The sequence below is a fragment of the Pseudonocardia sp. ICBG1034 genome (assembly GCF_020131375.1).
GTDB lineage: Bacteria > Actinomycetota > Actinomycetes > Mycobacteriales > Pseudonocardiaceae > Pseudonocardia > Pseudonocardia alni.
This window is the reverse complement of record NZ_JAHLEK010000023.1, coordinates 336729-394136: the sequence shown is the minus strand read 5'-3', so window position 1 is coordinate 394136 and position 57408 is coordinate 336729. Positions and strand designations below refer to the sequence as shown.

Below are 57408 nucleotides of genomic sequence, written 5' to 3'. Positions count from 1 at the left end.
CTGATCGCCCTGCCGCGTCACCCGGTGCCGCGCCGCCGGGGCCGGATCGGCCGAGGTCGGTCCGCCGGGGCCCGGCCGACCGGTGAGCCCGGCCACCCCGGATGCCGGGCGGCGGCGGCCCGTCCCGTGCTGCCCGTAGGGTTGAGCGGTGCTGTCCGCCGTGCCGCGACCGGTCACCGTCCGGGTTCCCGCGAAGATCAACCTGCACCTCGCCGTGGGCGGGGTGCGGCCGGACGGCTTCCACGACCTCGTCACGGTCTTCCACGCCGTCAGCCTGTTCGACGAGATCTCCGTCGAGCAGGCCCAGGAGCCCGCGCTGGAGGTGCACGGCGACGGCGTCGCCGAGGTGCCGCTGGACGCCACCAACCTGGCCTGGCGGGCGGTCGAGCTGCTCGCGGAGAAGGCCGGTCGCGCCCCGGACGTGCGGGTGACCCTGCGCAAGGGCATCCCGGTCGCGGGCGGCATGGCGGGCGGCTCCGCGGACGCGGCGGGCACGCTCGTCGCGCTGTCCTCGCTGTGGCGGCTGGAGCTGGGCCGCGACGAGCTGTCCGAGCTGGCCGCCGAACTCGGATCGGACGTCACGTTCGGCCTGCACGGCGGTACCGCGCTCGGCACCGGCCGTGGCGAGAAGATCATCCCCGTGCTCGCCCGGCACCGGCTGCACTGGGTGATCGCGCTGGCCCGCGGCGGGCTGTCCACGCCGTCGGTGTTCTCCGAGCTGGACCGGCTGCGCGGCGACGGCCCGATCGCCGAGCGGCCGGTCGAGCCCGTCCTGGAGGCACTGTCCTCCGGGGACCCGCGCCGGCTCGCGCTCAACCTGGGCAACGACCTGCAGGTGGCCGCCGTCTCGATGGCCCCGGATCTGCGCCGCACCCTGCGCGCCGGGGTCAACTCCGGCGCGCTCGCCGGGCTGGTGTCCGGGTCCGGGCCGACCTGCGCGTTCCTGTGCGCCGACGCCGACTCCGCCGTCGAGGTCGCGACCGAGCTCGCCGGGATGGGGGTGTGCCGGACGGTGCGGGTCGCCCACGGCCCGGCCGGCGGCGCCCGCATCGTCGACACCTCCGAGACCGGCGGCGACCACCCCCCCGACCGCGGCGGTCCCTCGAGCTCCGGCTCGTGGCCCCCGGTCCGTGCCTGACCTTCCCGACGGTGGAGACGTAGTTGCCCGAGAACCTGCTCAACCTGGAGAACGTCACCGCGCACGTGCCCGGTGACGCCAGCCGCGTCCTGCTCGACGGTGTCTCGCTCGGCGTCGAGCGCGGCGACCGGATCGGCGTCGTCGGCCTCAACGGCGGCGGGAAGTCGACCCTGCTCGACGTGATCACCGGCGACCGGCCCGTCGAGGGCGGCCGGGTCAGCCGCCTCGGGGGCCTGCGGATGGCGCACCTGGTGCAGCACGACCGCTTCCCGGCCGGGTCGACGGTGCGCGACATCGTCCTCGCCGAGTACGGCGCCGACCACGAGTGGGCCGCCGACGCCCGGGTCCGCGACGTCCTCGACGGGCTCGCCATCTCCGACATCGAGCGACCCACCGACGGCCTGTCCGGCGGCGAGAAGCGCCGGGTCGCGCTCGCCGCGGCGCTGATCGGGGAGCTCGACCTCGTCGTCCTCGACGAGCCCACCAACCACCTCGACGTCGAGGGCATCGGCTGGCTCGCGACGCACCTGACGTCGCGGCGGATCGCACTCGTCGTCGTCACCCACGACCGCTGGTTCCTCGACACCGTCTGCACCCGGACCTGGGAGGTCGCGAACGGGCGCGTCGAGTCCTACACCGGCGGCTACGCCGACTGGGTCTACGCCCGCGCCGAGCGCGGCAGGCAGGCCGACGCCGCCGAGCAGCGCCGCCGCAACCTGGCCCGCAAGGAGCTGGCCTGGCTGCGCCGCGGCCCGCCCGCCCGGACCTCGAAGCCCCGCTACCGGATCGAGGCCGCGGAGGCCCTGATCGCCGACGTGCCCGCGCCGCGCGACACCGTCGAGCTGATGGCGTTCGCCACCAACCGGCTCGGGCGCACCGTGCTGGAGCTGGAGGACGCGACCGTCTCCGTCGCCGGGCGCACCCTGCTCGACGACGTGACCTGGCGGCTCGGCCCGGGCGACCGGGTCGGCATCGTCGGGGTCAACGGCTCCGGCAAGACGACGCTGCTGCGTGCCCTGTCCGGGGAACGCGCGCTCGACTCGGGCCGGCGCGTCCAGGGCAGCACCGTGAAGATGGCGCAGCTGTCGCAGGAGCTCGTCGACCTGCCCGCCGAGATGCGCGTGCTGGAGGCCACCGAGGCCGTCGCCAAGTACGTGCGGTTCGGCAAGCAGGAGATGACCGCGTCGCAGGTGCTGGAGCGGCTCGGGTTCCCCGCGGCCCGCCAGTGGACCCCGGTCGGGCGCCTGTCCGGTGGCGAGCGCCGGCGGCTGCAGCTGACCCGGCTGCTGATGGACGAGCCGAACGTCCTGCTGCTCGACGAGCCCACCAACGACCTGGACGTCGACACCCTCGCCGGGCTGGAGGACCTCCTCGACGGCTGGCCGGGCACCCTGGTGGTCGTCAGCCACGACCGGTACCTCACCGAGCGGGTCTGCGACCAGGTCGTCGCCCTGTTCGGCGACGGGCACCTCACCCACCTGCCCGGCGGGATCGGCGAGTACCTGACCCGCCGTGCCGCCACCGGCCACGGCCCCGCCGGGGCCGCACCGACCGCGCCGGTACCGGCCGGTGCGCCCGTCGCACAGGCGGCCGGGCCGAAGGCGAGCGCCGCGGAGCAGCGGGCCGCCCGCAAGGACGCCCAGCGCCTGGAACGACGGATGGGGCAGCTCACCGCGCAGGAGGAGAAGCTCCACGCCCGGCTCGCCGAGGCCGCCACCGAGCCCGGAAAGCTGATGGAGCTGGACCGGGAGCTGAAGGCCGTCGTCGCCGAGCGCGAGAGCGTCGAGCTGGAGTGGCTCGAGGCCGCCGAGCGCGCCGAGGGATGAGGGGTCTCTCCTACCCAGGTAGGAGAGACCCCGGGTAAGAGATCAGTAGTTCGACCGATCCGCGGCCCCCGGGTGCGCGGATACCGTCGTACTCGCGTCACGGCGGGCTGGGGAGCCTCGCCGGGGCGCGGGGGGAGAGACGGGCCGGTTCCGTCGCCACAGTCGGGGGGTGGCGACGGGACCGGGCTCGTGGCGGCGAGTCCGCCGGCTGTCACGGTGATGCCAGCGCCGTACCAGGGCCGTGTCAGCGCCCGGGCGCACGCTCACCGGCATGAACACTCCCGCTGTCGAGGTCGACGGCCTGGTCCGGACCTTCGGTGACGTCCGCGCCGTCGACGGGATCTCGTTCTCCGCCGGGCGCGGACAGGTCCTCGGGCTGCTCGGCCCGAACGGCTCCGGCAAGACGACGACCGTCCGCATACTGGCCACGCTGCTCCCGCCCTCGGCGGGCCGGGCCGCGGTGCTCGGCCGCGACGTCGTCGGCGACGCCGCCGGGGTCCGCTCCCTGATCGGCCTCACCGGCCAGTACGCCGCCGTCGACGAGTCCCTGACCGGCCGCGACAACCTGTACCTGATCGGCAGGCTGCTCGACCTGCCGCGCCCGGCCGCCCGGGCCCGCGCCGTCGAGCTGATCGAGCGCTTCGGGCTCACCGACGCCGCCGGGCGCCGCGCCGGCACCTACTCCGGCGGCATGCGCCGGCGGCTCGACCTGGCCGCGAGCCTCGTCGGGCGCCCGGAGGTGCTGTTCCTCGACGAGCCCACCACCGGGCTGGACCCGCTGCACCGCAACGAGGTGTGGGAGGCCGTGCGGCGGCTCGCCGAGGACGGCGTCACCGTCCTGCTCACCACCCAGTACCTGGAGGAGGCCGACCAGCTCGCGCACGACCTCGTCGTCCTGGACCGGGGGCGGGTCATCGCCTCGGGCACGGCCGCGCAGCTGAAGTCCCGGGCCGGCGGGCGGCGCCTGCACGTGCGCCCGGAGCTGGCCCGCGAGGCACCGCTGGTCGCCGCCGTCGTCGCGCAGGAGACCGGCGCGGAACCGACGGTCGAGCCGTCCGGTGAGGTCGTCGCGGCCGTGACCGACCACGGGGCGCTGCGTCGCACCGAGGACCGGCTGCTGGCCGAGGGCGTCGCCGTCGCGGAACTCGGCGTGCGGCTGCCCAGCCTCGACGACGTCTTCCTCTCCCTCACCGGCCACGCGGCCGACCCCGCCCCCGGAGGCTCCCGATGACGACCACCCTCGACACCCCGCCCGCGACGACCGCCGTCGACAGGGCGCGCCGGTTGCCCTCGACGCTGCGCCACGGCCTGTCGCTGGCCCGCCGCGGGATCGTGAAGACGATCCACTCCCCGGAGGCCCTGATCGACGTCACGCTGCAGCCGGTGATCTTCCTGCTGCTGTTCGTCTACGTCTTCGGCGGCGCGATCGCCGGCAACAGCACGGAGTACCTGCACTACGCCCTGCCCGGTGTCCTGCTCCAGACGGTGGTGTTCGCCTCCGCGGGCACCGGCGTGGGCCTGGCCGAGGACCTCACGACCGGGATCTTCGACCGCTTCCGCAGCCTGCCGATCTCCCGCGCGGCCCCGCTGGTCGGCGCGATCGGGGCGGACCTCGTCCGCTACGTGACCTCCGGCGTGATCATGCTGGTGTTCGGGTTCGCCCTCGGCTACCGGACCCCGGCGGGTCCGCTCGGCCTCCTCGCCGCGTTCGGGCTGGTCGTCGCGTTCGCGTTCGGACTGTGCTGGGTGTTCACCGCGCTCGCGATGGTCGTGAGGCAGCCCCGCTCGGTGCAGGGACTGTCCGCGCTGATCATGTTGCCGCTGACGTTCGCCAGCTCGGTGTTCGTCCCGACGCAGACGATGCCCGGCTGGCTGCAGGGCTTCGTCGCGGTCAACCCGGTCTCGCGGACCGCGGACGCCGTGCGCGCCCTGCTCGACGGCGCGCCGGCGGGTGGCGCGGCGACGGTGTCGCTGCTGACCTCCGCGGGCCTGGTCGTGGTCTTCGCGCCCCTGGCCGTCGCGCTCTACCGCCGCCGCACCTGAGGGCGCGGCGGCCGGGCGCTCACGGTGTGGGGGGCGCGTCCCGGGGGAGGGCCCGGCCACGGTCGACCGCAGCGTCGGCCGCGGCCGGGCCCAGCCGCGCGCGGACCCCCTCCAGCGTCGCCACGACCTCGGGCAGCCCCAGGTGCAGCGCCCCACGCCGGGCGAGGGCGACGCCGAGCAGCTCACCGGCCCGCTCCGCGTCCCCCGCGTCCAGGGCCCACCGGGCGGAGGTCTCGGCGACCACACCGAGGACCGGCCCGTCGTCGGCGGCGACGGCGGCCTTCCCCGCCTGCTCCAGCCGCTCGCGGGCCTCGTCCGGGCGGCCGAGGGCCATCAGCGCCGACGCGATGAGCGTGTGGGTCGCGGCCTCCCGCTGGAACCGTCCGGGGCCGGGCAGGACCGGCACGTCGCACTCGCGGAGCAGCTCCAGGGCCTCGTCCGGGTTCCCGAGCCGCAGCTCGACCTCGGCCCGTCCCCACCGTAGGCCGAAGCTCGCACGGATGTCGTCGGGGATGTCCTGGGCGAAGGCCAGGCGGAGGTGCTCGCGGGCCTCGGTCTCGTCGCCGCGGCGGGCGGCGAGCCGGGCGAGCTGCAGGTGGAACTGGGGGACGTCGTCGGCGTTGCCCAGCTCGGCGGACAACGCGACCGCCTCGGTCCAGGCCCGGCGGGCGGCGTCGGTGTCCCCGGCGTAGTCCTCCAGCTCACCGAGCGCGAACGTCGTCATCCCGAGCCCGAAGCGGTCCCCGGTCCGGGCGAACAGCTCGTGTGCGGCCCGCAGCCGGACCCGCTGCACGTCGAGGTCGCCGGTGTTCTCGGCGTACGCGGCGATGATCTGCGACGCCGTCGCCCGCAGCCACGGCTCGCCGTCGCCGTCGGCGATGGCCACGAGCGCGGAGCGGTCCCCGTCACCGAACAGCAGGCCCGTGGGCCGGGCGAGCTCGACCACGGGGTGCCGCGGCTCGGGCAGCTCCGGCCACAGTGCGACGACGGCGTCGAGCTCCGCCTGCGCCGCACCCGGCTCGTCGCCGAACCCGATGTGGACCGTCGCCCGGATCGTACGGGCGAACGCGACCGCGGCGGCCGGTGCCTCGGCCGGGACCGTCGCCGTCCGGTCGGACCAGCGCTTCAGCGACCCGAGGTCGCCGCGGACCATCCAGCTCCAGCCCAGTGCCGCGAACAGCCGGTGTGCCCGGGGACCGTCGCCGGCGTCGACGGCGCGGTCCAGCGCGCGGACGGCCTCGCCCTCCACCCGCCGGACGACGGCGAGCTGGTCGAGCTGGTCCCCGGTGCGCAGCCGTGGTTCCCCGGGCTCCAGCACCGCGAGCAGGTGGTCGGCGTGCGCCGCGGTCACGGCGTCGTGGTCCGGTGCGTCGGCCAGCCGTGCGGCCGCGTACTCGCGGATCGTCTCCAGCATCCGGTAGCGGGTCGCACCGTCCTCGGCGCCGTCGACCGGGACGACCAGCGACTTCTCCACCAGCGCCGGGAGCAGGTCGAACGCGTCGTCGCCGCAGACGGCCTCGACGGTGCGGGCGTCGACCGGACCGGCGAACACCCCGAACCGGGTCGCGAGCGCACGCTCGGCGGGGGAGAGCAGGTCCCAGCTCCAGTCGACGACGGCCCGCAGCGTCTGGTGGCGGGGCAACGCGGTCCGCGCACCGGTCACCAGCAACCGGAAACGGTCGGCGAGCCGGTCGGCGATCTCGGCCGGGGTCATGCTGCGCACCCGGGCCGCCGCGAGCTCGATCGGCAGCGGCTGACCGTCGAGACGACGGCAGATCTCGGCGACGGCCCGGGCGTGGGCGGCCGGGTCGAGGTCCGGCCGGACGGCGACGGCGCGTTCGGCGAACAGCCGCGTCGCCTGCGCCGGGTCCAGCGACCCCAGCGGGTGCAGGACCTCGCCCGGCACCCCGAGGGGCTCCCGGCTGGTCGCCAGCACCCGCAGCCCGGGCAGCCGGGCGAGCAGGTCGTGGACGAGGTCCGCGACGTCGTCGACCAGGTGCTCGCAGTTGTCCAGCAGCAGCACCAGCTCGCGGCCGGTCAGCGCCGACACCAGCCGTGCCCCGGCGTCCGGACCACCGCGGTCCGCGACCGACAGCTCCGGCCCGCCGACGGCGTGCAGCGCGGCCGGGACCACCTGGTCGCCACCGGTCAGCGCGGCCAGCTCGACCACGGCGACGGCCGTACCGACGTCGCGCACGGCCTCCTGCGACAGCCGGGTCTTCCCGGCCCCGCCCGGCCCGACCACGGTGACCAGCCGCGTCGAGCCGAGCAGCGCCCGCACCCGGTCCAGGTCCCTCTCGCGGCCGACGAACGAGGTGAGCGCCACCGGCCGGGTCCGCTCCCGCGGCGGTCCCGGCCGCCGTGCGGGGACCGCGGTGGCGGCGGGCGGGTCGTCGCGCAGCAGCTCGGTGCGGGTCCGCAGCAGCTCCGGGCCCGGGTCGACGCCGAGCTCCTCGGCCAGCGCGGTCCGGGTCCGGTCGAGCACGGCCAGCGCGTCGGCCCGCCGCCCGGCCGCGTGCAGCCCGCGGGCCAGCGCGACGGCCGTGGTCTCCCGCAGCGGCTGCTCGGCGAGGACCGCGGTCAGCGCGTCTAGACCTGCCGTGGGCGCGCCGGCCGCGAGCCCGCGGGCGGCCAGCTCCTCGGCGGCGCCCGCGCGGGCGTCGGTGAGCCGGGTGGCGGCCGGTGCGGCGAACGCGAGCCCGTTCAGCCCGCCCAGCGGCGGGCCGTGCCACAGGTCGAGGGCCTCGGTGAGCAGGGCGCGGGCGCGGTCGTCGTCCGGGTCGGCCGCCGCGGTCCGGCGCAGTGCGGCGAACCGCAGCGCGTCGACCTCGTCCGGGTCGACGGCCAGCAGGTAGCCGCCGGTGGCCGACCGCACCCGGTCGGCGCCGATCGCGCGGCGCAGCCGGGTGGCGAGGGACTGGAGCGCGTTCGCCGTCGACGGCGGGTCCGCACCCCACAGCGCGTCCACCAGCGTCGCGGTGTCGACCGGATGCCCGGCGTCGAGCGCGAGCCGGGCGAGCAGACCCCGCACCCGGGCGCCGGCGGGCAGCAGCTCGCGCCCGCCGGCGTCGGTGAGGGAGACGGGGCCGAGCAGCCGGATCGACATCACCGGCCATTCTGCCCCGCAACGGCCACCGGTTTCCGGCCGACCGAGGTCAGCTCGACCGCTGGACCACCTGCGCCAGCTCGTCGAGTGTCGTGAGGGTCTCGGACTCCGGGAGGGTCGGGAGCAGGAACGTGACCCGCTCGACGCCGACCTCGGCGTAGCCCGCGACGACGTCGGGGTCCGGCTCCCCGCCGAACACCGTGGTCGGCACGTCCGGCTTGCCCCGCTCGGCGAGGTTCTCGCGGACGCGGCGGATCTCGTCGTAGGAGGTGTGCGAGCGCGGGAGCCAGCCGTCGCCGACCTCGGCGAGCCGGTTCAGCGCGGCCTCGCTCTCCCCGCCCAGGTAGATCGGCGGGGTGCGGACCGGCTTGGGCCAGGAGAAGGACCGCTCGACGTCGAGGTGCTCGCCGTGGAACTCGGCCTCGTCCTCGGTCCACAGTGCCCGCAGCGCGTGCAGCTGCTCGGTCATGAGCGGCCCGCGGGTGCTCGGGTCGACGCCGTGGTTGCGCATCTCCTCGCGGTTCCATCCCGCGCCGACGCCGAACAGCAGCCGCCCGCCGGACACCAGGTCGAGGCTCGCGGTCTGCTTGGCGGTGTGGATGACGTCGCGCTGCGGCAGGAGCACGATCCCGGTGCCCAGCAGCAGGTCGGTGGTCGTCCCCGCCATCGCGGTGAGCGCGACGAACGGGTCGAGGGTGCGGTAGTAGACCCGCGGCAGGTCACCCCCGCCGGGGTAGGGCGACTCCCGGCTGGTGGGGATGTGCGAGTGCTCGGCGAGGAACACCGAGTCGAAACCGCGTTCCTCCAGCGCCCGCCCCAGCGGCCCGGGGCGGATGCCCTCGTCGGTCACGAACGTTGCGATACCGAACTTCATGGTGCCGGGTACCCGCCGTGCGCCGTCCGCACGCGGGGCCGACCGCCTCAGCTCGCCGGCGCCGGCGGTGGAGCGCTCCCGCCGAGGCGCGCGGAGAGCTCGTCGGCCGCCTCCCGCAGCATCGGGACGAACCCGACGAGCTCGTCGCGCCCGGCCCGGACGGCCGGCACCGACACCGACAGCGCGGCGACCGCGCCGGTGTGGTCGAAGACGGGCACGGCCACGGCCACGACCCCGGGGACGCGTTCCTCCAGCGAGATCGCGTAGCCGTCGCCGCGGACCACCTCGATCTGCCGGTCCAGCCGTTCCTGCGCCGGCGGGTCGGCGATCCGCGCCCGGGCCGCGGCGAGCCGCTCGGGGGCGACATGGGCGAGCAGCGCCTTCCCGGGCGCGCCCTCGTGCGGGGGACGGGGCGCGCCGAGGTCGGTGTAGATGCGGCGCAGCGGTTGCTGGGACTCCACCTGGGCGATGGTCCGGCGGCTGGGCTCGGCGTCGAGGACGTGGAGCCCGACGGTCTCCCCGGTCCGGTCGCGGAGCCGCGTCATGATCGGGAGGGCCTGCGACTCCAGGGACAGCTGCTCGCGGGCGACCTCGCCGAGCCCGAGCAGCCGGGGGCCGAGCGAGTAGGCGGTCGAGCCCGGGGCCTGCGCCATGAATCCGTGGCTGGCCAGCGCGCTCACCAGGCGGTGGGTCGTACCCCGGGTCAGCCCGGTGAGCCGGGCGATCTCGGTGATCCCGGCGATCGGCCGGGCGCGGGAGAAGACGGACAGGATCGCGACGGCCCGGTCGATCGACTGGACACCGCCCCCGGTCGCCTGCTCCCCGGCCTCGTCGCGTCGTGCCTCCACGGGGCCGGAGCTTAACGACGTCCCCGCGGTGCGGCCGTTGCCCGGGCGCCCACCTGTCGTCTACGGTGCCCGCATTACGAAACACTGTTCCGAAAGGTGGGCACTATGGCAGTGCAGTCAGGGCCTCGAGCCGGTTCGACGGAGGCGCCCGACGCGGAGAGGGCGGCCGGGAGCAGCCGCTTCGACAGCGTCCGCGCCCGGATCGGCCTGCCCGTCGGGCCGCTCGGGTTCCTCGCGGTCCTCCTGCTCGCGGACGGACTCGTCTGGCCCCAGCGGGCGCTCGCCGCGGTGTTCGTGCTGGTCATGGTCTGGTGGGTCACCGAGGCACTGCCGCTGGCGGTGACGGCCGTCTTCGCGGTCCTGCTGTGCGTGTTCCTCGGGGTCGCCGACGAGGAGACCGTGCTCGGGGCCTTCGGGACCGACACGATCTTCGTGTTCCTCGGCGGCTTCGTGATCGCCCGGGCCATGAGCGTGCACGGGCTCGACCGCCGGATCGCGCTGCGTGCGCTCTCGGTGCCGGGCATCGCCGGGTCCCCGGTGCGCACCATGATCGCGTTCGGCGTGCTGGCGGCGGTGATCTCGGCGTTCGTGTCCAACACCGCGACGGTGGCGATGCTGCTGCCGATCGGGATCGGCATCGTCCGCTCGGTGAGCACGGTCAGCACCCGTGAGGGCGGCCCGGACCTGTCGCGCTCGCGCTGGGCGACGTCGGTGATGCTGATGATCGCCTACGGCGCGTCGATCGGAGGGCTCATCACGCCGGTCGGCGCACCGCACCAGCTGATCGGCCGCGACCTGGTCGAGGCGCAGACGGGCCGCACCATCGGCTTCGTCGAGTGGGTGACGATGTTCCTGCCCATCGTGCTGGTCGTGTTCGTGGTGCTGGCCGTGCTGCTGCTCCTGCTCAACCGGCCCGAGGTCACCCGCCTCGAGGGCGCCGCCGAGTTCGTCGCCGAGCAGCGGGCGGCGCTGGGCGGCGTGACCCGCGGGGAGAAGAACACCGTCGTCGCGTTTCTCGTCGCCGTCGTGCTCTGGACCAGCCCGGGCGTTCTCGGAGCCGTGATCGGCGAGGACACCGCGCCCGTGCTCTGGCTCACCGAGCACGTGACCGAGGGGGTCGCCGCCGTCTTCGCGGCCACCCTCCTGTTCCTCCTGCCGGCGCGGTCGGCCACCGGTGGTGGCCTCGTCCCGACGCTCACCTGGGCCGAGGCGGTGAAGATCGACTGGGGCGTGATCCTGCTCTTCGGCGCCGGCACCGTACTCGGGTCGATGTCCTCGGAGACCGGCCTCGCCCGGACCTTCGGCGACGGCATCGCCTCCGGGCTCGGGGTGTCGTCGCTGGTGGCGGTGACGGTACTGGCGGCCGTCATGGCCCTGCTCGTGTCCGAGACGACCAGCAACACCGCGAGCGCCGGGATCGTCGTGCCGATCGTGGTCCCGATCGCGGCCGCCATCGGCGTCGATCCGCTGATCCCCGGGCTCGTCGCGACGGCCGCGGCCGGATACGGGTTCATGCTCCCGGTCTCGACCCCGCCCAACGCCATCGTCTACGGCTCCGGCCTCGTCCCCCTCACGAAGATGATCCGCAGCGGCGTCGTCTTCGATGTCGTCGGCGTGGCGGTGCTCGTCGTCGGAGTCCTGCTCATGGCCCCTCTGGTCGGCCTGTGACCGGCCGTCCCACCCCGCACCCCACGACCCAGGAGACAACCGTGTCCCACCCCCTGCAGGCCCTCGTCCGCCGGATCCTCGACCGGACCGGTCCGCTGCCGGACGAGGTGCTCGCCGCCGCCCGGCGCACCGTCGCCAACGTCGTCGCCACCGCCGTCGGCGCGGCCGGCGCCCCGGCCGTGGACGCGGTCGTCGCGGTGTCCACCGCGATGGCGCCCGGCGGGACGGCGGTCGTCCCGGGCCGTCCCGAGCGTCTCCGTCCGCTCGACGCCGCCCTGGCCACCGGGCTCGCCGCGCACCTCGACGACTTCGACGACACCCACCTGCGCACCGTGATCCACCCCGGCGCCGTCGAGCTGGCGACGCTGGTCGCCCTGCAGGACGGGCCGGCAGCCCGCGACGCCGACGAGGTGCTCACCGCCGTGGCCTGGGGCGTCGAGGCGCAGCTGCGGCTGGGCAACGCGATCTCGCCCGAGCACTACGACGCCGGATGGCACATCACCGGCACCTGCGGCCCGGTCGGTGCCGCGGTCACGGCGGGCCTGCTGCGGGGGCTCGACGCCGACCGCCTCGCCGTCGCGGTGGCGCTCGCGGCGAGCGGCCCGGTCGGCAACCGGGAGGGCTTCGGCTCGATGACCAAGCCCTTCCACCCCGGGCAGGCGGCCGTCGTCGGGCTGCGTGCGGTGCAGGCGGCCGTGGACGACGCCCCGTGGCCGGGTGACGTCCTCACCGGCCCGGCGGGACTCGCGACCCGGCTCGCCGGCGGGGCGTTCCGGCCCGGCGAGCTCCTCGACGACCTCGGCACCCGGTGGGAGCTGTGCGCCAACACGTTCAAGCCCTACCCCTGCGGCATCGTGACCCACCCGGCGATCGAGGCCGCCGAGGCCCTGCACAGCGGGCTCCCGGCCGGTGACACCCGCGTGATCGAGGAGATCGAGCTCGTCTGCCACCCGCTCGTCCCCGAGCTCACCGGCAACCCCGACCCCGCCGACGGGCTGCAGGCCCGCTTCTCCACCGCGCACGGGATCGCGGCGGGACTCCTCCTCGGGCAGGTCGGCCTCCCCGCCTACGACGACGACCTGGTGCGCAGCGACGAGGCCGTCCGGCTGCGCTCGCTGGTCCGGTTCGAGGCCCTCGACGACTGCGCCCGCGACGCCGCCCGGCTGCGGGTCCGGGTCGGGGGCGAGTGGCGTCACCACGACGTCAAGCACGTCCGGGGGAGCCTGGCCCGCCCGATGACCGACGACGACCTGGCGGCGAAGGCCCGCGCGCTGGTCGAGCCGGTCCTGCCCGGGCGCGCCGCGGAGCTGGACCGGGCCTGCCGGGCCACCGGCCCCGGCTGGGTGCCCGCGCTGCTGGCCGCGACCACGCCCGACCGGGCGCTGCCCCGCCGCGCCCCGGAGTCCACGGTTCCGGTCGCCGGAGCCGACCCGGCACTGGCCGAGCTCGTCGCGGAGCGCGCGGTCCGGCCCGGCCCGCGGGCCGCGGAGCTGCTGGCCCACCTGGTCGACCGGGGACGGTCCGCCCTGGACGACGCCCCGCACGAGGCCGATCCGCGCCGCCGGGCCCTGGTGGTGGCGCACGCGCTGGGGGGCGAGCACGACCCGGCGATCACCGCGGCGGTGGCCGCCGCCCTGGCCTGCGGGGACGGCACCGACGCGGTGGCACCCGCCGTCGCCGGAGCCGGCGTCGCCCTCGACCTGGCGCGGGTGCTGGAGGTGCCCTCCCGTGCGGTCACCCGGGTGGCCGCGGCGCTGGCGGCCGCCGTCGCGGCGGGCTCGTCGGCCCGGGTCGTGCTGCACGCCCTCGGGCTCTCCGCCACCCAGGTCACCGGGGTGGCGGGCGACGCGGGAGGCGGTGGGACGCACGCACGGCCCCGGGCCGACGCGGTGGTCGACGGTGTCACCGCGGCCCGGCTGGCCGCGGCCGGGGTCACCGGGCCGGCGCAGCCGCTGCACGGCAGGCGCGGCGTGCTCGCCCTGCTGGGCACCGACGACGCGGCACGGCGGGAGACGACCGCGGCGTCGGCGGCGTCGGCGCTGGAGGGGGCGGCGGTGCCGGTCGTGGCCCCGCTGTGACCGGACCGGGCGCGGCGCTCAGCCGCGCCCGGCGAGCCGGTCGAGCAGCAGGGCCTCCGCCAGCACCCCGCGCCCGAACATGCCCAGGTGCAGGCTCTCGTCGATGCCGTGCCAGCGGCTGGCCGGATCCCCGACGCCGGTGACCAGCACCGCCGCCCCCGGGAACGTCCGGGCGAACTCGGCGATGAACGGGATGGACCCGCCGATGCCGGTCTCGACCGCGTCGTTGCCGTAGGCGGCGGAGAACGCGGCGCGGGCGTGGTCGTAGACCTCGCCGGCCGACGACAGGCTGAACGGCTCGGCGACGCCGCCGCCCGGGGTCACCGACACGTGCGCGCCCCACGGGACGTTGCCCTCCAGGTGCTCCGCGAGAGCGCGCTGGGCCTCGCGGGCGTCCTGGCCGGGGGCCAGCCGCATGCTGACCATCGCGCGGGCACGGGGGAGCAGCACGTTCGAGGCCTCGGCGACCTTCGGCGCGTCGATCCCCAGCACCGCGACGGCGGGGGCGTGGTTGACCCGGTCCGGGATCGAGCCGGTGCCGAGCAGCTCGACGCCGTCGAGCAGGCCCGCGTCGGAGCGGTAGGTCGCCTCGTCCGGGTCGGGCGCGTCGGAGCTGCCGCGCACCAGGCCGGGGACGGCGACCTCGCCCTTGTCGTCGTGCAGGGTGGCCAGGGTGCGGCACAGCGCGGTCAGCGCGTCCCCGACCGGGCCGCCGTAGACCCCGGAGTGGACCGGGCGCTCCAGCATCGACACCTCGACGACGACGTCGACCAGGCCGCGCAGGCTGGTGGTCAGCGCCGGGACGTCGACGGCCGGGTTGGCGGCGTCGGCGATCACGATGACGTCGGCGGAGAGCTTGTCGCGGTGCTCGGCCAGGAGCGCGGTCAGCGTGGGGGAACCGGACTCCTCCTCGCCCTCGATGAACAGCACGACCCCGACCGGCGGCCGTCCCTCGTAGGCGCGGAGCACGGCGAGGTGGGTCATGACGCCGGCCTTGTCGTCGGCGGCGCCACGGCCGTAGAGCCGCCCGTCGCGCTCGGTCGGGGTGAACGGCGGGCTGGTCCACTCGTCGTCGCCGCCGGTGGGCTGGACGTCGTGGTGGGCGTAGAGCATGACCGTCGGCATGCCCTCGGGTGCGGGCCAGTGCGCGACGACGGCCGGGGCCCCGCCGTCGGCGGAGATGATTTCGACCGAGGCGGCGCCCGCGTCGCGGGCCAGCGTCGCGACGGCGTCCGCGGAGCGGCGGGTGTCCTCGGCGTGTGCCGGGTCGGCCCAGATGCTCGGGATGCGGACCAGCGCCTCGAGGTCCGTGCGCGCGCCCGGGAGGACGGCGTCGACGGCGGCGGAGAGGTCGGCGGGAGCGGGGGCGGTGTGCGGCTCGGCCATGCGCCCGGATGCTACGCCGCGGCGCGTCGCGTACGGCCGGTCGTCGATCGTGCCGCCCCGCACGGGCGGTTCGTCGCTACATTCGGGCCCATGTCCCGATTCCTGGCGACGTTGCTGGAGTCCGCGACCGTTCCCGGCGGGCTCGCCCGTGGGATGACGACGGGGGAGCCGCACGATCCCGTGCGGCGTTCCTGGGCGGAGGTGCACGAGACGGCCCGCGGGATCGCGGACGCCCTGCGACGCCCCGGCGAGGACGGCGGCCCGGCCCTGCCCTTCGGCGGTGCCGTCGGGGTGCTGGCCGGCGAGCCCGCGGCGATCGCCCCCGCCGCGCAGGCGGTGTGGCTGTGCGGCGGCAGCGTGACGATGCTGCACCAGCCGACCCCGCGCACCGACCTCGCCGAGTGGGCCGCCGACACCGTGACCACCCTGGGCATGGTCGACGCCGCGATGGTGCTGCTCGGCCCGCCCTTCGACGCGCTCGCGCCGGTGCTGACCGAGCGGGGCGTCCCGTTCCGGATGCTCGACTCGCTGACCGGCGACCCCGCCGCGTTCGTCGCGGACGCCGCCGTCGCCGACGAGGGCGACACCGCGCTGCTGCAGCTCACGAGCGGTTCGACCGCCGCCCCGAAGGCGGTGCGGATCACCCACGCGAACCTGCACGCCAACATCGGGGCGATGGTGACCGCGTCCGCTCTGGACGTCGCGACCGACCGGATGGTGTCGTGGCTGCCGCTGTTCCACGACATGGGGATGGTCGGGTTCCTGACCGTCCCGATGACGGTCGGGCTGGACCTGGTGACCGTCACCCCCGCGGACTTCCTGGGCCGCCCGCGGCTGTGGGCCGAGCTGATCTCGTCCTACGGCGGCACCGTCACCGCGGCCCCGAACTTCGCCTACGCCGTGCTGGCCCGCCAGCTCGCCCGGGTCGACGACGGCGCGCTCGACCTCTCCTCGCTGCGGCTGGCGCTCAACGGCGCCGAGCCGGTGGACCCGGCGGCCGTCGCGGCGTTCACCGACGCCGGTGCCCGCTTCGGACTGCGACCGGAGTCGGTCCTGTGTGCCTACGGGATGGCGGAGACCGCGCTCGGGGTGTCCTTCGCGCCCGTCCACACCGGGCTGACGGTGGACCGGGTCGACGCCGAGTCCCTGGAGACGCACCGGCGCGCCGAACCCGCGGGCACCGGTCCGGTGCGGGAGTTCCCCGAGCTCGGACCGCCGCTGCCCGGGATCGAGGTGAAGGTCGTCGGCAGCGGCGGTCGCGTGCTGGGCCCCCGGGAGGTCGGGGTGCTGCACCTGCGCGGCGACGCCGTGACGCCCGGCTACCTCACCGTCGACGGCCCGGTGTCCACCCAGGACCGCGACGGCTGGTTCGACACCGGCGACGAGGGCTACCTGACCCCCGACGGCGCCGTCGTGGTGTGCGGCCGCACCAAGGACGTGATCATCATGGGTGGGCGCAACATCTACCCGACCGACATCGAGCGGGCCGCCGGTGCGGTCGAGGGCGTGCGCGCGGGCAACGTCGTCGCGGTCCGGATCCCGGCAGGTGACGGGCGGCACCGGGAGTCGTTCGCCGTCGCCGTCGAGGCGAAGGGGGCCGACGGCCCCGAGGCGGTGCGTGCCATCCGCGACGACGTGATCCGCCGCGTCGTCTCCGCGGTGGGGGTGCGACCGGCCGAGGTCGCGGTGCTGGCCCCGGGGAGCCTGCCGAAGACGCCGTCGGGGAAGCTGCGCCGCGCCGCGACGGCGGACCTGCTCACCGCCCGTCGCTGACCCGGACGCACGGGAGCCCCGGTCCCTGCGGAGGGACCGGGGCTCCCGTGGAGGACGGGCTCAGCCCGACAGCGGGTGGAACCGGTTCTGCGCCGACTCCAGGCCCTCGGACAACAGGGCCTCGGCGGCGTCCGCGGCGAGGTCCAGACCGAGGTCCAGCTCCTTGTTCTCCACGCCGGAGAACCGCTTGAGCACGTAGTCCGCCGGATCCTGACGACCCGGCGGCCGGCCGATGCCGAACCGCACGCGCAGGTAGTCCTTCGTGCCGAGCGCCTTGCTGATCGAGCGCAGGCCGTTGTGCCCACCCTCGCCACCACCGCGCTTGAGGCGGACCACGCCGAAGTCGAGGTCCAGCTCGTCGTGGACGACGATCACCTCGGTCGGCGGGATCGAGAAGTACTGCACGAGCCCGGCGACCGGGCCGCCCGAGAGGTTCATGTACGTCCTGGGGACGGCCACGGTCACCGGGCGACCGGCGAGCCGGCCCTGCGCGATGTCGGAGTTCGACCGCTTGTGCGCGGAGAACCGGCCGGCGCCGGCCCGCGCCGCCAGCAGTGCGGCGACGCGGGTACCGACGTTGTGCCGGGTGCCCTCGTAGTCCGGCCCCGGGTTCCCGAGTCCGACGACGAGGGCCGGCCCCGGCACGGGGCTCACTTGTCGGAGGACTCGGAGTCGGCCTCGGAGTCCGCGGAACCCTCGGCGGAGTCGCCCTCGGCCTCGGCGTCGGCGGCCTGCTCCTCGTCGGACGGCTCCTCGACCACACCGGCGCCCTCGGCGTCGATCTCGGCCTCGAGGTCCTCCTCGGTCGGGGCCGGGACGACCTGCACGACGAGGTACTCCTCGTCGGTGCGCAGCTCGACACCACCGGGGAGCTTCAGGTCCTTGGCGAAGTACTGGGTGCCGATCTCGGCGTCCTCCACGGAGATCTCGATGTTCTCCGGGATGTTCAGCACGTCGGCCTCGACCAGGACGGTGTTGAGGTCCTGGGTGACCAGCGAGCCGGGGACGGCCTCGCCGGTGACGACGACGTCGAGCTCGACCTCGACCTTCTCGCCACGCTTGATGACGAGCAGGTCGACGTGCTCGATGTAGGGGCGCAGCGGGTGCACGACCACGGTCTTGGTCAGCGCGAGCTGCGGGCTGCTGCCGTCGACGTCGAGCTCCAGCACGGCGTTGCGGCCCTGCTCGCGGACGACCGCGGCGAACTGCAGCGACGGCAGCGACAGGTGGACGGGGTCGGTCCCGTGGCCGTAGAGGACGGCGGGGATCTTGCCGGCGCGACGGGTGCGGCGGGCGGCGCCCTTGCCGAACTCGGTCCGGGTCTCGGCGGGAATGCGGGTCTGGGCCACGGGAACTGCTCCTCGAACTGTCTGCGGTGGAAGGCGCGCGCGGCGAGGAGCCGACCGGGATCGGCCCACGTCGATCACGGCGGGTCAAGAGTGCACCCGCCCTCGCCGCGGAGATGCCGAGAAGAGTACGCCAGGCCCGTGGCCGTCCCGGGGCCAGCCCCCGGGACGGCCACGGACCCCGCTGGTCAGGCCGCCGAGTGCGGGACGCCCTGGCCCGGGTCGATGCGGTGCGGGCCGTTCTTGCCGGGCTTGACGTCGAAGTCGAAGATCCCGGTCGGCAGGTAGACCGTCGAGCACGAGTTCGGGATGTCGACCACGCCGGACAGCCTGCCCTCGATCGGCGCCGCCCCGAGGATCATGTAGGCCTGGATCGGGGAGTAGCCGAAGTTTGTCAGGTAGTCGATCGCGTGCAGACAGGCCCGCTGGTACGACAGGTGCGAGTCGAGGTAGCGCTGCTCGCCGTCGAGGGTGACCGAGGTGCCGGAGAACGCGATCCACTCGCTGTACTGCGGGTCGGTGTTGCCCGGCACGAAGATCGCGTTCTCGGAGACGCCGTAGGTCGCCATGCCGCCCTTGATGACGTCGACGTGCAGGTCGATGAACCCGCCCATCTCGATCGCGCCGCAGAAGGTGATCTCGCCGTCGCCCTGGGAGAAGTGCAGGTCGCCCATCGACAGGTTCGCGCCGTCGACGAACACCGGGTAGAAGACCCGGCTGCCCTTGGTGAGGTTCTTGATGTCCTGGTTGCCGCCGTTCTCCCGGGGCGGTGCGGTGCGCGCGGCCTCCGCGGCGGCCCGGTCGAAGTCGGCGCCGGTCAGCGAGCCGAGGATCGCCGAGTCCGGGTTCGGCGGCAGGGCCAGCGGCGGCACCCGCTCCGGGTCGGTGTCGATCAGCGCCTGCTCTCGGGCGTTCCAGCGGCCGAGCAGCTCGGGCGACGGCGCCGTCCCCATCAGCCCGGGGTGGACGATCCCGGTGAACGACACCCCCGGGACGTGCCGGGAGGTGGCCGTCCCGCCCTGGAAGTCCCAGATGACCTTGTAGGCGTCGGGGAACTGCTCGGTGAGGAAGCCGCCGCCGTTGCGGGTGGCGAACACACCGGTGTAGCCCCAGCCCTGCCCGGCCAGCGGCCCGGAGTCCTCCTGCGGGATCGGCCCGACGTCGAGGATGTCGACGATCAGCAGGTCACCCGGCTGCGCCCCTTCGACGGCGATCGGCCCGGACAGGACGTGCACCCCGGCGAGCGGTGCGTTCAGGATGTCGTCGGCGGAGTCGTCGTTGTGGATGGCGCCGTCGAACCACTCGCGGCAGTCGACCCGGAACGTGTCCCCGGGCTTGACGTGTACCTGCGCCGGGATGTCGGGGTGCCACCGGTTGTGGCCGGTCAGCTGCTGGTCGGTGAAGGTCTTGGTGCTGTCGAGGGGGAAGACGTTCCTGGGCATCGGACACTCCCGGGGTCGGTGCGGACGCGGGCGGGGCGGACGGGGTGCAGCGGTCGGCGCGGGGCGGCGCGACGCGGTCAGGGCCGCGGCAGACCGCGGGTGGCGGGGTGCAGCGGCGGCCCGCCGGGGCGCAGCGGACGCGGCGGTGGGGCGGAGACGACCTGCGGTTCGTGGGCGGTGGCCGTGGTGCGGTCGATCAGGGCCATCCGGCCGCGGTCGGCGAGGCCGAGCATCGGTGCGGTGATGACGCGCGGGGACTGTTCCCCGCAGGTGGGGCAGCGCACCGTCGCGGGGGCGCTGCCGATCGGGTGCCGTTCCTCGACGGGTCCGTCGGCCCCGCACCGGTAGACGTAGAGCGCCACGGTCGTACCTCCCGGCACGCCGGGCGGCCCGACATGCATCCGAGGAAATATTTTCCTGGGAAAGTACGACCGACGGGCCGGGGTGTCAACGCACCCGTCAGAGTTGCTGGACGACGTCCCAGGTCACCCCGTCGGCGACGGCGAGGAACACCTGCTGGCGCAGGTGCCGCCCGTGCACCTCGACGGTTCCGCGCGGGCTCTCGTAGGCCAGCCCCTCGGCCACCGCGGTCATCGCCGGGACCTCCGGCGACCCGGCCCGGCGCATGAGCTCGGTCAGCAGCCGGACGCCCTCGTAGCAGGACTCGCCGAGACTGTTGAGCACCGGCGCGTCCGGGCCGAAGCGGTGGGCGTGCGCCGCCGCGAAGTCCAGCCCTGACGCGGTCGCCAGGTCCTCGAAGTAGCCGGCCGAGGTGAGCAGGCCGCGGGTGTTCTCCGGCCCCGAGGCGAGCAGCACGTTCTCCTCGATCAGCGAGCTGAACCGCAGGATCTCCCGGTCCAGCCCGAGGGCGCAGAACGCCCGGTTGAACTCGACGGCGTCGTTGCCGATCAGCAGCATCAGGACGGCGTCGCAACCGCTCGCCTCGACCCGGCGCAGCACGCGCGAGAAGTCCTCGGTGCCCAGCGGGACGTACATCTCGTCGCAGACCGTCCCGCCGATCCGGCGCAGGTGCTCGGCCGCGACCTGCGCGGACCGGCGCGGCCACACGTAGTCGTCGCCGACGATCGTCCAGCGGCGCACCCCGGCGGCCTCGGCGAACCAGCTCAGCGACGGGCCCAGCTGCAGGTCCGGGGTCTCCCCGGTCAGGAACAGCCCCGGTCGCTGTTCACCGCCCTCGTACAGGGCGGTGTAGGCGTAGGGCACCCGCCCGCGGATCCGGGGCGCGACGGCCTCGCGGACCGCCGAGATGTGCCAGCCGGTGACCGCGTCCACGGCACCGGCACTGACCAGCGCGTCCAGCTCCGCGGCGACGACCGCGGGTGGCGCGCCGCCGTCGACCGGCACCAGGTTCAGCTCCCGCCCGAGCACCCCGCCCGCGGCGTTGACCTCCTCAGCGGCCAGCGTCGCGCAGGTCTCGCAGGACGGGCCGAAGATGCCCGCCGGACCCTGCAGCGGGACGACCAGCGCCACGTTGAGCACCTCGCTCCCGCGCGCCGGCACCGCCGTCGCGCGCCCGGGGTCCGGGAACGGAGTCATGCAGGTGACGCTATCCATCGTGGCGTCGCCCACCTAGCGCCTCGTCGGAAAACGTCCGGTTACGATGCGGTCATGTCGGAGCCCGCAGAGCACGTGCGACCGTCCGGGGACGAGTCGCTGCGCCTGCTCTGCGCGGTGGGCCGGACCCTGGACCAGGAGCTCGACGAGGCCCTGCGCGGCTGCGGGTCCGACGTCGACCAGTGGCGGGTGCTCGGCCTGCTCGCCTCGCGCGGTGGCTGCACGATGAGCGTGGTCGCCGAGCACGCGCTGCTGCTGGCGCCGCGGGCGACCAAGCTCGTGGACCGGATGACCGCGGCGAACCTCGTGCACCGCAGGCCCGACGTCGTCGACCGGCGCCGGGTGCTCGTCGTCGCCACCGGACGGGGCCGCGCGGCACTCGCGGAGTGGGACGCCGCGGCGGCCGGGGTGCTGGACCGCTACCGGGACCTGCTGGGTTCCGACGCCGCCCTGTTCGACGACGTGCTGCGGCGGCTGCAGGACGCCACCGGGCGGGCCGGGGCGCCGGGTCTGGCCGGGCTCGGCGCCGGCGAGAGCTGAACAAGACGATCTCCGCAGGTGATCGCGGGCGCGACGCCGGTGTCGGACGCAGATCCACAGGATTGGGGATCTTCGTAGCGAAGGCTCAGCATTCGGGGCCCGAGGCGCGAGACACGGTGCATGAACCCGCCGCCGAACTCCGCTCCGCCCTCGAACGCGCCGGTCGTAGGGCCGCACGCCGGTCCGCCGCCGGGATGGGGACCGGGCCACCACGGGTCACCGCGGCAGCACTGGGGGCCTGCTGGTCCGGTCTGGAGCCTGCCGCCCACGCCACCGGCTCCCGCAGCCCCGACCCGCCGCTCCAGCTGGTGGTGGATCGTCGCCGCGCTGCTCGTCGGTGCGCTCATCGCCGCATCGGTCACATGGGTGATCGCGCGATCCGCGACGACGGGGGCGAGCACATCCACGACGGGTGCCGCGCCCTCGTCTGCCTCCACGCCAGCCGTGAGCACGGCGTCCTCGACGGATCAGCAGGTCTGCGGAGACCTCGAGCGCGTGGGCGGGGCCTTCTACAACGGCTACTACAAGCAGTTGATGCTGTCCGGCGGGCACGCGGACGCGGTCCCGATCCAGCTGGCTGCACAGGTATCGGTCCTGACGACGATCGGCGCACCGGACGGTGAGATCGACGGGGCGACGGCCATCGCCGGAGCGTCTCAGGCCGTGGGGTCGGCGATGACCGGGATGGTGCGGGATGCCGCGATCATCGGGAAGGGCGCGGCGAACAGCAGCGTCAGCGGCGTGGACCACATCCCGGACATGACCTCGTTGCTGACCGCGTTCACCACAGCCACGGTCGAATGTTCCAAGGCCGGCTACCAGCCCAGCTGGTTCGACCCGAGCGAACTGACCGGCTGACCGTGAGGCGGTGGGTGACTCGCCCCCGCTGCTGCCGGCAGCACGGGTTCAAGGCTCCGAGATCCGCGGCTCGCAACGAGATCGGGCAGCCGGTCCCGGTGACGGACCCTCTGACCTGCCAGCGGTTACCGCCGCAGGTCAGAGGGGGCGTCGTTGAGACGGTCAGGCGTTGCCGTCGAACAGGCTCGTGACCGAGCCGTCCTCGAACACCTGGTGGATCGCCTCGGCCAGCAGCGGGGCGATCGGGAGCACGGTCATGCTGTCGAACCGCTTCTCGGCCGGGATCGGCAGCGAGTCGGTGAAGATGACCTCCGACGCGCCGCAGTTCGCGAGGCGCTCGGTGGCCGGGCCGGACAGAACGCCGTGGGTGGCGGCCACGATCACGTCCGAGGCGCCCTCCTTGAGGAGCACCTCGACCGCCTTCGCGACGGTGCCACCGGTGTCGATCATGTCGTCGATGACGACGCAGCAGCGGCCCTCGATCTCACCGACGACCCGGTTCGCGACGGCCTCGTTAGGCTTGCGCGGGTCGCGGGTCTTGTGGATGAACGCCAGCGGGGTCCCGCCGAGGGTCTCGGCCCAGCGCTCGGCCAGGCGCACCCGGCCGGAGTCGGGGGAGACGACCGCGAAGTTGTCGGACGGCCGGGTGCTCTTGATGTGCTGGGCGAGCACCGGGAGCGCGAACAGGTGGTCGACGGGGCCGTCGAAGAAGCCCTGGATCTGCGAGGTGTGCAGGTCCACGGTCAGGATCCGGTCGGCACCGGCGGTCTTGAACATGTCCGCGACGAGGCGGGCCGAGATGGGCTCGCGGCCGCGGTGCTTCTTGTCCTGACGGGCGTAGCCCCAGAACGGCATGACCGCGGTGATCCGCTTGGCCGACCCGCGCTTGAGCGCGTCGACCATGATCAGCTGTTCCATGATCGCGTCGTTGATCGGGGCGGAGTGCGCCTGGATCACGAACGCGTCGCTCCCGCGGACCGACTCCTCGAAGCGGCAGAAGATCTCACCGTTCGCGAAGGAGTAGGCGGACTGCGGGGTGACCGTGACGTCGAGCTCCTTCGCCACGTGCTCGGCGAGCTCCGGGTGCGCCCTCCCCGAGAACAGCATCATGTTCTTCTTGGGAGTGCCTGCGATCGCGCTCACCGTGCGGTGCCTCCTCGGCTGAGGTCTCTCGGGTCCGTCGTACCGGCGGAGGTGGTGTGACCTGCGCCGTCGTTGCTGGTCGTGCCGTTCGTGGACGGGTCGCTGCCCGCCCGCTGTGCCGCCTCGGCGGCGGGGGTGCCGGGCCGCTTGCGCGGCACCCACCCCTCGATGGTGCGCTGTGCTCCACCCGACACCGCGAGCGCCCCCGGCGGGACGTCGTCGCGGAGCACGGTCCCGGCGCCGGTGTAGGCGCCGTCCCCGACCGTGACCGGGGCGATGAACATGGTGTCCGACCCGGTCTTCACGTGGGATCCGACGACGGTCCGCTGCTTGCGGACGCCGTCGTAGTTGACGAACACCGACGAGGCGCCGATGTTGCTCATCTCGCCGATCGTCGCGTCCCCGACGTAGGTCAGGTGCGGGACCTTCGTGCCCGCGCCGATGTCGGAGTTCTTGACCTCGACGAACGTGCCGATCTTGCCGCGCTCGCCGAGGACGGCGCCCGGGCGCAGGTAGGCGAACGGCCCGACCGAGGCGCCGGGCCCGATCCGGGACTCCGACCCGTGGGTGCGGACGACGCTCGCGCCGGCCCCGACGACGGTGTCGGTCAGCGTGGTGTCGGGCCCGATCACCGCGGCCTCGTCGACCTCGCACGCGCCGTGCAGCTGGGTGCCCGGGTGCAGGACGACGTCGCGCGCGAGCCGCACGTCGACGTCGACCCGGGTGGTGGCGGGGTCGACCACGGTGACCCCGGCCAGCATCCACTCCCGCAGCACGCGGCGGTTCAGCTCCGCGCCGAGCTCGGCGAGCTGGACGCGGTCGTTCACGCCGCGCACGCGCCACTCGTCGTCGCAGCGGACGGCGTGCACCGTCCGGTCCGCGGCGACGGCGGCGGCGACCAGGTCGGTGAGGTAGAGCTCCTGCTGCGCGTTGTGCGCGGCCAGGCCCGCGATGCCCGCGCGCAGGAACGCGGCGTCGAAGGCGTAGACGCCGGAGTTGACCTCCGCGATGGCACGCTGCTCCGCTGTCGCATCGGTCTGCTCGACGATCCCGGTGACGGCTCCGTCGGCGGTGCGCACGATCCGGCCGTAGCCGGTGGGGTCGGCGACCTCGCAGGTCAGCAGGGTGACCGCGGCGCCGTGGTCGGCGTGCTCGGTGACCAGAGCGGACAGGGTCGCGGTGTCGAGCAGCGGGACGTCGCCGTAGGTGACCAGGACGGTGCCGGTCAGGTCCGCGGGGAGCGGGGTGAGGCCGCTGCGGACCGCGTCGCCGGTGCCGAGGCGCTGCTCCTGGACGGCGGTGGTGACGGTGCGCCCGAGGGCGGCGGAGATGCCGTCGACGGCCTGCTCCACCCGCTCGCGCTCGTGCCCGACGACGACCACGAGGTGCTCGGGGGCGGTACCGGCCAGTGCGTGCACCGCGTGGCCGAGCATGCTGCGCCCGCCCAGCTCGTGGAGCACCTTCGGCGTCGACGACCGCATCCGTGAACCCGCGCCCGCCGCGAGGACGATGCCGGCTGCGACCGTCGCGGTTCCGGGTGCCGGTCGGTCACCGGTGCCGGCCCGGTCGGGTTCGGGCATGTTCGGTTCCTCCTGCCGGACTCGCCGCCCGTGCCGGGCGGAGGACGCGGGACGCGCCGTGCCGGTACGGCATCGTACGGGGACGGCCCCGGGTGACCCGGCGGGCCCGTCACGCCCGCGGTGACGCCGCCGTAAACCCAAGATCAACCCTTCGGGTGGTAACCGGTCGGGTACCGGTCTCGTTCTCTCGTTCAGACGACGGTGACCGATCGGTCACCGTCCGCGATGATGAGCGGAGTGCGATGACGCGCGAGGTCGAGGGACGCCGTCGGCGGCCCCGGGTGATGACGGTCCTGGCCACGGTGGCGGCCCTGGTGCTGGCCGGGCTGACCGCCGGGATGATCGGGACCGCGTCCGCGGCGCCGACGGAGTCCGACCGGAGCGGTCCGGGCCGCGCCGAGGGGACGCCCTGCTCGGCGGCCGCGCGCGCCTGCGTCGACCTCGCGAACAGCACGGCGTGGCTGATCCGCGACGGGAGGATCGAGGCCGGGCCGGTCCCGGCGTCGTTCGGGAAGAAGGGCCAGCGCACCCCGGCCGGCGTCTTCCAGGTCCAGTGGAAGAACAAGGACCACCGCAGCGCGGAGTTCAACAACGCACCGATGCCGTTCGCGGTCTTCTTCGCCCCCGGCGGCATCGCCTTCCACGAGGGCAACACCGAGACCGAGTCCGCGGGCTGCGTGCGGCTGTCCCGTGCGAACGCCGAGCGCTGGTTCAACTCGCTGCAGGTCGGCGACCGGGTCGAGGTCACCAACGTCCCGCAGTGACCGGAGGCGTTTCGCGGTCCGGGGTGGCGGGAACGGCTGGGGCGGAGAAGACTGCCGAGTGATCGGTTGTGCAAAACCGGTCCCCACGACACGGAGGTAACGATGCCCACGCGCAGCGCCCGCACCGCATGGAACGGCTCTCTGGAGCAGGGATCCGGCCAGGTCGAGCTGTCCAGCTCCAAGGTCGGTACCTACGAGGTCAGCTTCCCCAAGCGCGCCGCGGACGACGCCGGTGGCACCACCAGCCCGGAGGAGCTCATCGCCGCGGCGCACTCCGCCTGCTACGCGATGCAGCTCTCGGCGAACATCGCCGAGGCGGGTGGGACCCCCGAGTCCCTCGACGTCTCGGCCGACGTCTCCCTCGGCCCGGACAAGGACAACGGCGGCTTCAAGCTGACCGGCATCACGCTGACGGTGCGCGGTGAGGTCACCGGAATCGACGCCGACGGCTTCGCCAAGGCCGCGGAGGCCGCCAAGGCCGGCTGCCCCGTGTCGAAGGCGCTGACCGGCGTCGAGATCACGCTGGACGCCGCGCTGGAGAGCTGAGACCCGCACGTCGCGACGCCCCCGACCGGATCCCGGTCGGGGGCGTCGTCGTGTCCGGGGTCAGCCGTCGAGCCCGTCCAGCACCGTCCGCGACGGCACGAAGAACGTGCAGCCCGTCGTCGGGGTCGAGTAGTCGAGGATGCGGTCGTGCAACGGCGGCGGGTCGCCGACGAACATCCGCCGCAGCATCGTCTCGACCACCCACAGGTGCCGGCTGTAGCCGATGAAGTAGGTGCCGTACTCGCCCCGTCCCGGCGCGGCGAACGGCATGTTGTCCCGCAGGATGTCGTGCTCGACGCCGTCGTCGTCGGTGATCGTGCACAGCGTCTTGTGCGACTTCTGGCCCTCCTCGGCGTCCGGCAGCTCCACCCCGTCGAACTTGGTCCGCCCGACGATCTCCTCCTGGGTGGCCACGTCCTGCCCGCGCCAGGCGGCCATGTCGTGCAGGTACCTCTGCACGACGACGTAGCTGCCGCCGGCGTGTGCCGGGTCCTCCTCGCCGACCAGGGTCGCGGCCGGGAGGCCCGCCCCGTCCGGGTTGGCCGTCCCGTCGGCGAAGTCGAGCAGGTCCCGGCCGTGCCGGTAGCGGAAGCCGGCGGTCTCGTCGACGGTGGTGACGGTGTCGCCGAAGGCCTCCAGCAGCATCATCTCGAACCGCACGATCAGGTCCGTGGTGTCCGCCCGCAGGTGGTAGAGCAGGTCCCCCTCGGTGGCCACGGCGGTGTGGCTCGCGCCGGTGATCCCGCGGAACGGTGCGAGCTCGCGCGGCGGCGGCCCGCCGACGACCCGTTCCCACACCCGGTGCCCGATCCCGACGGTGCAGTGGAACGCCGCGCCGTCGGCGCCGATGCGGACGTTCTTGACGAGGTCGGAGGTCGCGGCGAGCGTCGACCGGACCCTGGCGTCGGAGTCCGGCCCGTCGCCCACCCGCAGGACGAGGAAGGCGGCCGCGGCGGTGAGCGGGGCGGTGACGTCCTGGGACTCCGGTGGTGGGACTGCGCGTTCGGTCGCGTGGGTCACGCCGCCGGAGCGTAGCGACCCCGTGGCCACGGTGGGGCCGTGACGACCCCGCCCTCCCGGCACCGCGGCATCGTCCTGTTCGGTCCCGGGGCGGGCGGCGGCCCCGGCCGCTACACCACGCTGACCGGTGCGCTGCGCGACGCGGGCCGGGACGTCCTCGCCCCGCGCGCGGAACGGTTCGCGCCGGGGACCGTGACGCCCGGGCAGCTGCGGACGCGGGTCGGTCTGCTGCACGACGCGCTCGCGGCACACCCCGACCGCGACACACTGCCCGTCGTCGCGGCGGGGCACTCGATCCCCGCTCGCGGCCGTGACGGTGCCGGTCGCGGTGCACGTCGGGGCGTCGGACACGGTGACGCCGCCGCCGTCGACGGAGCTGCTGCGCGCCGCGCCCGGGCCGGTGACGGTCACCGTGCACGAGGGTTCCTCGCCACCCCGTGACCCGGGGCGGGCCCCGGTCCGGACACGACCGTCGCGATCGGACGTTCGGCCCTGTCGCGCGACCGCCGTCCGTGCCACGATCGCCAGATCAGGCAAGGCTTACCTATGGAGCTGACATGGCGACGGACCTCCTTCTCCCGATCGACGACGACCTGAACCGCAGGGCGTTCGTGGCCGGCTCCGCCGCGTTCCTCGGCCTGCTGGCCGCCGGCTGCGGTCCGGCGTCCCCGGCTCCGGTCGACGGCGGCGTGGGCCACAGGTCCGTCGCGCACGCCTTCGGCACGACCGAGATCACCGGCGTCCCCGGCCGGGTCGTGACACTCGGCTGGGGGCCGGCCGAGGCTGCGTTGGCGGTCGGCGTCGTCCCGGTCGCCGTCCCTCAGGGCCGGGACAACGGGGGCGACGAGTCCGGACTGCACCCCTGGACCGCCGAACACCTGCGGACGCACGACCTCACCCGACCGGCCGTGCTGTCCTCCGGCGCCGCCGACGATCCGGCGCCCGAGGAGATCGCGGCACTGCGTCCCGACCTGATCCTGGCCACCGAGGCCGGCCTCACCACGCAGCAGTACGCGGTGCTCTCGCGGATCGCGCCGACCGTCGCACACCCCGGGGAGGCGTGGGCGACGCCCTGGCGCGACGTCATCCGGATCTCCGGGCACGCGCTCGGCCGGCCGGCGGAGAGCGAGCGGGTCCTCACCGCGCTCGACGAGCGGACGCGCGCGGCGGCACTGGCCCATCCCGAGTTCGTCGGCCTGACGATCACCGCCGCCACGACCTACGAGGGTGCGCTGATCGTCTACACCGCGTCCGAGCCGCGCGCGCAGCTGCTCGCCCAGCTCGGATTCGTCGTCGACTCCTACGGCGCGACCGCGAACGAGCTGGACATGAGCTTCGAGGAGGCGGGCCGGATCGACTCGGACGTGGTGCTGATGTACCACGCCACGGAGGCCGAGCGCCGCGAGTTCGAGGCCGGGCCGGTCCCCGAGCTGGTGCCGCAGTTCGGGCGCGGGCAGGTGGCCTCCGTCGTCGGGGCGGCGAACGTCGCCGCCGTCTCGCCGCCGACCGCGCTGTCCTGGCCCTGGACGATCGACTCCTTCACTGCAGCCCTGTCGACGGCTGCGATGGCGGCTCGGGGGCGCTGACCGGGTCGGGCCGCCGCCGTCTCCGCCGCCGGAGACGCGATGAGGGCCGAGCGGTCGAGGCCCGCCGACCAGCCGGTCCTCCGTCCCGCCGGTACCCGACCGGGGTGGGGCGTCGCCGCCGCTCCCGCGCCGATGCCCGTCCGGAGCAGGCCGAGGATCTCGACGTACATGCCGCGCCGGGGCAATGCCGCGGTCAGCGCCCACGTCTGCTCACGCGAGGCGCCGACACTCTCGAGGACCTGCTCCCCGGACTGCGGCCGGAGCTGGTCGCGGCGGGAGCGCCATCGCACCGGCCCGCATGGGGCCCGATCGGGGTACGCGCGTGGTCGGTCCGGCCGGCCCCTTCACCGTTGTCGAGGCGGAAGGGGAGACGTTCCTCGACGCCGGTCGGCTGCTGCTGGAGGGGGCACATCCGGGCGCACACGACGGCCTGCTCGGCGAGGGCGGTCGATGTCGGAACCGGATGTCAGGAGCGGTGTGGGGCCCGGACGGGGAGACCCTGCTGGGCCGTTCCCATGTCAGCGGCCTGCTCCGCCGCCAGGATTCGAACCTGGACCATCGGAACCAAAATCCGAGGTGCTGCCGTTACACCACGGCGGATCGTGGGGCCTCGTCATCGTGACACGTCGGCGACGCCGTCCTTGCAGCGCACCCGCCCTGCGCGCCGGCCGGGGATGACCGGGATCACGGACAAACGCCCACGAAAGGGTGATCCGTACCCCGGGCGCGGCGGATCCGCGTCGGGTTGACACACTCCCGTGCGTGCTGAACACGGATGCTTCCGGGACGACGTCGTCGATCGGGTCCGGAACCGCGTTGACGTGCCGTCTCTGTGGCACGACCGACCTGCGCAGCTTCTGCGACCTGGGCGCCACACCGCCCTGCGAGCTGTTCCTCACCGAGCAGACGGCACAGCAGCCCGAGCAGACCTTCCCGCTGCACGTGCGGGTGTGCAACTCGTGTCTGCTCGCCCAGCTGCCGCCGGAGATCAGTCCGGAGGAGACGTTCGAGGAGTACGCCTACTTCTCCTCGTTCAGCTCGTCCTGGGTGGACCACGCGCGCCGTTTCGTCGACTCGGCGCAGGAGCGCGCCGGACTGGACACGGGCTCGTTCGTCGTCGAGGTCGCCTCGAACGACGGCTACCTGCTCCAGCACGTCGTCGCGAAGGGCATCCGCTGTCTGGGCGTCGAGCCGAGCGTGAACGTCGGTGAGGCCGCCCGGGCCCAGGGTGTCCCGACGCTCACCGCGTTCCTCACCCCGGAGACCGGCGCCCGGGTCCGCGCCGAACACGGCCCGGCGGACCTGGTCTGCGGCAACAACGTGTTCGCCCACATCCCCGACGTCGTCGGCTTCGCGCAGGGACTGCGCGCCATGGTCGCCGACGACGGCTGGGTCTCCATCGAGGTCCAGCACCTGCTCACACTCGTCGAGCGCAAGCAGTTCGACACGATCTACCACGAGCACTTCCAGTACTACACGCTGCTCACCGGGCAGCGGGCGCTCGCCGCGGGCGGGCTGACCCTGGTCGACGTCGAGCTGCTCGACACCCACGGCGGCTCGATCCGCATGTGGGCGCGCCCGGCCGACGTCGCCGGTGAGCCGAGCGCGACGGTCCGCGAGGTCCTGGCCGCCGAGGCGGCCGCCGGGCTGCACACGCCGGAGGGGCACGACGGGTTCGCCGAGGCCGTCTCCACCATCCGCGACGACCTGGTGGCGTTCCTCATCGACGCCCGCCGGCGGGGGAAGCGCGTCGTCGGCTACGGCGCCCCGGGCAAGGGGAACACCCTGCTCAACTACTGCGGCATCCGGCCCGACCTGCTCGAGTACACGGTCGATCGGAACCCGTACAAGCACGGGCGGCTAACGCCGGGCACCCGAATTCCGATCTTCGCTCCGGAGCGGATCGCGCAGGACCGCCCCGACCACGTGCTGATCCTGCCCTGGAACCTGCGCACCGAGCTGACCGAGCAGCTGTCCTACGTCCGCGAGTGGGGCGGCACGCTGGTCTTCCCGATTCCGTCGCTCGAGGTGGTCTGACGTGAAGGTCGTCCTGTTCTGCGGTGGTTACGGCATGCGGATGCGCGATGGCGCGTCCGACCTCCCGAAGCCGATGCACCCGGTGGGGCCGCGCCCGCTGATCTGGCACGTGATGCGCTACTACGCCCACTTCGGCCACAAGGACTTCGTCCTGTGCCTGGGCTACGGCGCGCACCACATCAAGAACTACTTCCTCAACTACGACGAGACCGAGTCCAACGACTTCGTGCTGCACCAGGGCGAGGTCGAGCTCATGGGCAGCGACATCCAGGACTGGAACATCACGTTCGTCCACACCGGTCTGGACTCGCCGATCGGTGAGCGTCTGCGCCGGGTGAAGGCGCTGGTCAAGGACGAGGAGATGTTCCACGCGAACTACGCCGACGTCCTCACCGACGCCCCGCTGGACAGAATGGTCGAACAGTTCGCCGGCACCGACGCCGTCGGGCAGCTGATGGCGGTGCCGCCGCAGTCGGCGTTCCACTGCGTCGACGTCGACGACAACGGCAGGCTCGAGTCGATCACCACGCTCCAGGAGATGCCGATCTGGGAGAACGGCGGCTACCTCATGTTCCGGCCGGAGATCTTCGACTTCCTCGAGAAGGACTGCGACCTGATCGCCGACGCCGCCGCCCCGCTGGCGCGCAAGGGCCGCATGTCGGCCTACCGGCACCGCGGTTTCTGGCAGCCTGCGGACACCGTCAAGGAGCGCAACGCGCTGGAGGCGGCCTACCAGAGCGGCGCGCGACCGTGGATGCTCTGGGAGTCCCACGAGACCGACCAGGACCCGCTGCAGGCCGCGATCGCCGAGATGCACCGCAGCAGCCACCAGCGCGACTAGGCCGCGATTCCGGGGGGAACGAGAGACCGTGCTGAACCTGTTGCCCGAGCGGCTGGACCGCATCCTGCTGCTCGGCGCCCACTGTGACGACATCCCGATCGGGGCCGGCGGGATGCTCCTGGAGCTGTGCCGCGCCTATCCGGGGGTGCAGGTCACCGCGCTGGTCCTGACCGGGGCGGGGTCGCTGCGCGAGGAGGAGGAGCGGGCCGCACTGGCCGCGTTCACCCCCGGCGCGCACCTCGACGTCGTCGTCATGGACCTGCCCGACGGCCGCGTCCCGCAGCACTGGGAGCGGGCGAAGATGGCGCTGGAGGACCTGCGCAGCCGCAGCGAGCCGGACCTGGTGATCGGCCCGTCGCCGCACGACGCCCACCAGGACCACCGGACGCTGTCGCAGATGATCCCGACCGCGTTCCGCGACCACCTGACGCTCGGCTACGAGATCCTCAAGTGGGAGGGCGACCTCGCCCAGCCGACGGTCTTCCTGCCGCTGTCCGAGCCGGTGCTCACCGAGAAGATCGCCAAGCTCAACGAGCACTACGGCAGCCAGCGCGACCGGACCTGGTTCGACGACGAGACCTTCCGCGGCCTGGCCCGCGTGCGCGGGGTGCAGTGCCACGCCCGCTACGCCGAGGGCTTCCACGTCCAGAAGCTGACGCTGTCCGCAGCGCCGATGGTCGGTTCCGAGCCGAACGGTTTCTGACCCCGCACACACCGCCGAGAAAGGGATATTCATGCGCGTACTGCTCACCGGGCACCAGGGCTACCTCGGGACCGTGATGGCGCCGTTGCTGGCGGCCGCGGGTCACGAGGTGACCGGCCTGGACTCCGGGCTGTTCGCGGACTGCGTGCTGGGTTCGCTGGACACCCCCGACGTCGAGGGCTTCGACACCGACCTCCGCGACGTGACCGTGGAGCAGCTGGCCGGGTTCGACGCCGTCGTGCACATGGCGGCGCTGTCGAACGACCCGCTGGGCTCGCTGGCCCCGGAGATCACCTACGACATCAACCACCACGCGTCGACCCGGCTGGCCCGGCTGTCGAAGGAGGCCGGTGTCGGCCGCTTCGTCTACGCCTCCACCTGCTCGGTGTACGGCGCCCAGTCCGGGGACGACCTCGTCGACGAGGACGCCCCGCTCAAGCCGGTCACCCCGTACGCGATCTCGAAGGTCCGCGTCGAGGACGACCTCGCCGAGCTCGCCGACGCCGACTTCGTGCCGGTCTCGATGCGCAACGCGACCGCGTTCGGGTTCTCGCCGCGGCTGCGCGCCGACATCGTGCTGAACAACCTGGTCGGCCGGGCGATCCTCACGGGCGAGGTCACCGTGCTGTCCGACGGCACCCCGTGGCGCCCGCTCGCGCATGCCGAGGACATCGCCGGTGCGGTCGTCGCGGCGCTGGGCGCCCCGGCGGACGTCGTCCGGGCGCGGGCCTACAACGTGGGCACCGAGACGAACAACCGGACCGTCGCCGAGATCGCGCAGGCCGTGATCGACGCCGTCCCCGGCTCGACGCTGAACATCACCGGTGAGGCCGGCAACGACCCGCGCTCCTACCGGGTCGACTTCGCCCGGGCCCGCAAGGAGCTCGGCTTCGAGGCGTCCTGGACGATCCCGGCCGGTGCCGAGCAGCTCGCCACCGAGTACCGGGACCGCGGCCTCACCCAGGACGCGTTCGACAACTCCTTCACCCGCCTCGCGGTGCTGAACCGCCGCCAGGCGGCGGGGGAGCTCGACGGGTCGATGCACGTCCTCCGGTAGTCCACACTCGGTCGACGGCCCGTCCCGCGCTACGGTCGCGGGGCGGGCCGTCGTCGTATCCAGGGGGTGCCCATGTGCCGCAACATCCGGACGCTGCACAACTTCGAGCCGCCGGCCACCACCGACGAGGTGGACGCCGCGGCGCTGCAGTACGTCCGCAAGATCGCCGGGGCGGCGAAGCCCTCGCAGGCCAACGCCGAGGTGTTCGAACGGGCGGTCGCCGCCGTCGCCGAGGCGACCCGGGAGCTGCTGGACGGGCTGACCACGACCGCCCCGCCGAAGGACCGTGAGGTGGAGGCGGCGAAGGCCCGGGCGCGTGCGGAGCTGCGCTACGCCCGCTGAGCGAGCAGCAAGCCCGGCCTCGGCCGACGCCTCTCGGGCGTCGCGTTCCCGTGGCCGGGAGCACGGTTCCGCAACGCCCGATCGTCGTCGACGAGTTGCTAGGCGGCCGGGGCGGCCAGGGCGTCGATCTCCACCAGCATCTCGGCGTGGGGGAGGCCCACGAACACCGTGGTGCGGGCGGGGAGCGCGGCACCGTCGGGGACGTGCCGGGACACGAACTCGCCGTAGGCGTCGTTCATCGCGGAGAAGTGCTCCCGCTCGGTGAGGTAGACGCGGAACATCAGGACGTCGCCGACCGAGGCGCCGCCCGCCTCCAGGATCGCGCGGACGTTCTCCAGGGTCCGCAGCGTCTGGGCGTGCACGTCGCCCGGCGCGATGTACTGCTTCGTCGCCGGGTCCATCGGGCCCTGCCCGGAGACCTGCAGCAGGCCGCCCTTGCGCACGCCCTGGCTGAAGGTGTGCGCGGGGGCGGGCGCGTCGGTGGTGGTCACGGTGCCGTTGGCGGCGGTGGTCATGCGGGGGGATCCTCTCGGGTCGGGCGCCAGCCGAGGTCGCGGGAGATCGTCCCGGTGACGGCCAGCAGTGACGGGACCAGCTCCATCAGCTGGTCGTAGCCGGCGACGATGGTCGGCACGGACACCGACACCGCCGCGACGGCGGTTCCGGCCGGTCCGCGGACCGGCGCCCCGATGCAGTTGATCGAGGCCTCGTTCTCCTCGCGGTCCTGGGCCCAGCCCTGCTCGCGCACCCGGGCGAGCTCGGCCAGGTAGGCGTCGCGGTCGGTGATCGTGTGCGGGGTGCGGGCGGGGAAGTCGACCTCGTCGAGCACCCGGTTCCGCTCCGCCGCGGGCAGGTCGGCGAGCAGCACCTTCCCGGCGGCGGTGGAGTGCACGGGTCCGCGCAGCCCGACCCGCGACGCCATGCGCACGTTGTCGAGCGACTCCAGCTTGTCGATGTAGACGATCTCGCCGTCGTCGCGCTCGGACAGGTGCACGGTGTGGCCGTGGGCCCGGTTGAACGCGTGCAGGTGCGGTGCGGCGACCGTGCGCACCTCGCGCTGGTCCAGCCCGCGCGAGGACAGCTCGAACAGCCGCGAGCCGAGCCGGTAGCGGTGGTGGTCGTCGCGGTGCACGAAGTGCTCGTCGGCCAGGGTGCGCAGCAGCCGCAGGACGGTCGTCTTGTGCACCTCGAGCGCCGTGGCGAGCTCGTCGAGCGAGGCCGGGCCCTCCCCGAGGGCCACCAGGATCCGCAGCGCCTTGGTCAGGCTGGTGCTCACACGGCCTCCCGGTCGGCGCTCACGCGCAGGGTCGCCCAGGCGTCGTCGTCGAGGTCGAGCAGGTGCTCGGGCAGCGGTGCGGCGGAGTCGCCGGGAACGACGAGCACCGCGGCGGCACCGAGGTGGCCCCGGCGCAGGCAGCGGCCCACGTCCTCGCCGCGGACCAGGCCGGTGAGCAGCCCGGCGGCGAACGCGTCGCCCGCCCCGACCGGCTCGACGACGTCGACGACCAGCGCCGCGCGCTCGGTGACCGCACCGTCGCGGTGCACGGCCAGTGCGCGCCGGGCGCCGTCCTTGACCACGACCAGCTCCGGGCCGGGCAGCAGCGCGCGCAGCCGGGCCGGGTCGTCGGTGCCGAACACCCGCCGCGCCTCGTCCGCCCCGACGAGTACGACGTCGGCCCGATCGGCCAGCGCGGCCACCGGGGCAGGGTCGCCGTCGGGCCACATCTGCTCGCGCCAGTTCACGTCGAACACGACCCGGTACCGGCGGGGGCGGGCCAGCAGCGCGGCCAGTGCGGCCGCGCAGGACGCCGACACGGCCGCGGTGATCCCGCCGACGTGCACCCAGTCCGCGACGGCGATCCGGTCGCGTACCGCGGGCACCTCCAGCAGTTCGGGCCCGGCCGCCGAGGCCGCCGACCCGGACCGCCGGTAGGTCATGACGGTGCCGCCGTCGGGCGCCGGGGACTTGGCGTAACGGCCGGTCGGGAGGTCCGGGTCGACGCCGATCCCGCCGGTGTCGACCCCGGCGGCGGCGAGCGTGTGCTGCACGAGGGCGCCGTGCCGGTCGTCGCCGAGACGCCCGACCCATGCCACCGCGACGCCGGCCGCGGCCAGGTCGAGCGCGACGTTCACCTCGGCGCCCGCGGCGTGCGCGGGGGCCCGCGGGTCGTCGACGGCGGCCGCGTCGAGGACCAGGGCGAGAGCCTCGCCGAAGCACACCACGGCGCTGCGGCCCGGGGTTTCCACTGCTGGGTTCTCCTCCGCCGTCGTTGACCGATCTGTCGCGGCGATGCTAGAACAGCCGCACCGAAATACGCAACCAGCGCTGCAGAATACGCAACGTACCTGCTCAGAGGGGAGAAAGGGATGCTCCGGTACGCGTCGCTCGGCGCCGAACGGCCCGGCCCGTACGCCAAGTCGGTCCCGCCGCTGCCCGGTACGGTCGACGAGTGGCTCGCCGGCGGGCCGCGGCTGTCGGACCTGGCCACACCCGTCCTCACCCTCGACCGGGCGGCCCTGCACGCCAACGCCGAGCGGATGGCCGGCTGGTGTGCCGCGCACGGCGTCGACCTCGCTCCGCACGGCAAGACGACGATGGCCCCCGCGCTGTGGGACCTGCAGCTGCGCCACGGCGCCTGGGGGATCACCGTCGCGACGCCGTGGCAGGCGCGGATCGCGATCGACGCCGGCGTGCGACGGGTGCTGCTGGCGAACGCGCTCGTCGACCCGGCGGGCGTGCGGGCCGTCGCCGCCGCGCGTGACGCCGACCCGGACCTGGAGGTGCTGAGCTGGGTCGACTCGGTCGACGCCGTCGCCGCGATGACCACCGCCGCGGGGTCCCCGGCACGGCCGCTCGCCGTCGTCGTCGAGCTGGGGGCGCCCGGCGGCCGGACCGGCGCGCGCACCCTGGCCGAGGCCGAGCGGGTGGCCTCGGCCGTCGTGGCCAGCCCGGCGCTGGCGCTGGCCGGGGTCGGCGGCTACGAGGGGGCGCTCGCGCACGACCCGTCGGAGGCGTCGCTGGCGACCGTCCGCGCCTACCTCGACGACCTCGCCGAGCTGCACCGCCGGCTCGCCCCGTCCTACGGGACCGACGAGGTCGTGGTCACCGCGGGCGGCAGCGCCTACTTCGACCAGGTCGTCGCCGCGCTGGCCGGGCTCGCCGACGCGCGCACCCGCGTCGTGCTGCGCTCGGGCGCCTACCTCGTCCACGACGACGGCTTCTACCGCGGCATCTCCCCGCTGGCCCGCGACGACGAGCAGCGCCCGTTCCGCTCGGCCATGCACGTGACCGCCCGGGTGGTGTCGACCCCCGAGCCCGGCCTCGCGCTGCTCGACGCGGGCAAGCGCGACGTCCCGTTCGACGAGGGGCTGCCCGAGCCGCAGCGGATCGCCGACGACCTCGGGGCGCCCTCGCGGCCGCTGACCGGCACCGTCACCGCCGTCAACGACCAGCACGCGTTCCTGCGCACCGAGGAGCCGGTCCGGATCGGGCAGGTCGTCCGGCTCGGGCTCTCGCACCCGTGCACCGCGTTCGACAAGTGGCGCTGGATCCCGGTGCTGGAGGGCACGGACCCCGACCCGCAGGTCGTCGAGCTCGTCCGGACGTTCTTCTGATGGGCACGCTGCTGCGCGGCGGCACCGTCGTCGACGGGACCGGCGGGCCCCGGTACACCGCGGACGTGCTCGTCGAGGGCGACCGGATCGCCGCGGTCGGGCCGGACGCGGCCGGGCGGGCCGGGCGGGCCGGGCGGGTCGTCGACGTGGACGGGATGGTCGTCGCCCCCGGGTTCGTCGACATGCACGCCCACTCCGACCTGCGCCTGCTCACCGAGCCCACGCACCTCGCGAAGGTCTCCCAGGGCGTGACGACCGAGGTCCTCGGCCAGGACGGGCTGTCCTACGCCCCCGTCGACGACGACGTGCTGCCCGTGCTGCGCCGCGCGATCGCCGGCTGGAACGGTGACCCCGGCGCGGACTTCTTCACCTGGCGCACCGTCGCGGAGTACCTGGACCGGCTCGACGAGGGCATCGCCGGCAACGCCGCCTACCTCGTCCCGCACGGCACCGTCCGCGCGCTGGTCTGCGGCTGGGACGACCGCCCCGCCACGCGGGCGGAGATCGCCCGGATGGCCGATGCCGTCCGCACCGGCATGGACCAGGGCGCGGTCGGTCTCTCGGCCGGGCTCACCTACACCCCCGGCATGTACGCCGACGGCGCCGAGCTCGCCGCGCTGTGCGCCGCGGTGGGGGAGCGGGGCGGCTTCTTCTCCCCGCACCACCGCAGCTACGGCGCGGGCGCGCTGGAGGCCTACGCCGAGATGGTCGACGTCGCCGAGCGGTCCGGGTGCGCGCTGCACCTGGCCCACGCCACGCTCAACTTCGGCCCGAACAAGGGCCGGGCGGGGGAGCTGATCACGCTGCTCGACGCGGCCGTCGCCCGTGGCGTCGACATCACCCTCGACACCTACCCGTACCTGCCGGGTGCGACGACGCTGTCGGCGATCCTGCCCAGCTGGTGCCAGTCCGGCGGCCTCGACGCGGCCCGCGAGCGGCTGCGCGACCCGGCCGCTCTCGCCCGGATCCGCGAGGACCTGGAGGTCCACGGCTCCGACGGCTGCCACGGCGTCGTCGCCGAGTGGGAGACGATCGAGATCAGCGGGGTCACGAACCCCGAGCTCGCCGGGACGGTCGGGCGCACGGTCGCCGACATCGCGGGCGCGACCGGAGCGGATCCGTTCGACACCTGCGTGGACATCCTGCTCCGCGACGACTTCGGGACCGGCATCCTGCAGCACGTCGGGCACGAGGAGAACGTCCGCGCGATCATGCGCCACCCTCGGCACACCGGCGGCAGCGACGGCCTGCTCGTCGGTGCGAAGCCGCACCCGCGGGCCTGGGGGACCTTCCCCCGCTACCTCGGTCACTACTGCCGCGAGCTCGGACTGTTCTCCCTGGAGGAGTGCGTCCACCACCTCACCGGGCGCGCCGCCGACCGGCTCCGCCTGGCCGACCGCGGTCGCGTCCGGCCGGGCCTGGCCGCCGACCTGGTCGTGTTCGACCCGGACACCGTCACCGACACCGCCACCTTCGCCGAGCCCGCCCAGCAGGCGGCAGGCATCCCGTACGTCCTGGTCAACGGGGCCTTCGCGGTCGACGGCGGGGAGCGCACCGACGCGCTCGCCGGCCGCGCGCTGCGCCGCCGGGCCGACGGCCGGACCGCACCGGGCACCCACCCCACCGGAGGACGACGATGACCTTCCTCGACTGGCTGCAGAACGACACGGGCGGCCTGCTCACCCTCGCCGCCGTCAGCGTCGCGCTGCTGCTGATCATGATCATGCGACTACGGCTGGAGCCGTTCATCGCGCTCATCGTCACCGGCGTGCTGGTCGCGCTCGTCGCGGGCGTGTCGGTCACCGACCTCGTCGGCACCCCGATCAAGGCGTCGGACTCGCTGTTCGAGACCGGCTTCGCCGGGATCCTCGGCCACATCGCGCCGATCATCGGGCTGGGCACCGTGCTCGGCGCGATCATGGAGCGCTCCGGTGGCGCGGACGCCCTGACCGAACGGCTGCTCCGGCTGTTCGGGCCGAAGGGCGCACCGCTCGCGATGGGTGTCACCGGGCTGGTGCTCGGCATCCCGGTGTTCTTCGACATCGGCATCTTCGTGCTCGCGCCGCTGGTCTACGTGGCCGCGCGCCGCGGCGGCCGCTCGCTGGTCCTCTATGCGATGCCGATGCTCGCCGGGCTGTCGATGACCCACGCGTTCCTGCCGCCGCACCCCGGACCGGTCACCGCGGGCGGGCTGCTCGGCGTCGGGATGGGCTGGGTGATCGCGATGGGCCTGCTCTGCGGCGTCCCCGCCTGGCTGGTCAGCGGCGTCTGGTGGGGTTCGTTCATCGGGCGGCGGATCCAGGTCGGCGTGCCCGAGGACCTGCCCGGCGGGGCCGCCCCGGCCGCGGCCCCCGGCCCGGCCGGTTCCGCGCGCGACACCGGCGACGGCAACGGCGACGGCGACGGCGACGGCGACGGCGACCCGGGCGGCGGGACGGCCGGTGTCCGCACCGCGGAGACGGCCGGCCCGCGGACCGCGGTCGCGGTGGCCGCGCCCCCGTCGGTCGCGCTCATCTCCTCGATCATCGCGGTCCCGCTGGTGCTCATCCTCGCCGCGACCGTCGCGGGGGTGACGCTCCCCGAGGGCACGGTGCTTCGCGACGTCCTCGTGCTGCTCGGCACCCCGGCCATCGCGCTGACGCTGTCGGTGCTGCTCGCGCTGTACCTGCTCGGCATCCGGCGCGGGACGTCGATGGCCGAGCTCGGCCGGATCTCCGGCGAGTCGCTGCGTCCGGTCGGGATGATCCTGCTCGTCGTCGGGGCGGGGGCGTTCTTCGGCAAGGTCCTGCAGACCACCGGCGTCGGCGACGCACTGGCCGGCTCGATGACCGCGATCGGGCTGCCGGTGATCGCCTCGGCGTACCTGATCAGCGCGGCGCTGCGGATCGCCCAGGGCTCGGCGACCGTCGCCATCGTGACGACGGCGGGCATCATCGGCCCGACCGTCGCCGCGGGCGGCTACAGCCAGCCGCAGCTCGCGCTGATCGTCGTCGCCGTGTCGGCCGGGTCGATCATCGCCAGCCACGTCAACGACGGCGGGTTCTGGATCGTCGCCAAGTACTTCAACATGACGGTGAAGCAGACCCTGATGACCTGGACGGTGCTGGAGACGATCCTGTCCGTCGTCGGGTTCGCCGCGGCCGCGCTGGTGTGGGCCGTCGTCTAGGAGCGCAGCGGGTCGGCGTCGAGCGTGACCGGCGCGCCGTGCGGGGTCGCGACGGCGGCACGCAGCCAGGCGCCGGTCCGCTCCTCGACCGAGCCGCGGTCGGCGACGCCGAGCCCGTCGAGCAGGTGCTCCAGCGCGGCGAGCCAGGCGTCCCAGTACTCCAGGCCGGTGTCCAGCTCGGCGCCCAGGGTCTCGGCGAACTCCTGCCGGTCCAGCGTCCCGGTGTCCTGCAGGGCCACGGCCAGCGCGAACGCGCTCGCCTGCCACGGCTCGTCGAAGATCGGGCCGTCAGGCGGGCTCAAGGTAGGACTCCCAGGCGTCGACGGAGACGGTCGTGGTCGGGTCGGCGTCCGGGCCCCACAGCTCGGGGCCGGTGAACACCACGGTGTAGAGCGGCTCCGGGCACTCGCCGTGGCCGTGCGCGCGGGCGTCGGGCAGCACGTGGGTCCCGCGGTGGGTCTCGACGGTCCCGCACCGGCCGCGGACGTAGCGGGGGAGCCGGGTGTGCCCGCGCGGGTGCATCACCCGGGCCCGCACGCGGTCGCCGGGGGCGAACCGGGGCGGGCCGGTGCCGTCGCGCTCGGTGGGGGCGCCGGTGGCCAGCACCCGGGCGGCGTCGTCGGCGCCCAGCGCGGCCGGGGCCTCGGCGCGCGGGCGCAGGGAACGCCCGGCGTCGAGCTCGTCGGCGCCGACCAGGCCGTGGGTGACCAGCAGCTCCTCGGTCGCCGCGAGCCAGATCTCGTAGTAGGTCAGGGTCAGGTAGACCGGCGGCGGGAGCGACTCGCGGGCGTGCCGGGACTCGTCGATCGACCAGCCGCCCGGGCGGGCCGCGGCGAGGGTCAGGGCCAGCACCAGCGACTCCCAGCCCGCGTGGAACCGGACGTCCTCCGGCTCGGGCTCCACCGGCCCGAAGCCCATCGCGCCGCCGAGGTCGTGCGCGCCGTTCACGCCGACACCAGCCGGGTGCCGATCATGGCGTCGCGGGAGACGATCGCGGCGAGCTCGTCGGCGGACCAGCCGTCGGTACCGGCCGGGCGCTGCGGGACGACCAGGTAGCGCAGCTCGGAGGTGGAGTCGTGCACCCGGATGGCGACGTCGTCGTCGAGCACGGTCCCGAAGTCGGCGAGCACGCCGCGCGGGTCCAGCACCGCGCGCGACCGGTAGGCCGGCGACTTGTACCAGACCGGGGGCAGGCCCAGCACCGGCCACGGGTAGCAGGAGCACAGGGTGCAGACGACGAGGTGGTGCTCGCGCGGTGAGTTGAACACCGCGGCGAGGTGCTCGCCGCCCCGACCGCCGTAGCCGAGCTCGGCGACCGCCGCGGTCGCGTCGTCGGCGAGCCGGGCCGCGAAGTCCGGGTCGGTCCAGGACCGGGCGACGACGTGCGCGCCGTTCCGCGGGCCGACCCGGTGCTGGTAGGTCTCGATGATCTCGTCGAGTGCGGCCGGGTCGACGTAGCCCTTCTCGACCAGGATCGACTCGAGTGCCCGCACACGGGCGTCCACCGGTCGCAGCTCACCGCTCATCGGGAGGACGCTAGCCAAGGCGGGGCCGGGGCGTCGAGAGCCGACGGCCCGGCACCTCGCGGTACCGGGCCGTCGGAAGGGCGGTGGGCTCAGGCGTGCGTGAGTGCGTCCTCGAACTCCTCGGCCTTCAGCGGGGCGAGGTCGGAGACCCGCAGGAAGTCGCCCAGCGTGGTGCCGGTCGCGCCCGAGTCGACGTTGCGCGGGCCGCGGCCGGCCCGGACGTCGTCGAGGTTGATCGTGCGCAGGTCGTAGGAGAACCGGGTGACGTCGGAGGTGTTCGGCGCCGACGCGTGCAGGTGGTTCGACGAGAACATGAACACGTCACCGGACTGCCCGGCGATCCGGATCTCGCCGCGGGACTCGAAGTCCTCCAGTGGGAGCGGGTGCGGACGGGTGTCGGTGGTCTTCTCGCCGGCGGCCGCGGTGCGGTGCTTGGCGACCCACTCGTCGTAGTCGTACTGGTTCGATCCGTTCTTCACCGGGCGGTCGAAGTAGTCGGTGTACATGCTCATGACGTTGTCGCCGACGACGTCGAACACCGGGGTCCAGTAGTTCACGAGCTGCTGCGGGTGGCCGTACCACATGTCGCGGTGCGCCTTGTAGTTGTAGGACACGCCGGCGGTGAGGAACTGGTCGGCCGGGATCACGCGCAGCCGCGGGATGTCGAAGTAGGTGCGCTCGGGGTCGACGCCGAAGTCGACGGCGAACTGCTGGCAGAGCGCCTTGGTCCGGTCGCCGTTGGTGAACTCGCGCTTGAGCGGCTCGACGCGGCGGACGAACTCGTCGACGTCCATCTCGTACTGGGCCCGCTCCGGGTCCAGACCCTCGAAGGCCTGCCCGATCAGGTCCTTGGCGTGGTCGGCGAGGGCGTTCGCGCCACCGATCCCGCTGTAGAGGTGGAAGTCGCCCCGGAACAGGGACTCGCGGCGCGCGTCGTCGTCGATCCGGCGGTTGAGGTAGACCGTGATCACCGCTTGCTCCTCCGTGCTGGCTCGGGGTCGGAAACCCGCCTGACACCTGTCGACGCTAGCGCACACGATCGGGTGAGTATCTACGATGCGACGTAGTAGTCGTGCTGTGCGACACCGTGTCCGGAAGATCCGTTTGGTGTGGCCCGCTCCGTCGTGGTTAGCTGAGCCTCACCTATGGAGGAGGCGGCGATGTCGGTCGTGACCGAGGACCGGGCGGCGGTCCGCGTGGTGGGTCTGCAGCGGCTCTCGGACGTCTTCGTCCGGGCCGAGCTCGAGGGGGAGGGGCTCGCCGGTCTCGGCCTGCCGGGCGTCCCCGACGAGGCCTGCGTCTTCCACTTCCCGCTGCCCGACGGCGGCCGCGACGACCACGGTCGCTGGTACACCCTGCGCGAGGTCAGCCCCTGCCGCACCCGGGCGTCCATCGACCTGGTCTGCCACCCCGGCGGGGTCGGCGCGGGCTGGGCCCGGCGGGCCTGCGTCGGCGACGAGATCGAGGTCTCGCACTCGAACAGCTGGTTCAAGCGCCCGGACGGCGTCGGCTGGCAGATCCTCGTCGGCGACGCGGCCGCGCTCCCCGCGCTCGCCCGGATCGTCACCGAGACCCCCGAGGGCATCGACACCGAGGTCGTCCTGGAGATCGACGAGATCCCGGCCGACTTCCCCACGCGGGCGCGGGTCCGCCGCGAGCCCGCGAGCGAGACCGGCAGCCGGCTGGCGGAGATCGTCGCCGGGCTGGCGTTGCCGGACGGGCCCGGCTACGTCTACGTCGGCGGTGAGGCGTCCGCGACCCGCGCCGCCCGCAAGCACCTGCGCCACGAGCGCGGCCTGCCGCCCGGCGCCTACGGCGTGCTCGGCTACTGGCGTCGTGACGCCGACACCTTCCGTCGCACCTGGCAGGCCAATCAGGAGCGCTTCGAGAAGGCCTACGCCGACGCGGCCGTCGCGGCCGGGGGCGACGACGAGCGGATGCTCGACCTGTACGAGGCGACCCTGGAGCGCGACGGGCTGCTCTGAGCGAGGCGTGCCGCGGGACACGGACGCCTCGCTCGGCGCCCGCGTGGGCCAGGCGTAAACTCGGAGGTCGGCACCCCGACCGGGTCGGGAGCCCTACCGCGACCCGGGCAGGGGTCTGTCCTGCCCGCGGCCGGTCCCCGTCGCCGCGCGCACCGCCAGCCCACCTCCACCGAGGAGCCAGCGCCGTCGTGGCCATCCTGTCCGGTCTGCTCACCTCCGCCCTGTCCGACGCCGGTCTCCGCGCCGCCGTCGACGCCGCCCGTGCCGCGGACACCCGCGCCGGTGAGACCCCTGCCGTGCAGGTCGAGGGTCCCTCCGCGGTGCGCCCGCTGCTCGCCGCCGGGCTCGCCGAGACCTCCACGGTGCTCGCCGTGACCGCCACCGACCGGGAGGCCGAGGACCTCGCGGCCGCGGTGTCGGACCTGCTCGGCCACGGCGAGGGGCCGGGCGCCGCCGCCGACACGGTGCACGACTGCGCGGGCGCGCCGGTCGTCGTACTGCCGAGCTGGGAGACGCTGCCGCACGAGAAGCTGTCCCCGCGCCCGGACACCGTCGCCCGCCGGCTGACGATCTTCCACCGGCTCTCCTCGGTGGAGACCGCCCCTCGGGTGGTCGTGACCGCGGCGCGCAGCCTGATCCAGCCGATCGCGCCCGGGCTGGGCACGCTCGCCCCGGTGACGCTGGCCGTCGGCGAGGAGTACGACTTCGAGCAGCTGCTGGTGCGCCTGGTCGAGCTGGCCTACAGCCGCGCCGAGATGGTCACCACCCGCGGCGAGTTCGCCGTGCGCGGCGGCATCCTGGACATCTTCCCGCCGACCGCCGAGCACCCGGTGCGCGTCGAGTTCTGGGGCGACGAGGTCTCCGAGCTGCGGTCGTTCTCCGTCGCGGACCAGCGTTCGGTCGGCGAGGTCACGCGGATCGACGTGCCGCCGTGCCGCGAGCTGCTGCTCACCACGCCGGTGCGCGAGCGGGCCGGCGAGCTGGCCCTGGAGCAGCCCGAGACCGCGGGCCTCAACCGCAACCCGCTGCGCGAGCTGCTGGAGAAGCTGTCCGAGGGCATCCCCGGTGAGGGCATGGAGTCGCTGATCCCGGCGCTGGTCGGCGGGGAGATGCAGACGCTCACCGACCTGCTCCCGGACGGGACGCGGGTGCTGCTCGCCGACCCCGAGCGCATCCGCACCCGCTGCGCGGACCTCGTGCGCACCGGGCAGGAGTTCCTGGAGGCGTCCTGGCTGGCGTCCGGCTCCGGCGGCGAGGCCCCGATCGACGTATCCGGGTCGGCCTACCGCGACCTGCGCGTCACGCTGGACCACGCGACGGCGACCGGCCGCCCCGTGGTCTCGTTGTCGCCGCTGCTGTCGGGCTCCGACGACGTCGTCGTGGCGGGCGTGCACGAGATCGAGCCCTACCGGGGCGACACCGACCGCGCGCTGACCGACCTGCGCGCGCACGTCGCCACCGGCGGCGCCGCGGTGCTCGTGCTGGCCGGGCAGGGCACCGCCGACCGCTCGCTGGAGCAGCTGCGCGAGGCCGAGGTCCCCGCCTCCGCCGTCCCGGTGCTCGCCGACGCCCCGGAGAAGGGGATCGTCACCGTCACCTGCGGGCGCGTGCTGAACGGGTTCACCGCGCCGGAGGTCGGACTGGTCGTCGTCTCCGAGGCCGACCTGACCGGCAGCCGCGCCGGGCTCGACACCGCGCCGCGCAAGACCACCCCGCGCAAGCGCAACGCCGTCGACCTGGCCGTGCTGCAGCCCGGCGACTTCGTCGTCCACAACCAGCACGGCATCGGGCGCTTCATCGAGATGAAGGAACGCACCGTCCAGGGCGCCACCCGCGAGTACCTGGTGCTGGAGTACGCCAGCTCCAAGCGCGGCCAGCCCGCCGACCGGCTCTTCGTGCCCACCGACGCCCTCGACGAGATCAGCCGCTACGTGGGCGGCGAGCAGCCAGCCGTCAACAAGCTCGGCGGCGGGGACTGGGCCAAGACCAAGAGCCGCGCCCGCAAGGCGGTCAAGGACATCGCGGCCGGTCTGGTGCAGCTCTACGCGGCGCGCCAGGCCTCGCCGGGGCACGCGTTCGGCGCGGACACCCCGTGGCAGCGCGAGCTCGAGGACGCCTTCCCCTACACCGAGACCCCCGACCAGCTCTCCGCGATCGACGAGGTCAAGCGGGACATGGAGCGTCCGGTCCCGATGGACCGTGTCATCTCCGGCGACGTCGGGTTCGGCAAGACCGAGATCGCGGTGCGGGCGGCGTTCAAGGCGGTGCAGGACGGCAAGCAGGTCGCGGTCCTCGTCCCGACGACGCTGCTCGCCACCCAGCACCTGTCGACGTTCTCCGAGCGGATGCGCCAGTTCCCGGTGACCGTGCGCGGGCTGTCGCGGTTCACCGACCCGGCCGAGGCGCGCGAGACGATCGAGAAGCTCGCCGACGGCCAGGTCGACGTCGTCGTCGGCACGCACCGGCTGCTCCAGACCGGCATCCGCTACAAGGACCTCGGCCTGGTGATCGTCGACGAGGAGCAGCGCTTCGGCGTCGAGCACAAGGAGCACATCACCGCGCTCCGGGCGCACGTCGACGTCCTGACCCTGTCCGCGACGCCGATCCCGCGGACCCTGGAGATGAGCCTCGCCGGCATCCGCGAGATGTCGGCGATCACGACCCCGCCCGAGGAGCGGCACCCGACCCTGACCTATGTCGGCGCCTACGACGACAAGCAGGTCGCCGCCGCCCTGCGCCGCGAGCTGCTGCGCGACGGCCAGGTGTTCTACGTGCACAACCGGGTCAGCTCGATCGACCGGGCGGCGAAGAAGATCCAGGACCTCGTCCCCGAGGCGCGGGTCGCCGTCGCGCACGGGCAGATGAACGAGGACCTGCTGGAGCGGACCGTCAGCGCGTTCTGGCACCGCGAGTTCGACGTGCTGATCTGCACCACGATCGTCGAGAACGGCCTGGACATCTCCAACGCCAACACCCTGATCGTCGAGCGCTCCGACACGCTGGGCCTGTCCCAGCTCCACCAGCTGCGCGGCCGGGTCGGGCGTGGCCGCGACCGCGGCTACGCCTACTTCCTGTTCCCCGCCGACCACCCGCTCACCGAGACCGCGCACGACCGGCTCGCCACCATCGCCCAGCACTCCGAGCTCGGCTCCGGTGCGGCCGTCGCGATGAAGGACCTGGAGATCCGCGGCGCGGGCAACATCCTCGGTGCCGAGCAGTCCGGCCACATCGCCGGCGTCGGGTTCGACCTCTACATCCGCCTGGTCGGGGAGGCCGTCGCGGCGTTCCGCAGGCAGGCGGGCGGAGAGATCGGGGCCGAGCCGGAGGAACTCCAGGAGGTCCGGGTCGACCTCCCGGTCGACGCGCACGTCCCGCACGACTACGTCGACGGCGAGCGGCTGCGCCTGGAGGTCTACCGCAAGATCGCCGAGGCGCCGGACGACGCCGCGCTCACCGCGATCGTCGAGGAGCTGACCGACCGCTACGGCGAGCCCCCGACCCCGGTGCGCAACCTGCTGGAGGTCGCCCGGTTCCGCCAGCTCTGCCGCCGCCTCGGCATCCGCGAGGTCGCCTCGGCGGGCACCCAGCTGCGGATCGGTCCGATGCAGCTGCCCGACTCCGCCCAGCTGCGGCTGCGCCGGCTCTACCCCAAGGCGCAGTACAAGGCGGCCGCGCAGGTCGTCACGGTGCCCAAGCCGGTGCAGGGCAACCGGATCGGCGGCGCCGCCATGCGCGACGTCGAGCTGCTCGGCTGGTGCGCGGAGCTGCTGCTGCAGATCGTGCCGACCTCCACCCCGGTGCACAGCTCCGCCTCGTCCTGACGCGGCCCCGACGCGGCGTTGACGCCGCGTTGATGAACACCGGGTGCTGCACCGGAGAACATCGGGTGTCGGCGTCCGTGCCGTTTCCGGGACGGAACGGGACGGACGCCGGCGAACTGCTCGCCGGAGTTGTCGGGATCAATCGCGCGACGTGGGTTCCCGTTTCCTCCGGTGATCCACGGCACCCCACGGGCGTGATCCACACTGTTTTACGATCGGATCGACGGCGGATCAGGACGCCGTTTCCGTCGTGAACCCCCCGTTTCCGGGAAAGAGGTGTGTCCGATGTCCGATCGCCGGCCCGTCTCCACTGAATCCGTCGAACTCTGCACTCCGTACCTGGTGCTGGATCTGGACGCCGTCCGGGAACGGTACGCCGAATTTGGACGCGCACTTCCCGGCGCGGAACTGTTCTATGCGGTCAAGGCGAATCCGGCCCCGCGGCTCGTCGCATTCCTGGTCGGTCTCGGCGCGCGATTCGACGTCGCCAGCCGGCCGGAGCTGGAACTGTGCCTCGCGGCCGGCGCGCGGCCCGCGGACATCTCCTACGGCAGCACCGTGAAGAAGGAACGCGACATCGCGTTCGCGCACCGCAGCGGGGTCCGCCGGTTCGCCGTCGACTCGGCCGCCGAGCTGGCCAAGATCGCGCGCTGCGCGCCGGGGGCGGAGGTGTTCGTCCGGGTCACCTGCACCGGCGCGGGCTTCTGTTTCCCGCTGGACCGCAAGTTCGGGTGCTCGACGGCCGCGGCCGCGTCGTTGCTCCTCGACGCCGACGCGGCCGGTCTGCGCGCCGCGGGCGTGTCGTTCCACGTCGGCTCCCAGCAGCTCGACCCGGGGGCGTGGCGGGCCGGGATCGCCGACGCCGCGGAGGTGTTCCGCCGGGTCCGCGCCCGCGGGCTGCGACCCGACCTGCTCGACCTCGGCGGCGGATTCCCCGCGCACTACGACGCGCAGGTCCGCCCGCTGTCGGACTACGGCGACGCGATCCACGGGGCGGTCGCCGCGGAGTTCGGCGACGACCGGCTGGAGTTGATGATCGAACCGGGCCGGGGCCTCGTCGCCGACGCGGGGACGCTGCACAGTGAGGTCGTGCTCGTGTCCGACCGGGACGGTGACGCCGGTCCGCGCTGGGTCTATCTCGACGTCGGCCGCTTCGGCGGGCTCGCCGAGACCGAGGGCGAGCTGGTCCGCTACCCGATCCGCACCGCGCACGACGACGGCCCCCGCTCCCCGGTCGTCCTGGCCGGGCCGACCTGCGATAGCGCCGACGTGCTCTACCGCAGGCACCCCTACCTGCTCCCCGACGACCTGTGCGCCGGTGACGTGGTCCGGCTGCTGCACACCGGCGCCTACACCGCCAGCTACTCCTCGGTGGGCTTCAACGGCTTCGCCCCGCTGCGCTGCGTCTGCACCGGGGACCCCGCCGCGGGCGGGTCCGGATCGTCGGTGGGTGCGGCTAACGTCGCCGTGTGAGCTTCCTGCGCCATCCCCATCTGTCGGGTGACACGGTCGTCCTGGTCGCGGAGGACGACCTGTGGACGGCTCCGGTCGAGGGCGGGCGGGCCCACCGCCTGACCGCGGACGGGGTGCCCGTCACCGCACCGCGCTTCTCGCCCGACGGCGGGTCCGTCGCGTTCGCGTCCCGGCGCGACGGCGCACCCGAGGTGTACCGGGTCGACGCCGAGGGTGGCACGCCGACCCGGCTGACCTGGTGGGGCGAGGCGCCGACCCGCGCCGCGGGCTGGACCCCCGACGGCGCGGTGGTCGCGCTGTCCGCGCACGGCGACGCGACCTCCCGGCTGTGGGCGTACGCGGTCCCGGCGACCGGCGGGGCACCGCGGCTGCTGCCGTACGGCACGCTCTCCGCGCTCGCCCACCAGCCCGGCGGACCCGCCGTGCTCACCCAGGTCGAGGGCGGGCGCGACGCGGCCCACTGGAAGCGCTACCGCGGTGGGCGCGCCGGTCGGCTGTGGCTCGACACCGCCGGGACGGGGGAGTTCACCCGGGTCCTCGCCGCTCTGGCCGGGCAGCTGGAGTGCCCCATGATCGTCGACGACGGGTCGGGCCCGCGGCTGGCGTTCGTCTCCGACCACGAGGGCTGGGGGAACGTCTACTCCGTCCCGCTCGCCGACCCCGGCACCGACCTGCGCCGGCACACCGACCACGGCTCCGGCGGCCGCACCGACTTCTACGCCCGGCACGCCAGCACCGACGGGCGCCGGGTGGTCTACGAGTCGGCCGGGGAGATCTTCCTGCTGGACGATCTGTCCGCCGCCTCGCAGCCGCGCCGGATCGACGTCCGGCCCGGCGGGCCGCGGCGCGCCCGCGAGCCGTTCCGCGCGTCGCTGCCCGCCGACCTCGGCCCGGTCCGGCCCGACCGCACCGGCCGCACGAGCATCGTGTCGGTGCGCGGGACCGTGCACCGGCTCACCCACCGCGACGGCCCCGCCCGCGCACTGCTCGCCGAGCCCGGTGTGCGGGCCCGGCTCGCGCACCCGCTCGGCACGCACCGCGCCGTGTGGGTGGACGACGCGACCGGTGAGGACGCCGTGGTCGTGGCCCCGCTCGACCCGCACCTCCCGGACGCCCCGGAGCGGGCGCGGTACGCCGCGGGCGGCATCGGACGGGTCCTGGAGCTGGTCCCGGCACCGGACGGGTCCGCCGTCGCGCTCACCACGCACGACGGCAGGCTGCTGGTGCTGCACACCGGCGCCGATCCCGCACCGGATCCGGCGCCCGGCCCCGGCGGCCGGCCCGACGACGGCGTGGTCGACGAGGCCGTCCCGGCCCGGGCGGTGGGGGAGCTGCGCGAGCTGCACCGCGGCACCGCGGGCGAGCCCTCCGACGTGTCCTGGTCACCGGACTCGGCCTGGCTGGCCTGGTGCGACCCGGCCCCCGAGGGGCTGTCGCGGATCGTGCTCACCCGGGTCGCCGACGGCGAGCACGCCGAGGTCACCCCGGCCCGCTTCCACGACAGCGACCCGGTCTTCACCGCTGACGGCAGGCACCTGGCGTTCCTGTCCCGGCGGGTGTTCGACCCCAGCTACGACGAGCACTCCTTCGACCTGACCTTCGGCACCGGCTGGAAGCCGTTCCTGGTGCCGCTGGCCGCGCGGACGCCGTCGCCGTTCGGGGCGGGGCCGGACGGCCGCCCGGTGGACCCGGCCGACGAAGGCCCGGACGACCCGCCCGCGACCCCGCCGACGCCCCCGGCCCCGCCGGAGCCCGGCGACGAGCCCGAGCCGTCCGGTGACGGAGCCGCCGACGGTGCGGGCCGCGCGGTGGCCGCGGCGACCGGGGCCGGGGCGCAGGCCCGGAGCGGGGCGCGCGGCGGCCGTCGCCGGTCCGGGCGCGACGCCGGCGAGGTACCGCCGGAGGTCGTCGTCGACGTCGAGGGGCTGGCCGACCGGGTCGTCGGCGTGCCGGTCGAGGCCGCCCGCTACACCCGGCTCTCCGCGGTCCGGGGCGGCCTGGTGTGGCTGCGGCTGCCCGGCGGCACCGGCGTGCTCGGCGACAGCCTCCCCGACGACGACGCCGAGCCCGACCGCGCCGTGCTGGAGCGGTTCGACCTGGCCCGGCGCACGGTCACCGTGGTCGCCGATCCGGCGTCGTCGTTCGCGGTGAGCGGCGACGGAACCCGGCTCGTCGTCCGCGACCGGGGCACGGTGCGGCTGCTGCGCGCCGACCGGGGCGGCTCCGCGGCGCCCGAGGACGACGCGGGCGGCGACGAGTTCACGATCGACACCCGCCGGCTCGTGGTCACCGTCGACCCGGTCGCCCAGTGGCGGCAGATGTTCGACGAGACCGCCCGCCTCATGCGCGACCACTTCTGGGTCGAGGACATGGCCGGGGTCGACTGGGCCGCCGAGACCGCCCGGTACCGGCCGCTGGTCGACCGGGCCGGGAGCCACGACGACCTGCTCGACGTGCTGTGGGAGCTGCACGGCGAGCTGGGGACCTCGCACGCCTACGTCCTGGGCGGCGGCGCCGGCGGCGACCCGACCGGGCGCCCCGGCCTGCTCGGGGCGGACCTGGAACCCGACCCGGCAGGCGGACCGGGGTGGCGGGTCCGGCGCGTCCTGCCGCCGGAGACCTCCGCGCCCGCCGCGCGCAGCCCGCTGTCCGGGCCGGGCGTCGACGTGCGGGCCGGGGACGTGCTGCTGGAGGTGAACGGGCGCCCGCTGGACCCGCACTGGGGGGTCGCGCCACTGCTCGTCGCGACGGCCGGGAGCACCGTGGAGCTCACCGTGCGCTCCGGTCCCGACCGGCCCGACGCGGGCACCGTCCGCCGCGTCGCGGTGCGCCCGCTGCACTCCGAGGACGAGCTGCGCTACCAGGACCGGGTGGCCCGGCTGCGCGCCGAGGTCGCCGAGCGTTCCGGCGGGCGCCTGGGCTACCTGCACGTGCCGGACATGATGGGCTACGGCTGGGCCCAGCTGCACCGCGACCTCGCCCGCGAGACCGCGAAGGACGGCCTGCTGCTCGACGTGCGCGGCAACCGCGGCGGCCACACCTCGCAGCTGGTGGTGGAGAAGCTCGCCCGCCGCGTCATCGGGTGGGACCTGCCCCGGCACGGCGCACCCGCCACCTACCCCGAACAGGCGCCGCGCGGGCCGGTGGTGACCCTGGCCGACGAGCGCTCGGGCTCCGACGGCGACATCGTCACCGCCGCCATCAAGCGGCTCGGGGTCGGCCCGGTCGTCGGGACCCGCACCTGGGGCGGGGTGATCGGCATCGACAGCCGCTACCGGCTCGTCGACGGCACCCTGGTGACCCAGCCCCGCTACGCCACCTGGTTCGACGACGTCGGCTGGACGATGGAGAACCACGGCGTCGACCCCGACGTGGAGGTGGTGGTGACCCCGCAGGACCGGGCGGCAGGACGGGACCCGCAGCTGGACCGGGCGATCGCGATCGCCCTGGGCCGGCTCGACGAGCACCCGCCCGCGCGGCCGCCGGACCTCGCGGGGCGGCCGTCGGCGGCCCGGCCCGCACTACCGGCTCGGCCGGGCGGGGGAGATCGGCACCACATCGCGTGAGAGGCTGACCGCCGTGCGCACTCGCAGGATCACCGCCGCCCTGCTGATCGTCGGGGCCGTCGCTGTCACCGGGGCCGGCTGCGGCACCGGACCGAGCCGGGTCGACTCAGCCGCGATCGTCGGCGAGACGTCGATCCCGCTCGCCACCGTGCAGCCCGCGATCACCTCGGTGCTCACCCGGCCCGGGCTGGTCGACGGTCTCAAGGCCCAGGGCGGGTCAGAGGCCGACATCGGGCGGGCCGTGGTGTCCCAGCTGGTGATCCGCGACCTGATCGGCCTGACCGCCCCGGAGCAGGGCGTCACCGTGTCCGACCAGCAGGTCGCCGCGGCGGTCGCCCGGCAGGGCGGCGAGCAGGCGGTGCAGGAGTCGTCGCTCGCGGTCGGCGGTGCGCAGGCCGCCACCCGGGACGAGCTGACCCTGTCCGAGCTCGCCCGCCGCGAGCTGCCGCGGCTGTCGGTGACCGCGGACGTCGCGGTCGCCCAGGACCGGGCACAGGCCACCACGCTGGCCCGTGAGGTCGCCGCCGGCGGGCAGCGGGCCGAGGCGGCGCTGGCCGGTGCCGGCACCACCCAGCGCGGGCTCGCGATCCGCCCGGCCGAGACCCCGCAGGCCGCGCTCACCCCGCTGATCGGGATCCCGGCCGGCTGGGTCGCGGCGTTCCCGCTGGGCAGCGGCCAGGGCTGGGTCGTGGTCCGTGTGACCGAGCGCGACCTCGGCGCCCCCGCCCCGGGCGACGCGGTCGGCCAGCTGGACCAGCGGTCGCTGTCCGAGGCCGGGATCCGGATGCTCACCCCCACCGCGCTGCGCACCGGGGTGCAGCTCAACCCCCGCTACGGCGAGTGGGACCCGATCCAGATGCTCGCCGTACCGACCGCCGAGGACGCCTCCGTGGTGTTCCCGGTCGCCGCGGGCAACCCGACCCCGCCCGCTCCCTGATGGCCGCCACGGTCGTCGTCTGCCCCCGGCGCGGGGCCGCACTCCCGGCCGCGGCGCTGCCGCTGCTGCGCTCCGCGACCGACGTGCTCGCCGTGCCCGGTCTCGACGCCGGCGCCGCCGCCGGTGCCGCCGACTGGACCGGCACCGACCCCGCCGGGCTCGCCGACGGCACGGTGCTGCTGGTCCCGGCGGGCCACCCCGCCGCCGCGCACCCCGGTGCGGTGCCGCCGCCCACCGGGCACGCGGTGCTCGACGCCGTCGCGGTGATGGACCGGCTGCGCTCGCCCGGCGGCTGCCCGTGGGACGCCGAGCAGACCCACACCTCGCTGCTGCGCTACCTCGTCGAGGAGTGCTACGAGCTCTACCAGTCCATCGAGGACGGTGACCGCACCGAGCTGCGCGAGGAGCTCGGCGACGTCCTGCTGCAGGTGCTGTTCCACGCCCGCGTCGCCACCGAGCACGACGGCGCCCCGTTCGGGATCGACGAGGTCGCGACCGGGCTGGTCGACAAGCTCGTCGGCCGCCACCCGCACGTGTTCGCCGCGGGGGAGCAGGTCGCCACGGCCGCCGACCAGGACCGCCGCTGGGACGAGCTCAAGCGCGCCGAGAAGCAGCGCGAGTCCAGTGTCGACGGCATCGCGACGGTCCAGCCGGCCGTCGCGCTCGCCGCGAAGCTGACCTCCCGCACGGCGAAGGCGGGGCTGCCCGCGGACCTGCTGCCCGCCGACGACGGTGCCGGTGCGGCGCTGTTCCGGCTGGCCGCGGCCGCACAGCTCGGCGGTGCCGACCCGGAGGCCGCGCTCCGCACGGCCGCCCGGGAGTTCGAGGCGCGGGTGCGGTCGGCGGAGAAGGCCGCCGCCGCCGACGGGCTCGACCCGCACGCGCTGACCGCCGAGGACTGGCGCCGCTACTGGGACGGTCCCTGACCCCCACCCCGATCGGGTGATACCCGCCGGTAACGTGTGAGCGTGCGCACCCAGTCGCTGCTCGCGGCCATCGGCGGCATCCTGGCCCTGATCGTGCTCGTCTCGCTGGCGACCGGCCCGGACTTCGGGCCGTCGCTGCCCCGGACCCCGGTCGACAGGCAGTCCGCCCCGCCTGCGTCCGCGCCGCTGCCGGCGGGCACCGACGTCGTCGCGTGGGCCCGGGCGACCGCGGCCGAGGCCGACATCCCCGAGCGGACCCTGCAGGCCTACGCGAACGCCGAGCTGCGCCAGCGCGAGCGCACCCCGGACTGCCGGCTGAGCTGGGCGACGCTGGCCGGGGTCGGGCGGATCGAGTCCCGGCACGCGACCTTCCGCGGCGCCGAGCCCGGCCCGGACGGCCGCGTCGACCCGCCGATCATCGGCATCCCGCTCGACGGCACCGGCGGCACCCGCCGGGTGGCGGACACCGACGGCGGCCGCCTCGACGGCGACCCGGTGCTGGACCGCGCGGTCGGGCCGATGCAGTTCCTGCCCGGGACCTGGGCGCGCTACGGCGCGGACGGCAACGGTGACGGCGTCGCCGACCCGCAGCAGGTCGACGACGCCGCGCTCGCCGCGGCCGGGTACCTGTGCGCGAACGGGCGCGACGTCGCCGACGCCGGGGACTGGTGGCGAGGGGTGCTCGCCTACAACGCCTCGGGCGACTACGCCCGCGACGTGTGGTCCGCCGCCGCGGACTACGCGCAGCGCACCGCCGTCCCGGCGCCGCCGGCCCCCTGACCCGGCCCGCCCCCCGGCGGGCGCGGCCGTGCCGGTGGGACGCGGCGTGCGGGTCAGGCGAGGAGCGCGCGTCCCCAGTGGTCGTCGCCCTCGGCGAGGCCGGGCGGGACCGCGAACACCGCCGAGCCGTTGTGCTCCAGGTACTCGCTGAGCGCATCGGACCGGGCCAGCCTGCGCTGCATCGGCACGTACTGCGTGAGCGGGTCGCGCACGAACGCGACGAAGAACAGCCCGGCGTCGAGGTGGCCGCGGCCGTCGGTGCCGTCGACGAAGTTGTAGCCGCGCCGCAGCATCCGCGCGCCGCCGTTGGCCTCGGCTGAGGCGAGCCGGATGTGGCTGTCGTCCGGGATGACCGGCCCCGACGGACCGGTGGCGGCCAGGTCGGCGAGGTCGAACTCGGCCGTGCCGGTCAACGGGGCGCCCTCACCCTTGTCCCGGCCGATGATCTGCTCCTGCTCGTCGAGCCCGGAGCGGTCCCAGGTCTCGATGTGCATCCGGATCCGGCGGGCGACCAGGTAGGACCCGCCGCGCAGCCAGTCCGGTCCCTCGTCGCCGACCCACACGTGCTGCGCGAGCAGATCGGGCTCCTCGGCCTTGAGGTTGTTCGTGCCGTCCTTGAACCCGAACAGGTTGCGCGGGGTCGCCTGCCCGGTCGAGGTCGACGACGTCCGCCCGAAGCCCAGCTGCGACCAGCGCACCTCGGTGACGCCGAAGCCGTCGCGGACCAGGTTGCGGACCGCGTGCACGGCCACCTGCGGATCGTCGGCGCAGGCCTGGATGCACAGGTCCCCGCCGGAGCGGGCCGGGTCGAGCCGGTCGCCCTGGAACCGGGGGAGCCCGGCGAGCTGGGGCGGGCGGCGGTCGGCGATCCCGAGCTTGTCGAAGAACCCCGGGCCCACGCCGAAGGTCAGCGTCAGCGACGCGGCCGGGAGCCCGAGCGCCTCGCCGGTGTCGGTCGGGGCGGCGTAGCGGTTGGCCGGGATCGCGCCGCCCTCGGCGGTCTCCCGGCCGCTCGTCATGCGCTCGGCCGCGGCGGTCCAGCGGCGCAGCAGGTCGGCGACGGCGGCGCGGTCGGTCGAGGTGAGGTCGAGCGCGACGAAGTGCAGCCGGTCCTGGGCCGGGGTGACGATCCCGGCCTGGTGCTCGCCGCGGAAGGCGACGACGCCGTCGGCGGCGGGTGCGCCGGACAGCCCGTAGCCCGCGGCCGCGCCCGCCCCGGCCAGCGCCGCTCCGGCGCCGGCCAGGCCGAACAGCCGTCGCCGGGACAGGTGCCACGGGCTCATGCCGTCACGGTGCCCGCGACCTTGCTGACCGGCTCGGACAGCGCGTCGACGGCCGCGGTCATCGCGCGGGTGTCCTCCGGGGTCAGCTGGGTGTAGAGCCGGTAGCCGTCGCCGACCCGGTAGCCCTGCAGCAGCGTCTCGACGGCCTCGAACCGCTGGTCGAGCACCGGGCCGAGCGCGGGGTCGTTGGCGTCGATCGTCGGGCGGAGT

49 protein-coding genes and 1 tRNA gene (1 of these 50 cut by a window edge) are annotated in these 57408 nt (G+C 74.6%); 28 read left to right on the top strand and 22 right to left on the bottom strand.

Translation table 11 applies throughout. The features are described 5' to 3' along the window. The first annotated feature begins 148 nt into the window (after window positions 1-148). The 4 genes from KPF22_RS26110 (at window position 149) to KPF22_RS26095 (ending at window position 5007) form a co-directional block, all read left to right on the top strand. A complete protein-coding gene (locus KPF22_RS26110) occupies window positions 149-1138 on the top strand; it encodes a 4-(cytidine 5'-diphospho)-2-C-methyl-D-erythritol kinase (RefSeq protein ID WP_224403554.1) in 990 nt (329 codons plus the stop codon). 23 nt (window positions 1139-1161) lie between these two features. Continuing rightward, window positions 1162-2964, top strand: coding sequence for an ABC-F family ATP-binding cassette domain-containing protein (locus tag KPF22_RS26105; protein WP_208818758.1), 1803 nt, complete (start codon window positions 1162-1164; stop codon window positions 2962-2964). 271 nt (window positions 2965-3235) lie between these two features. Next, on the top strand, window positions 3236-4195 hold the full coding sequence (locus KPF22_RS26100) for an ATP-binding cassette domain-containing protein (RefSeq protein WP_224403553.1): 960 nt from the start codon (window positions 3236-3238) through the stop codon (window positions 4193-4195). Next, window positions 4192-5007 carry an ABC transporter permease gene (locus tag KPF22_RS26095; RefSeq protein ID WP_208818760.1) on the top strand — a complete coding sequence of 272 codons (816 nt, stop codon included), beginning with the start codon at window positions 4192-4194 and terminating at the stop codon, window positions 5005-5007. The genes KPF22_RS26100 and KPF22_RS26095 overlap by 4 nt, the downstream gene beginning before the upstream one ends. A 19-nt stretch (window positions 5008-5026) precedes the next feature. Here KPF22_RS26095 and KPF22_RS26090 read toward each other — a convergent pair whose 3' ends face one another. From KPF22_RS26090 to KPF22_RS33350, 3 genes are read right to left on the bottom strand one after another with little or no spacing between them, the layout of a single operon-like run. Further along, window positions 5027-8113, bottom strand: a complete 3087-nt coding sequence (locus KPF22_RS26090) for a BTAD domain-containing putative transcriptional regulator (protein ID WP_224403552.1) — start codon at window positions 8111-8113, stop codon at window positions 5027-5029. Window positions 8114-8162: 49 nt separating this feature from the next. Then, complete coding sequence (locus KPF22_RS26085) at window positions 8163-8987, bottom strand: LLM class F420-dependent oxidoreductase (RefSeq protein ID WP_224403551.1); 825 nt, start codon at window positions 8985-8987, stop codon at window positions 8163-8165. A gap of 47 nt (window positions 8988-9034) precedes the next feature. Next, window positions 9035-9835, bottom strand: coding sequence for an IclR family transcriptional regulator (locus KPF22_RS33350; protein WP_208818763.1), 801 nt, complete (start codon window positions 9833-9835; stop codon window positions 9035-9037). A gap of 105 nt (window positions 9836-9940) precedes the next feature. Between KPF22_RS33350 and KPF22_RS26075 the strand changes: the two genes are divergently transcribed. Together KPF22_RS26075 and KPF22_RS26070 are read left to right on the top strand one after the other, a co-directional pair. Next, the gene (locus tag KPF22_RS26075; RefSeq protein WP_224403550.1) at window positions 9941-11503 is read left to right on the top strand and encodes a DASS family sodium-coupled anion symporter; all 1563 of its coding nucleotides are present in this window, start codon (window positions 9941-9943) and stop codon (window positions 11501-11503) included. Window positions 11504-11544: 41 nt separating this feature from the next. Next, a complete protein-coding gene (locus tag KPF22_RS26070; protein WP_224403549.1) occupies window positions 11545-13581 on the top strand; it encodes an MmgE/PrpD family protein in 2037 nt (678 codons plus the stop codon). A gap of 18 nt (window positions 13582-13599) precedes the next feature. On the opposite strand, the gene KPF22_RS26065 is transcribed toward KPF22_RS26070, so the two are convergent. Continuing rightward, window positions 13600-14967, bottom strand: a complete 1368-nt coding sequence (locus tag KPF22_RS26065) for a dipeptidase (protein ID WP_224403548.1) — start codon at window positions 14965-14967, stop codon at window positions 13600-13602. A 90-nt stretch (window positions 14968-15057) separates the two neighbouring features. Between KPF22_RS26065 and KPF22_RS26060 the strand changes: the two genes are divergently transcribed. Continuing rightward, a complete protein-coding gene (locus KPF22_RS26060) occupies window positions 15058-16740 on the top strand; it encodes a fatty acyl-AMP ligase (RefSeq protein WP_224403547.1) in 1683 nt (560 codons plus the stop codon). Window positions 16741-16800: 60 nt separating this feature from the next. On the opposite strand, the gene pth is transcribed toward KPF22_RS26060, so the two are convergent. From pth to KPF22_RS26035, 5 genes are all read right to left on the bottom strand, one after another. Further along, window positions 16801-17394 carry an aminoacyl-tRNA hydrolase gene (pth, locus tag KPF22_RS26055; protein ID WP_208818768.1) on the bottom strand — a complete coding sequence of 198 codons (594 nt, stop codon included), beginning with the start codon at window positions 17392-17394 and terminating at the stop codon, window positions 16801-16803. Further along, on the bottom strand, window positions 17391-18089 hold the full coding sequence (locus KPF22_RS26050) for a 50S ribosomal protein L25/general stress protein Ctc (RefSeq protein ID WP_208818769.1): 699 nt from the start codon (window positions 18087-18089) through the stop codon (window positions 17391-17393). The genes pth and KPF22_RS26050 overlap by 4 nt, the downstream gene beginning before the upstream one ends. 185 nt (window positions 18090-18274) lie before the next feature. Next, window positions 18275-19528 (bottom strand): formamidase, encoded by a 1254-nt coding sequence (fmdA, locus tag KPF22_RS26045; protein WP_178374498.1) that lies wholly within the window; start codon window positions 19526-19528, stop codon window positions 18275-18277. Between the two features lie 77 nt (window positions 19529-19605). Then, window positions 19606-19890: a zinc ribbon domain-containing protein gene (locus KPF22_RS26040; protein ID WP_208818771.1), complete on the bottom strand. Its 285-nt coding sequence runs from the start codon at window positions 19888-19890 to the stop codon at window positions 19606-19608. A 97-nt stretch (window positions 19891-19987) separates the two neighbouring features. After that, complete coding sequence (locus KPF22_RS26035; protein ID WP_224403546.1) at window positions 19988-21085, bottom strand: substrate-binding domain-containing protein; 1098 nt, start codon at window positions 21083-21085, stop codon at window positions 19988-19990. Between the two features lie 72 nt (window positions 21086-21157). On the opposite strand from KPF22_RS26035, the gene KPF22_RS26030 reads away from it, so the two are divergent. Then, on the top strand, window positions 21158-21643 hold the full coding sequence (locus KPF22_RS26030) for a MarR family transcriptional regulator (RefSeq protein ID WP_208818773.1): 486 nt from the start codon (window positions 21158-21160) through the stop codon (window positions 21641-21643). Between the two features lie 444 nt (window positions 21644-22087). Then, a complete protein-coding gene (locus KPF22_RS26025; protein ID WP_224403545.1) occupies window positions 22088-22501 on the top strand; it encodes a hypothetical protein in 414 nt (137 codons plus the stop codon). 162 nt (window positions 22502-22663) lie between these two features. Here the strand turns inward: KPF22_RS26025 and KPF22_RS26020 are convergent, their stop codons facing one another. Beyond that, window positions 22664-23644, bottom strand: coding sequence for a ribose-phosphate diphosphokinase (locus KPF22_RS26020; RefSeq protein WP_208818775.1), 981 nt, complete (start codon window positions 23642-23644; stop codon window positions 22664-22666). After that, complete coding sequence (glmU, locus tag KPF22_RS26015) at window positions 23641-25125, bottom strand: bifunctional UDP-N-acetylglucosamine diphosphorylase/glucosamine-1-phosphate N-acetyltransferase GlmU (protein ID WP_374107539.1); 1485 nt, start codon at window positions 25123-25125, stop codon at window positions 23641-23643. The genes KPF22_RS26020 and glmU overlap by 4 nt, the downstream gene beginning before the upstream one ends. Before the next feature lie 341 nt (window positions 25126-25466). Here glmU and KPF22_RS26010 point away from each other — a divergent pair, with 341 nt between their 5' ends. Both KPF22_RS26010 and KPF22_RS26005 read left to right on the top strand, forming a co-directional pair. After that, on the top strand, window positions 25467-25988 hold the full coding sequence (locus tag KPF22_RS26010) for a L,D-transpeptidase (RefSeq protein ID WP_224403543.1): 522 nt from the start codon (window positions 25467-25469) through the stop codon (window positions 25986-25988). 102 nt (window positions 25989-26090) lie between these two features. Then, on the top strand, window positions 26091-26534 hold the full coding sequence (locus KPF22_RS26005; protein ID WP_224403542.1) for an OsmC family peroxiredoxin: 444 nt from the start codon (window positions 26091-26093) through the stop codon (window positions 26532-26534). 60 nt (window positions 26535-26594) lie between these two features. On the opposite strand, the gene KPF22_RS33345 is transcribed toward KPF22_RS26005, so the two are convergent. Further along, window positions 26595-27554, bottom strand: coding sequence for a Dyp-type peroxidase (locus KPF22_RS33345; RefSeq protein ID WP_224403541.1), 960 nt, complete (start codon window positions 27552-27554; stop codon window positions 26595-26597). 39 nt (window positions 27555-27593) lie between these two features. On the opposite strand from KPF22_RS33345, the gene KPF22_RS33340 reads away from it, so the two are divergent. Both KPF22_RS33340 and KPF22_RS25990 read left to right on the top strand, forming a co-directional pair. Next, window positions 27594-27995, top strand: coding sequence for a hypothetical protein (locus tag KPF22_RS33340; RefSeq protein WP_224403540.1), 402 nt, complete (start codon window positions 27594-27596; stop codon window positions 27993-27995). Window positions 27996-28111: 116 nt separating this feature from the next. After that, window positions 28112-29140, top strand: a complete 1029-nt coding sequence (locus tag KPF22_RS25990) for an ABC transporter substrate-binding protein (RefSeq protein WP_224403539.1) — start codon at window positions 28112-28114, stop codon at window positions 29138-29140. A gap of 529 nt (window positions 29141-29669) precedes the next feature. Here KPF22_RS25990 and KPF22_RS25985 read toward each other — a convergent pair. Beyond that, window positions 29670-29740, bottom strand: a tRNA-Gln gene (locus tag KPF22_RS25985). Window positions 29741-29902: 162 nt separating this feature from the next. On the opposite strand from KPF22_RS25985, the gene KPF22_RS25980 reads away from it, so the two are divergent. The 5 genes from KPF22_RS25980 (at window position 29903) to KPF22_RS25960 (ending at window position 34120) form a co-directional block, all read left to right on the top strand. Continuing rightward, entirely contained in the window at window positions 29903-31177 is a 1275-nt protein-coding gene (locus tag KPF22_RS25980; protein WP_224403538.1) for a class I SAM-dependent methyltransferase, read from the top strand. 1 nt (window position 31178) lies between these two features. Further along, window positions 31179-32018 (top strand): sugar phosphate nucleotidyltransferase, encoded by an 840-nt coding sequence (locus KPF22_RS25975; RefSeq protein ID WP_208818782.1) that lies wholly within the window; start codon window positions 31179-31181, stop codon window positions 32016-32018. A 28-nt stretch (window positions 32019-32046) separates the two neighbouring features. Next, on the top strand, window positions 32047-32721 hold the full coding sequence (locus KPF22_RS25970; RefSeq protein ID WP_062400266.1) for a PIG-L deacetylase family protein: 675 nt from the start codon (window positions 32047-32049) through the stop codon (window positions 32719-32721). 31 nt (window positions 32722-32752) lie between these two features. Then, the gene (locus KPF22_RS25965; RefSeq protein ID WP_224403537.1) at window positions 32753-33778 is read left to right on the top strand and encodes an NAD(P)-dependent oxidoreductase; all 1026 of its coding nucleotides are present in this window, start codon (window positions 32753-32755) and stop codon (window positions 33776-33778) included. A gap of 72 nt (window positions 33779-33850) precedes the next feature. After that, complete coding sequence (locus KPF22_RS25960; protein ID WP_178374489.1) at window positions 33851-34120, top strand: DUF2277 domain-containing protein; 270 nt, start codon at window positions 33851-33853, stop codon at window positions 34118-34120. A 98-nt stretch (window positions 34121-34218) separates the two neighbouring features. Here KPF22_RS25960 and KPF22_RS25955 read toward each other — a convergent pair whose 3' ends face one another. From KPF22_RS25955 to KPF22_RS25945, 3 genes are read right to left on the bottom strand one after another with little or no spacing between them, the layout of a single operon-like run. Next, complete coding sequence (locus tag KPF22_RS25955; RefSeq protein ID WP_167379109.1) at window positions 34219-34635, bottom strand: RidA family protein; 417 nt, start codon at window positions 34633-34635, stop codon at window positions 34219-34221. After that, window positions 34632-35396 (bottom strand): IclR family transcriptional regulator, encoded by a 765-nt coding sequence (locus KPF22_RS25950; protein WP_208818784.1) that lies wholly within the window; start codon window positions 35394-35396, stop codon window positions 34632-34634. The genes KPF22_RS25955 and KPF22_RS25950 overlap by 4 nt, the downstream gene beginning before the upstream one ends. Continuing rightward, window positions 35393-36367 carry a sugar kinase gene (locus tag KPF22_RS25945; protein ID WP_224403536.1) on the bottom strand — a complete coding sequence of 325 codons (975 nt, stop codon included), beginning with the start codon at window positions 36365-36367 and terminating at the stop codon, window positions 35393-35395. The genes KPF22_RS25950 and KPF22_RS25945 overlap by 4 nt, the downstream gene beginning before the upstream one ends. Window positions 36368-36487: 120 nt before the next feature. On the opposite strand from KPF22_RS25945, the gene KPF22_RS25940 reads away from it, so the two are divergent. From KPF22_RS25940 to KPF22_RS25930, 3 genes are read left to right on the top strand one after another with little or no spacing between them, the layout of a single operon-like run. After that, complete coding sequence (locus tag KPF22_RS25940) at window positions 36488-37735, top strand: amino acid deaminase (protein ID WP_224403535.1); 1248 nt, start codon at window positions 36488-36490, stop codon at window positions 37733-37735. Next, entirely contained in the window at window positions 37735-39375 is a 1641-nt protein-coding gene (locus tag KPF22_RS25935) for an amidohydrolase family protein (protein ID WP_224403534.1), read from the top strand. Before KPF22_RS25940 ends, KPF22_RS25935 begins: the two co-directional genes overlap by 1 nt. Then, window positions 39372-40901, top strand: coding sequence for a GntP family permease (locus tag KPF22_RS25930; protein WP_224403533.1), 1530 nt, complete (start codon window positions 39372-39374; stop codon window positions 40899-40901). Before KPF22_RS25935 ends, KPF22_RS25930 begins: the two co-directional genes overlap by 4 nt. Here KPF22_RS25930 and KPF22_RS25925 read toward each other — a convergent pair. From KPF22_RS25925 to KPF22_RS25910, 4 genes are all read right to left on the bottom strand, one after another. Continuing rightward, window positions 40898-41203, bottom strand: a complete 306-nt coding sequence (locus tag KPF22_RS25925) for a nitrile hydratase accessory protein (RefSeq protein WP_224403532.1) — start codon at window positions 41201-41203, stop codon at window positions 40898-40900. The two genes, KPF22_RS25930 and KPF22_RS25925, sit on opposite strands and share 4 nt — an antisense overlap. After that, complete coding sequence (gene nthB / locus KPF22_RS25920) at window positions 41190-41849, bottom strand: nitrile hydratase subunit beta (RefSeq protein WP_224403531.1); 660 nt, start codon at window positions 41847-41849, stop codon at window positions 41190-41192. Before nthB ends, KPF22_RS25925 begins: the two co-directional genes overlap by 14 nt. Continuing rightward, the gene (gene nthA, locus KPF22_RS25915; protein ID WP_178374482.1) at window positions 41846-42427 is read right to left on the bottom strand and encodes a nitrile hydratase subunit alpha; all 582 of its coding nucleotides are present in this window, start codon (window positions 42425-42427) and stop codon (window positions 41846-41848) included. Before nthA ends, nthB begins: the two co-directional genes overlap by 4 nt. A gap of 89 nt (window positions 42428-42516) precedes the next feature. Next, window positions 42517-43398, bottom strand: coding sequence for a hypothetical protein (locus KPF22_RS25910; protein ID WP_062400283.1), 882 nt, complete (start codon window positions 43396-43398; stop codon window positions 42517-42519). A gap of 189 nt (window positions 43399-43587) precedes the next feature. Here KPF22_RS25910 and KPF22_RS25905 point away from each other — a divergent pair, with 189 nt between their 5' ends. The 7 genes from KPF22_RS25905 to KPF22_RS25875 all read left to right on the top strand — a co-directional run bounded on the left by KPF22_RS25905 (window position 43588) and on the right by KPF22_RS25875 (window position 55915). Beyond that, the gene (locus KPF22_RS25905; protein WP_224403530.1) at window positions 43588-44412 is read left to right on the top strand and encodes a siderophore-interacting protein; all 825 of its coding nucleotides are present in this window, start codon (window positions 43588-43590) and stop codon (window positions 44410-44412) included. A gap of 197 nt (window positions 44413-44609) precedes the next feature. After that, window positions 44610-48233, top strand: a complete 3624-nt coding sequence (gene mfd, locus KPF22_RS25900) for a transcription-repair coupling factor (RefSeq protein WP_224403980.1) — start codon at window positions 44610-44612, stop codon at window positions 48231-48233. A gap of 285 nt (window positions 48234-48518) precedes the next feature. Next, window positions 48519-49706, top strand: coding sequence for a type III PLP-dependent enzyme (locus tag KPF22_RS25895; RefSeq protein WP_224403529.1), 1188 nt, complete (start codon window positions 48519-48521; stop codon window positions 49704-49706). Beyond that, entirely contained in the window at window positions 49703-53272 is a 3570-nt protein-coding gene (locus tag KPF22_RS32790; protein ID WP_308010471.1) for a S41 family peptidase, read from the top strand. Before KPF22_RS25895 ends, KPF22_RS32790 begins: the two co-directional genes overlap by 4 nt. 13 nt (window positions 53273-53285) lie before the next feature. Beyond that, complete coding sequence (locus KPF22_RS25885) at window positions 53286-54209, top strand: peptidylprolyl isomerase (protein WP_208818793.1); 924 nt, start codon at window positions 53286-53288, stop codon at window positions 54207-54209. Next, a complete protein-coding gene (locus tag KPF22_RS25880; protein WP_062400292.1) occupies window positions 54209-55135 on the top strand; it encodes a MazG family protein in 927 nt (308 codons plus the stop codon). Before KPF22_RS25885 ends, KPF22_RS25880 begins: the two co-directional genes overlap by 1 nt. Before the next feature lie 42 nt (window positions 55136-55177). Continuing rightward, window positions 55178-55915 (top strand): lytic transglycosylase domain-containing protein, encoded by a 738-nt coding sequence (locus KPF22_RS25875; RefSeq protein WP_224403528.1) that lies wholly within the window; start codon window positions 55178-55180, stop codon window positions 55913-55915. 53 nt (window positions 55916-55968) lie between these two features. On the opposite strand, the gene efeB is transcribed toward KPF22_RS25875, so the two are convergent. Both efeB and efeO read right to left on the bottom strand, forming a co-directional pair. Then, entirely contained in the window at window positions 55969-57198 is a 1230-nt protein-coding gene (gene efeB / locus KPF22_RS25870; protein ID WP_224403527.1) for an iron uptake transporter deferrochelatase/peroxidase subunit, read from the bottom strand. Further along, window positions 57195-57408: the 3' portion of an iron uptake system protein EfeO gene (gene efeO, locus KPF22_RS25865; protein ID WP_224403526.1), read on the bottom strand. 935 nt of this gene lie beyond the right edge of the window; 214 of the gene's 1149 nt are visible here — the last part of the coding sequence; its start codon lies beyond the right edge, outside the window; its stop codon occupies window positions 57195-57197. The genes efeB and efeO overlap by 4 nt, the downstream gene beginning before the upstream one ends.

Excerpts from the sequence above, each read along its gene's own strand:
- KPF22_RS26100 (WP_224403553.1), top strand. The coding sequence starts at position 3,236 with ATGAACACTCCCGCTGTCGAGGTCGACGGCCTGGTCCGGACCTTCGGT.
- KPF22_RS26095 (WP_208818760.1), top strand. The coding sequence starts at position 4,192 with ATGACGACCACCCTCGACACCCCGCCCGCGACGACCGCCGTCGACAGG.
- KPF22_RS26090 (WP_224403552.1), bottom strand. The coding sequence starts at position 8,113 with ATGTCGATCCGGCTGCTCGGCCCCGTCTCCCTCACCGACGCCGGCGGG.
- KPF22_RS26085 (WP_224403551.1), bottom strand. The coding sequence starts at position 8,987 with ATGAAGTTCGGTATCGCAACGTTCGTGACCGACGAGGGCATCCGCCCC.
- KPF22_RS26075 (WP_224403550.1), top strand. The coding sequence starts at position 9,941 with ATGGCAGTGCAGTCAGGGCCTCGAGCCGGTTCGACGGAGGCGCCCGAC.
- KPF22_RS26065 (WP_224403548.1), bottom strand. The coding sequence starts at position 14,967 with ATGGCCGAGCCGCACACCGCCCCCGCTCCCGCCGACCTCTCCGCCGCC.
- KPF22_RS26060 (WP_224403547.1), top strand. The coding sequence starts at position 15,058 with ATGTCCCGATTCCTGGCGACGTTGCTGGAGTCCGCGACCGTTCCCGGC.
- fmdA (WP_178374498.1), bottom strand. The coding sequence starts at position 19,528 with ATGCCCAGGAACGTCTTCCCCCTCGACAGCACCAAGACCTTCACCGAC.
- KPF22_RS26035 (WP_224403546.1), bottom strand. The coding sequence starts at position 21,085 with ATGACTCCGTTCCCGGACCCCGGGCGCGCGACGGCGGTGCCGGCGCGC.
- KPF22_RS26030 (WP_208818773.1), top strand. The coding sequence starts at position 21,158 with ATGTCGGAGCCCGCAGAGCACGTGCGACCGTCCGGGGACGAGTCGCTG.
- glmU (WP_374107539.1), bottom strand. The coding sequence starts at position 25,125 with ATGCGGTCGTCGACGCCGAAGGTGCTCCACGAGCTGGGCGGGCGCAGC.
- KPF22_RS26010 (WP_224403543.1), top strand. The coding sequence starts at position 25,467 with ATGACGCGCGAGGTCGAGGGACGCCGTCGGCGGCCCCGGGTGATGACG.
- KPF22_RS26005 (WP_224403542.1), top strand. The coding sequence starts at position 26,091 with ATGCCCACGCGCAGCGCCCGCACCGCATGGAACGGCTCTCTGGAGCAG.
- KPF22_RS25990 (WP_224403539.1), top strand. The coding sequence starts at position 28,112 with ATGGCGACGGACCTCCTTCTCCCGATCGACGACGACCTGAACCGCAGG.
- KPF22_RS25965 (WP_224403537.1), top strand. The coding sequence starts at position 32,753 with ATGCGCGTACTGCTCACCGGGCACCAGGGCTACCTCGGGACCGTGATG.
- KPF22_RS25960 (WP_178374489.1), top strand. The coding sequence starts at position 33,851 with ATGTGCCGCAACATCCGGACGCTGCACAACTTCGAGCCGCCGGCCACC.
- KPF22_RS25955 (WP_167379109.1), bottom strand. The coding sequence starts at position 34,635 with ATGACCACCGCCGCCAACGGCACCGTGACCACCACCGACGCGCCCGCC.
- KPF22_RS25940 (WP_224403535.1), top strand. The coding sequence starts at position 36,488 with ATGCTCCGGTACGCGTCGCTCGGCGCCGAACGGCCCGGCCCGTACGCC.
- KPF22_RS25935 (WP_224403534.1), top strand. The coding sequence starts at position 37,735 with ATGGGCACGCTGCTGCGCGGCGGCACCGTCGTCGACGGGACCGGCGGG.
- KPF22_RS25930 (WP_224403533.1), top strand. The coding sequence starts at position 39,372 with ATGACCTTCCTCGACTGGCTGCAGAACGACACGGGCGGCCTGCTCACC.
- nthA (WP_178374482.1), bottom strand. The coding sequence starts at position 42,427 with ATGAGCGGTGAGCTGCGACCGGTGGACGCCCGTGTGCGGGCACTCGAG.
- KPF22_RS25905 (WP_224403530.1), top strand. The coding sequence starts at position 43,588 with ATGTCGGTCGTGACCGAGGACCGGGCGGCGGTCCGCGTGGTGGGTCTG.
- KPF22_RS25895 (WP_224403529.1), top strand. The coding sequence starts at position 48,519 with ATGTCCGATCGCCGGCCCGTCTCCACTGAATCCGTCGAACTCTGCACT.
- KPF22_RS25880 (WP_062400292.1), top strand. The coding sequence starts at position 54,209 with ATGGCCGCCACGGTCGTCGTCTGCCCCCGGCGCGGGGCCGCACTCCCG.
- efeB (WP_224403527.1), bottom strand. The coding sequence starts at position 57,198 with ATGAGCCCGTGGCACCTGTCCCGGCGACGGCTGTTCGGCCTGGCCGGC.